At 72.6% G+C, this 40,641-nt stretch carries 33 protein-coding genes; 19 read left to right on the forward strand and 14 right to left on the reverse strand.

What is annotated here, in order from left to right; genetic code table 11:
• A partial coding sequence (locus ACIQVL_RS02155; protein ID WP_403474028.1) for a hypothetical protein occupies nt 1-1,607 on the forward strand: 1,607 nt, incomplete at its 5' end.
• Nucleotides 1,608-1,686: 79 nt separating this feature from the next.
• On the opposite strand, the gene ACIQVL_RS02160 is transcribed toward ACIQVL_RS02155, so the two are convergent.
• Nucleotides 1,687-2,043, reverse strand: coding sequence for an iron-sulfur cluster assembly accessory protein (locus tag ACIQVL_RS02160; RefSeq protein WP_030951236.1), 357 nt, complete (start codon nt 2,041-2,043; stop codon nt 1,687-1,689).
• A gap of 323 nt (nt 2,044-2,366) precedes the next feature.
• On the opposite strand from ACIQVL_RS02160, the gene nadA reads away from it, so the two are divergent.
• On the forward strand, nt 2,367-3,551 hold the full coding sequence (gene nadA / locus ACIQVL_RS02165; protein WP_403431206.1) for a quinolinate synthase NadA: 1,185 nt from the start codon (nt 2,367-2,369) through the stop codon (nt 3,549-3,551).
• Between the two features lie 15 nt (nt 3,552-3,566).
• Here the strand turns inward: nadA and ACIQVL_RS02170 are convergent, their stop codons facing one another.
• From ACIQVL_RS02170 to ACIQVL_RS02195, 6 genes are all read right to left on the reverse strand, one after another.
• Nucleotides 3,567-5,813: a PQQ-binding-like beta-propeller repeat protein gene (locus tag ACIQVL_RS02170; protein ID WP_403474029.1), complete on the reverse strand. Its 2,247-nt coding sequence runs from the start codon at nt 5,811-5,813 to the stop codon at nt 3,567-3,569.
• A 114-nt stretch (nt 5,814-5,927) separates the two neighbouring features.
• Nucleotides 5,928-9,056 carry an efflux RND transporter permease subunit gene (locus ACIQVL_RS02175; protein WP_403474030.1) on the reverse strand — a complete coding sequence of 1,043 codons (3,129 nt, stop codon included), beginning with the start codon at nt 9,054-9,056 and terminating at the stop codon, nt 5,928-5,930.
• A gap of 164 nt (nt 9,057-9,220) precedes the next feature.
• Entirely contained in the window at nt 9,221-9,904 is a 684-nt protein-coding gene (locus tag ACIQVL_RS02180) for a response regulator (RefSeq protein WP_403431197.1), read from the reverse strand.
• Nucleotides 9,901-11,169: a sensor histidine kinase gene (locus tag ACIQVL_RS02185; RefSeq protein ID WP_403431194.1), complete on the reverse strand. Its 1,269-nt coding sequence runs from the start codon at nt 11,167-11,169 to the stop codon at nt 9,901-9,903. Before ACIQVL_RS02185 ends, ACIQVL_RS02180 begins: the two co-directional genes overlap by 4 nt.
• 147 nt (nt 11,170-11,316) lie before the next feature.
• Nucleotides 11,317-11,595, reverse strand: a complete 279-nt coding sequence (locus tag ACIQVL_RS02190; RefSeq protein ID WP_294008958.1) for a hypothetical protein — start codon at nt 11,593-11,595, stop codon at nt 11,317-11,319.
• Nucleotides 11,596-11,623: 28 nt separating this feature from the next.
• Nucleotides 11,624-12,415 (reverse strand): PspA/IM30 family protein, encoded by a 792-nt coding sequence (locus ACIQVL_RS02195; protein ID WP_362581794.1) that lies wholly within the window; start codon nt 12,413-12,415, stop codon nt 11,624-11,626.
• Nucleotides 12,416-12,616: 201 nt separating this feature from the next.
• Here ACIQVL_RS02195 and ACIQVL_RS02200 point away from each other — a divergent pair, with 201 nt between their 5' ends.
• From ACIQVL_RS02200 to ACIQVL_RS02210, 3 genes are all read left to right on the forward strand, one after another.
• Nucleotides 12,617-13,291, forward strand: a complete 675-nt coding sequence (locus ACIQVL_RS02200; RefSeq protein WP_403474031.1) for a DUF3043 domain-containing protein — start codon at nt 12,617-12,619, stop codon at nt 13,289-13,291.
• Nucleotides 13,292-13,374: 83 nt separating this feature from the next.
• The gene (locus ACIQVL_RS02205) at nt 13,375-14,076 is read left to right on the forward strand and encodes a class I SAM-dependent methyltransferase (protein ID WP_403474780.1); all 702 of its coding nucleotides are present in this window, start codon (nt 13,375-13,377) and stop codon (nt 14,074-14,076) included.
• Nucleotides 14,077-14,152: 76 nt separating this feature from the next.
• On the forward strand, nt 14,153-15,232 hold the full coding sequence (locus ACIQVL_RS02210) for a S1C family serine protease (RefSeq protein ID WP_403474032.1): 1,080 nt from the start codon (nt 14,153-14,155) through the stop codon (nt 15,230-15,232).
• 50 nt (nt 15,233-15,282) lie between these two features.
• Here the strand turns inward: ACIQVL_RS02210 and ACIQVL_RS02215 are convergent, their stop codons facing one another.
• Entirely contained in the window at nt 15,283-15,495 is a 213-nt protein-coding gene (locus ACIQVL_RS02215) for a hypothetical protein (protein WP_234542644.1), read from the reverse strand.
• A 178-nt stretch (nt 15,496-15,673) separates the two neighbouring features.
• Between ACIQVL_RS02215 and ACIQVL_RS02220 the strand changes: the two genes are divergently transcribed.
• A complete protein-coding gene (locus tag ACIQVL_RS02220) occupies nt 15,674-16,873 on the forward strand; it encodes a bifunctional adenosylcobinamide kinase/adenosylcobinamide-phosphate guanylyltransferase (RefSeq protein ID WP_403474034.1) in 1,200 nt (399 codons plus the stop codon).
• A gap of 242 nt (nt 16,874-17,115) precedes the next feature.
• On the opposite strand, the gene ACIQVL_RS02225 is transcribed toward ACIQVL_RS02220, so the two are convergent.
• Nucleotides 17,116-18,093 carry a class I SAM-dependent methyltransferase gene (locus ACIQVL_RS02225; RefSeq protein WP_403474035.1) on the reverse strand — a complete coding sequence of 326 codons (978 nt, stop codon included), beginning with the start codon at nt 18,091-18,093 and terminating at the stop codon, nt 17,116-17,118.
• Between the two features lie 150 nt (nt 18,094-18,243).
• On the opposite strand from ACIQVL_RS02225, the gene cobT reads away from it, so the two are divergent.
• The 3 genes from cobT to ACIQVL_RS02240 all read left to right on the forward strand — a co-directional run bounded on the left by cobT (nt 18,244) and on the right by ACIQVL_RS02240 (nt 22,095).
• Nucleotides 18,244-19,332, forward strand: a complete 1,089-nt coding sequence (gene cobT, locus ACIQVL_RS02230; RefSeq protein WP_403431179.1) for a nicotinate-nucleotide--dimethylbenzimidazole phosphoribosyltransferase — start codon at nt 18,244-18,246, stop codon at nt 19,330-19,332.
• A gap of 188 nt (nt 19,333-19,520) precedes the next feature.
• Entirely contained in the window at nt 19,521-21,317 is a 1,797-nt protein-coding gene (locus ACIQVL_RS02235) for a phosphatidylglycerol lysyltransferase domain-containing protein (protein WP_403431176.1), read from the forward strand.
• Nucleotides 21,318-21,327: 10 nt separating this feature from the next.
• Complete coding sequence (locus ACIQVL_RS02240; RefSeq protein WP_403474036.1) at nt 21,328-22,095, forward strand: hypothetical protein; 768 nt, start codon at nt 21,328-21,330, stop codon at nt 22,093-22,095.
• Here ACIQVL_RS02240 and ACIQVL_RS02245 read toward each other — a convergent pair.
• Complete coding sequence (locus ACIQVL_RS02245; protein ID WP_403474038.1) at nt 21,990-22,799, reverse strand: hypothetical protein; 810 nt, start codon at nt 22,797-22,799, stop codon at nt 21,990-21,992. The genes ACIQVL_RS02240 and ACIQVL_RS02245 overlap by 106 nt on opposite strands.
• A gap of 82 nt (nt 22,800-22,881) precedes the next feature.
• Between ACIQVL_RS02245 and ACIQVL_RS02250 the strand changes: the two genes are divergently transcribed.
• Nucleotides 22,882-23,676, forward strand: coding sequence for an adenosylcobinamide-GDP ribazoletransferase (locus tag ACIQVL_RS02250; protein ID WP_403431168.1), 795 nt, complete (start codon nt 22,882-22,884; stop codon nt 23,674-23,676).
• A 6-nt stretch (nt 23,677-23,682) separates the two neighbouring features.
• Here ACIQVL_RS02250 and ACIQVL_RS02255 read toward each other — a convergent pair whose 3' ends face one another.
• Nucleotides 23,683-24,462: an endo alpha-1,4 polygalactosaminidase gene (locus ACIQVL_RS02255; RefSeq protein ID WP_403474039.1), complete on the reverse strand. Its 780-nt coding sequence runs from the start codon at nt 24,460-24,462 to the stop codon at nt 23,683-23,685.
• Nucleotides 24,463-24,760: 298 nt separating this feature from the next.
• Between ACIQVL_RS02255 and ACIQVL_RS02260 the strand changes: the two genes are divergently transcribed.
• The 6 genes from ACIQVL_RS02260 to ACIQVL_RS02285 all read left to right on the forward strand — a co-directional run bounded on the left by ACIQVL_RS02260 (nt 24,761) and on the right by ACIQVL_RS02285 (nt 34,645).
• Nucleotides 24,761-26,299 (forward strand): leucyl aminopeptidase, encoded by a 1,539-nt coding sequence (locus ACIQVL_RS02260; protein WP_403431162.1) that lies wholly within the window; start codon nt 24,761-24,763, stop codon nt 26,297-26,299.
• A 310-nt stretch (nt 26,300-26,609) separates the two neighbouring features.
• On the forward strand, nt 26,610-27,998 hold the full coding sequence (gene lpdA, locus ACIQVL_RS02265; protein WP_355726858.1) for a dihydrolipoyl dehydrogenase: 1,389 nt from the start codon (nt 26,610-26,612) through the stop codon (nt 27,996-27,998).
• A gap of 60 nt (nt 27,999-28,058) precedes the next feature.
• The gene (gene sucB, locus ACIQVL_RS02270; RefSeq protein WP_403474040.1) at nt 28,059-29,840 is read left to right on the forward strand and encodes a 2-oxoglutarate dehydrogenase, E2 component, dihydrolipoamide succinyltransferase; all 1,782 of its coding nucleotides are present in this window, start codon (nt 28,059-28,061) and stop codon (nt 29,838-29,840) included.
• A 172-nt stretch (nt 29,841-30,012) separates the two neighbouring features.
• A complete protein-coding gene (locus ACIQVL_RS02275) occupies nt 30,013-30,636 on the forward strand; it encodes a GntR family transcriptional regulator (RefSeq protein ID WP_403431156.1) in 624 nt (207 codons plus the stop codon).
• A 690-nt stretch (nt 30,637-31,326) separates the two neighbouring features.
• Nucleotides 31,327-34,029, forward strand: coding sequence for a pyruvate dehydrogenase (acetyl-transferring), homodimeric type (aceE, locus tag ACIQVL_RS02280; protein WP_403431153.1), 2,703 nt, complete (start codon nt 31,327-31,329; stop codon nt 34,027-34,029).
• 97 nt (nt 34,030-34,126) lie between these two features.
• A complete protein-coding gene (locus tag ACIQVL_RS02285) occupies nt 34,127-34,645 on the forward strand; it encodes a DUF4240 domain-containing protein (RefSeq protein ID WP_403431438.1) in 519 nt (172 codons plus the stop codon).
• Between the two features lie 3 nt (nt 34,646-34,648).
• On the opposite strand, the gene ACIQVL_RS02290 is transcribed toward ACIQVL_RS02285, so the two are convergent.
• On the reverse strand, nt 34,649-34,912 hold the full coding sequence (locus tag ACIQVL_RS02290) for a hypothetical protein (RefSeq protein ID WP_403431150.1): 264 nt from the start codon (nt 34,910-34,912) through the stop codon (nt 34,649-34,651).
• Between the two features lie 72 nt (nt 34,913-34,984).
• The gene (locus ACIQVL_RS02295; RefSeq protein ID WP_403431147.1) at nt 34,985-35,863 is read right to left on the reverse strand and encodes a peptidoglycan recognition protein; all 879 of its coding nucleotides are present in this window, start codon (nt 35,861-35,863) and stop codon (nt 34,985-34,987) included.
• A 189-nt stretch (nt 35,864-36,052) separates the two neighbouring features.
• Here ACIQVL_RS02295 and ACIQVL_RS02300 point away from each other — a divergent pair, with 189 nt between their 5' ends.
• Entirely contained in the window at nt 36,053-37,237 is a 1,185-nt protein-coding gene (locus ACIQVL_RS02300; protein ID WP_403431144.1) for a MarP family serine protease, read from the forward strand.
• Nucleotides 37,238-37,276: 39 nt separating this feature from the next.
• Here the strand turns inward: ACIQVL_RS02300 and ACIQVL_RS02305 are convergent, their stop codons facing one another.
• Nucleotides 37,277-37,765 carry a GNAT family N-acetyltransferase gene (locus ACIQVL_RS02305; RefSeq protein ID WP_403431142.1) on the reverse strand — a complete coding sequence of 163 codons (489 nt, stop codon included), beginning with the start codon at nt 37,763-37,765 and terminating at the stop codon, nt 37,277-37,279.
• A gap of 72 nt (nt 37,766-37,837) precedes the next feature.
• Between ACIQVL_RS02305 and ACIQVL_RS02310 the strand changes: the two genes are divergently transcribed.
• Together ACIQVL_RS02310 and ACIQVL_RS02315 are read left to right on the forward strand one after the other, a co-directional pair.
• Nucleotides 37,838-38,731: a TIGR01777 family oxidoreductase gene (locus tag ACIQVL_RS02310; protein ID WP_403474042.1), complete on the forward strand. Its 894-nt coding sequence runs from the start codon at nt 37,838-37,840 to the stop codon at nt 38,729-38,731.
• A gap of 160 nt (nt 38,732-38,891) precedes the next feature.
• Entirely contained in the window at nt 38,892-40,250 is a 1,359-nt protein-coding gene (locus ACIQVL_RS02315; RefSeq protein WP_403474043.1) for an FAD-dependent oxidoreductase, read from the forward strand.
• Nucleotides 40,251-40,641 lie beyond the last annotated feature (391 nt).

Genomic DNA, 40,641 nt, shown 5'->3' on the forward strand with positions numbered 1-40,641 from the left:
CGGCCCCCGAGGCGGACGTGGTTCCGGCCGCCGAGGCCGCCGCCGAGCCCGTCGAGCCCGCGGAGCCCCCCGCCGAGCCGGAAGCAGCCGTGTCTTCCGATGCCTCCGACGCTCCTGAGTCTCCCGGAACACCCGAGGCCGAATCCGGCGCCGGGGCCGGGGCCGAGGAGGCCGGCGATCTCGCTCCCGGCCGCCGCTCCCCCGCCCTCGTCATCGCCTCCGTGGCCGCCGCCGTCCTGCTGGTCGGCGGAGGTGGCGCCTACCTCGCCGCGAACACGGGCTCCGACTCCGGCGGCGGTACGACCACGGGCGCGTCCGGCGGTTCCACTCCCCCGCCCCTCGCCCTGGACGGCTACTCCTCCGGCGGCAACGGCATAGCCCCGGGCGAGCCCAATCCCTACGGCGTGACGTACCGGGCGAGCGGCACGCTCCCCGCGGGCCCCGGCTCGGCCGCCGTGTACCAGCCCTCCGGCGAGGTCTCCAAGGACCGGGTCGCCGCACTGGCGAAGGCGCTCGGCATCGAGGGCGCCCCGGTGGCCGAGGACGGCGTCTGGAAGGTGGGGACCGACAACGACGGCTCGGGCGGGAGCCTCCAGGTGAACCGGGCGGCCCCCGGCATCTGGACGTACAGCCGCTACGCCCCGGGCACCGACAACTGCAAGCGCGGCCTGCTGTGCACCCAGGACCCGGCGGCCCCGGCCGGTGACCCGGTGAGCGTCGGCGACGCCGAGCAGGCGGCGGCCCCGGTGCTGAAGGCGCTCGGGCAGGACGACGCGAAGCTCGACGCGAGCCAGGTGATGGGCGCCCAGCGGGTGGTGAACGCCGATCCGGTGGTCGGCGGGCTGCCGACGTACGGCTGGACGACCGGGCTGACCGTGAGCAGGCAGGGCGAGGTGGTCGGCGGCAACGGGATGCTCGCGACGCCCGCCAAGGGCGACACGTATCCGGTGCTGGGCGCCGCGAAGACGCTGGCGCTGATGAACGCGGCGCCGCGCTCGGACCACCGGATGGGCATCGGCGGCTGCGCCAGTTCCGTACCGCTGAAGGACCGGCTGGAGCAGCCGTGCGGCGCGTCGTCGCCGTCCACCGTCTCGTCCACCGCGTCGTCGACGTCCTCGGCCGTGATCGAGGAGGCGGTGTTCGGGCTGGCCGCGCAGTCCGTCGCCGGGCGGCAGGCCCTGGTGCCGTCCTGGCTGTTCCGGGTGAGCGGGGCGGCGGACTCGTACACGGTGACGTATCCGGCGGTGGACCCGAAGTACCTGGCCTCCTCGTCGACGCCGGCGCCCTCGGCGAGTGCGAGCGCCTCGGCGGGGACCACGAAGAACGTGAAGGTGGACGGCTACACGGCCGACGGCCGCGAGCTGACCGTCGCCTTCACCGGCGGGGTGTGCGCCGACTACAAGGCGACGGCCGACGAGGGTACGGAGCAGGTGGTGGTGAAGGTGACCGCGACGCCCTGGCCGGACAAGATCTGCGTCATGATCGCCAAGCAGTACCACCAGACGATCCGCCTCGACGCGCCGCTGGATGGCCGGAAGGTGGTCGGCACGGACGGCAGCGCCGTTCCGAAGGAGCAGGCGACCACGCTGAACCCGCAGGTGGGATAGGCACGCACGGCACGGAACGACGAAGGCGGCGGCCCCTCACCACGAGGGCCCGCCGCCTTCCTGCTGTGTGCCCTTCGGCTCAGCTGAAGGAGTCGCCGCAGGCGCAGGAGCCGGTCGCGTTCGGATTGTCGATCGTGAAGCCCTGCTTCTCGATGGTGTCGACGAAGTCGATCGACGCGCCGCCCAGGTACGGGGCGCTCATGCGGTCGGTGACGACCTTGACGCCGCCGAAGTCCTTCACGACGTCGCCGTCGAGGGAACGCTCGTCGAAGAAGAGCTGGTAGCGCAGGCCGGAGCAGCCACCGGGCTGGACGGCGACGCGCAGGGCGAGGTCGTCACGGCCTTCCTGGTCGAGCAGGGCCTTGACCTTGGCCGCGGCGGCGTCGCTCAGGATGATGCCGTCGGTGGCGGTGCTGGTCTCGTCCGATACGGACATCTACATCTCTCCCGGGTTGTACGGAGACTGCTTGCCGACGAGTGCAACCGGCGGGTCCGCTGATTCATTCCGGGCCGGCATGCGCGTTCTCGCGTTTTTCCTACCTCTTCATGCTCGCACATGCCCGAAGTGACGCACAGCAGTCGCCGCGGCCACCCACGGCGACCTGCACACAAGGCGACCACCCTGCGTCCACCCGGCGGCCACCCGCCCGTTCGGCGCCGGGATTGATGTCACATCGACGCAATGGCCATCGTCAAAGTGACGTGAAGCGGTTATGATAGATAACGTCAGAACGACGAAAAGTAGAAAGGGTGCGTGTCGTGACCACCGCCCAGACCACGGAACTCGACGTACAGCCGACTCCGCTCGCCCTGCTGCTGCTCGGCCGTGAGGCCGACCCGAAGAGTGAGCGGGGCGTCGAGTGTCCCGGCGACCTGCCCTCGCCGTCCGACCCGGACCTGGTCGCGCGCGCCCGCGCGGCCAAGGAGAAGCTCGGCGACAAGGTCTTCGTGCTCGGCCACCACTACCAGCGCGACGAGGTCATCCAGTTCGCCGATGTCACGGGCGACTCCTTCAAGCTGGCCCGCGACGCGGCCGCCCGCCCGGAGGCCGAGTACATCGTGTTCTGCGGTGTGCACTTCATGGCCGAGTCCGCCGACATCCTGACCTCGGACGACCAGAAGGTGGTCCTGCCCGACCTCGCGGCCGGCTGCTCCATGGCCGACATGGCCACGGCCGAACAGGTCGCCGAGTGCTGGGACGTGCTGACCGAGGCCGGGATAGCCGAGCAGGTCGTGCCCGTCTCGTACATGAACTCGTCCGCGGACATCAAGGCGTTCACCGGCAAGCACGGTGGCACCATCTGCACCTCGTCCAATGCCCAGCGGGCCCTGGAGTGGGCGTTCGAGCAGGGCGACAAGGTGCTGTTCCTGCCCGACCAGCACCTCGGCCGCAACACCGCCGTCCGGGACATGGGCATGTCCCTGGACGACTGCGTGCTCTACAACCCGCACAAGCCGAACGGCGGCCTCACGGCCGACCAGTTGCGCGCCGCGAAGATGATCCTGTGGCGCGGCCACTGCTCGGTGCACGGCCGCTTCTCGCTGGACTCGGTCAACGACGTGCGCGAGCGCATCCCGGGCGTGAACGTACTGGTCCACCCGGAGTGCCGGCACGAGGTCGTGGCCGCCGCCGACTACGTCGGCTCCACGGAGTACATCATCAAGGCCCTGGAGGCCGCCCCCGCCGGCTCCAAGTGGGCCATCGGGACCGAGCTGAACCTGGTCCGCCGGCTGGCGAACCGTTTCGCTCCCGAGGGCAAGGAGATCGTCTTCCTCGACAAGACGGTCTGCTTCTGCTCCACCATGAACCGCATCGACCTCCCCCACCTGGTCTGGACCCTGGAGTCGCTGGCCGAGGGCAACCTGGTCAACCGGATCGAGGTCGACAAGGAGACCGAGGCGTTCGCCAAGCTGGCCCTGGAGCGGATGCTGGCGCTGCCGTAGCCGTACACCCCGGTGTCACCCCGAGACGGGCTTCCGCTCGGGGTGTGCCGGGTCGAGGGTGAAGACGGTGCCGTCGGAGGTGGAGAGGACCAGGGCGCCGCGGTTGAACCAGACCGTGGGCAGCAGGCCGCTGTTTCCGAGGACCTCGGCGCGGGCCGCGGACTCCCACAGGACGGTGCCCTCGGCCGCGTCGAGGGCGACCACCCGGCCGCTCATGCCTGCCATGTAGACCGTGCGCCCGGCGGCGTCCACCGAGGCCTGGCCCGGCGACTCCAGGGTCGTGTGGCTCTCCCACAGCCGGGCCCCGGTGGTGGGAGAGAACGCGGTGACCAGGCCGCTGGAGGTGGCGAGGTAGAGCGTGCCGTGGGCCAGGGTGGGCAGCCCGCCCCGGTACTTCTCGGGCAGCGGGGTCAGGGTGCGCTTCCCGGTGCCGGGGTCGACGCGCACGATGCGGTTGTAGATCAGGTCGGGGCCGTTCTCGACGTCCTGGTCGTCCGACTCCAGGAAGAGCAGCCGTCCGGAGAGGGTGCCGACGAAACTGGCCGTCTGGGCGGGCGAGTCCAGGGTGCGCACCGAGCCGTCGGCGGGGTGGACGACGTAGAACTTCGTGGCGTGCGAACCGTCCGTCTGGTCGCCGCAGTCGACATAGGGGAAGTCGCCCGCGGAGAGCATCGAGCAGAGCCAGCCGCGGGGCACGGGGACGGTGCTGCGCACGCTGCCGTCCCGCGCCGAGCGGACGGTGAACGTGCTGCCGTCGCCCTCCTGGGTCAGGGTCACCCCGTCGCCGTAGGCCGCCCCCAGGCTGTCCGTGCGGACCGCTTGGGACCAGAGCCTGCTGCCGTCCTTGCCGTCGAGTGCCATGACGGACTGGGCCTTGCCCGCGCCGTTGTCGTCGGTGATCTGGAGTTCGACGAGGACCCGGCCGTCGTCCACGCCGAGGACGGTGGTGATGTAGCGGTCGGCCGGTACGCCCGCGGGGGCGATGCCGGCCCGCCAGAGGGTGCGGCCGGTGGTGGCGTCGACCCGGGTGGGCAGCAGGGCGGTGCCGCCGCAGTACACGGAGGAGCCGTCCGAGACGCAGGAGGGTGAGGTGTCGCCCTCGTAGCCCGGCGCCTTCTTCACCCCCTGCTCGGCGGTCGCGGACACCGTTGTCTGCCAGGGCTTCCAGCCGGTGGGGAGGGTGCCCCAGCGGGATCCGGAGGAGGCCGAGGACGCCGAGGGGGCCGAGGAGCCGGTGCGGGCCTCGCCGTCGCCGTTCCAGGCGCCCAGCAGGAAGTAGCCGGTCAGGGCGACGGCGGTCACCGCGGCGGCGGCGAGCAGCACGCGGGGGGTGCGGCGGCGGGGTCGGCGGCCGGTGACCGGCGGGGTGGCGGCGTCGGGCGCCGGGGCGTGGCGGCCGGGGTGCGTGGCGGGCAGCCGCAGGGTCATCGTCTGCGGTTCGGCGGACGACGGCTCCGGCAGGGCCGCCGCGAACTGGCGGGCCAGGTCGTCGAGTCCGGGCCGGGCGTCGGGGTCCTTGGCCAGGCAGCGCTCCAGGACCGCGCGCAGCGGGCCGGTGACGCCGTCCAGGACGGGCTCGTTGTGGACCACCCGGTAGCCGGTGAGGTAGGGGCTGTCGGCGTCGAAGGGGCCGCGTCCGGTGACGCAGTACACCAGCAGCGCGCCGAGCGAGAAGACGTCGGAGGCGGGGCCGACGGTACGGGCGTCGGTGAACTGCTCCGGGGACATGAACGGCGGGGTGCCGACCATCTGCCCGGTCTCGGTGAGGGTGTTGTGGTTCTCGGCGGCCCGGGAGATGCCGAAGTCGATGACGCGGGGCCCGTCCTCGGCCATCAGGACGTTGGCCGGTTTCAGGTCGCGGTGCACCACCCCGGCCCGGTGGATCTCCCGGAGCGCCTCCACCAGGCCGAGGGCCAGCGGCCGCAACTCGGTGACGCGGAGCGCGCCGTGGGCCCGGATGCGGGCGGCGAGGGAGGGGCCGGGCACGTACTGGGTGGCCATCCAGGGCGCCGGCGCGTCCGGGTCGGCGTCCAGGACGGGGGCGGTGAAGGCGCCGCTGACCCGGCGGGCGGCCTCGATCTCCTGCCGGAACCTGGCCCGGAAGACGGGGTCCTCGGCGTACTGGGCGTGCACCACCTTGACGGCGACCTCGCGCCCGGAGCGCGACCGACCCCGGTAGACGATGCCCATTCCGCCGGCCCCGAGCCGGTCGGCCAGCTTGTACCCGCCGAGGGACCTCGGGTCGTCCTTGTACAGCGGCACGCCGAAACTCCCCTTCCCCGCCGTGCAGTTCGCGGCGCCAGCATACGGAACCGGCACGCGCGGGCGGCCGGTTCCCGGTGGTGTTCCGGAAACCGGCCGCCGTTCGCGGGGCCGTCACATGGCCGCGTGCTGCCGCCTCTCGGACACAGGGGCGGACTCCGGGGCCCCCGGGCCCGTCCTCGGCGCCCGCTTCCTGTCCTTGCGCTCCTTGCGGAGTTCGAACATCGCGTAGAGCGTCGGGACCAGCAGCAGCGTCAGCAGGGTCGACGTGATCAGACCACCGATCACCACGACCGCGAGCGGCTGGGCGATGAAGCCGCCCTCGCCCGTGATGCCGAGGGCCATCGGCAGCAGGGCGCAGATGGTGGCCAGGGCCGTCATCAGGATCGGGCGGAGCCGGTGCCGGCCGCCCTCCACCACGGCCTCCACGATGCCGTACCCCTCACGCCGGTAGTGGTTGATCAGGTCGATCAGCACGATCGCGTTCGTCACCACGATGCCGATCAGCATCAGCATGCCGATCATCGCGGGAACGCCCATCGGTGTACCGGTGATCACGAGGAGGCCGATCGCGCCGGTCGCCGCGAACGGGACGGACACCAGCAGGATGAGCGGCTGGACCAGTGACCGGAACGTCCCGACCAGCAGCATGAAGACGATCGCGACCGCCGCCAGCATCGCCAGGCCCAGGTTCTTGAACGCGCTGTTCTGGTCCGAGGTGACGCCGCCGATCTGCGCCGTGGCCCCCGCGGGGAGCTTCAGCTTGTCGAGGTCGGACTGGAGCCTGCCGCTGACCGCACCGGTGTTGTCGCCCGTCGGGCGCCCGGTGATGGTCGCCGCGCGCCGGCCGTCGATCCGGGTCAGCGAGACCGGTCCGTTTACCACCTTCACCTCGGCGATGTCGGACAGCTTCACCTGGCCCAGGTCGAGCGCGCGCAGCTGTGCCAGCGTCTGGGCCGGCTTCGCCGCCCTGACCACGATGTCGTGCTCGGTGTCGTCCAGGGTCACCTGCGCGGCGGTGGTGCCGCCGACCGCCTCCGCCACCGCGGCGCCCAGCGTCTGGTCGTTGTATCCCGCCGCGGCGGCGGCCGGCTTCGCGGTGACCGAGATCCGCGGCACGCTCTGCGCCATGTCGCTGGTCACGTCCGTGACGCCGTCGAGCCCGGCCATGGTCTTCCGCACCTGATCGGCGGCGGTGCGCAGCACGCCGGCGTCGGCCGCCTTCACGACCACGCTGAGGTCCTGGCTGCCGAAGCCTCCGCCGGAGGCGGACACGGTGGTGGTGCCGATGCCCTTCAGCTCGGCCAGGCCGTCCTCGAGGTGCTTCTGCACGGTGTCGGAGGACGCCGAGTCGTCCAGCATCACCTGGTACGAGGCCTGGTTGGAGCTCGCGGTGCCGCCGAAGGCAGCCGCCAGGCCGCCGGGCGAGCCGATCGAGACCTGGTAGTCCTTGACGCCCTTGGTCTTCTCGATCAGCTTCTCCACCCGCTTGGCCTGCTCGTCGGTGGACGCCAGGCTGGCGCCCGCCTTCAGCTCCTGGGAGATGCCGAGGACCTGCTGGCTGCCCGAGTCGATGAAGTTGGTCTTCAGCCCGGGGATCATGGCGAAGGTGATCAGCAGGACGCCGGCGGCGATGGCGAGGCTCCTGCCGCGGCGCCGCGTGGCGAACCGGAGCACCGGGACGTAACGGCGGTGGAGGCGGCTGTTCGCCTCCTTCTCCTCCGCCTCGCGGCGGGCCTGCTCCGCGTCCTGCGAGGTGCCCTTCGGGGCCTTCAGGAACCAGTACGCGAGGACCGGGACGACGGTCAGCGACACCAGCAGGGACGCGAGCAGCGCGGCCGTCACCGTGATGCTGAACGAGCTGAACAGCGCGCCCACGATGCCGCCGACCAGGCCGATCGGCAGGAACACGGCGACCGTGGTGAGGGTCGAGGCGGTGACCGCGCCGGCCACCTCGCGGACGGCGCCCAGGATCGCCTCCCGGCGCTCCTCGCCGTAGCCGAGGTGCCGCTTGATGTTCTCCAGGACGACGATCGAGTCGTCGACGACCCGGCCGACGGCGATGGTCAGCGCGCCGAGGGTGAGCACGTTCAGGGACAGACCGCGCGTCCACACGACGATCAGGGCGAGGATGATCGAGAGCGGGATGCTGACGGCGGTCACCAGCGTCGAGCGCAGCGACTTCAGGAAGACCAGGATGACGAGGACCGCGAAGAGCAGACCCAGGGCGCCCTCGGTGGTCAGGCCGCTGATGGACTTCGACACCTCGGGACCCTGGTCGCTGACGACCGTGATCCGGGTGCCCGAGCCGAGCTGCTTGCGCAGGCCGGGCAGCTTGTCCTTGACCGCGTTCGAGATGGAGACCGCGCTGCCGTCGTGGTCCATGCTGATGTTGACGGCGAGGCTCGGCCGGCCGTCGGTACGGGTGATGGAGTCGGCAGGGGCCGACTGCTCCCGGACGGTGGCCACGTCGCCGAGCCGTACCGGCTTGCCGCCGGGCTGCTGACCCGTGACCATCAGGTTCCGGATCTGGGTGAGCGAGGTGTAGCCGCTGCCGACCTGGACGGTGCGGCTGGAGCCGTCCTCGTCGAAGGAGCCGGCCGGGACGGTGACGCCGCCGGCCTGGAGTGCCTGGCCGAGCGCGGATGCGCCGAGGCCTGCCGCGGCCAGCTCGGCGTCGTCGGGGGTGACGGTGACCTGCTGGTCCCGCTCACCCGAGACCTGGACCTGGCTGACACCCCCGATGTTCTTCAGGTCCGGCACGACCGTCCGGTCGAGCTGGTCGGCCAGGGCCTGCTGGTCCCGGTCCGAGGTGATGGCGAGGACCACGGCCGGGATGTCGTCCGTGGACCCGGAGACGACCTGCGGGTCGACGCCGCTCGGGAGCGTGGACTGGGCGCGGTTGACGGCCTGCTGGACATCGGTGACCAGCTGCTTGGTGTTGTTGCCGTAGTCGAAGGACGCGGTGATCAGCGCGCTGCCCTCGCTGGCGGTGGAGGTGACGCTCCTGATGCCGCTGACGCCCTGGATGTTGTTCTCGAGAGGTTCGACGACCTGCTTCTCGACGACGTCGGGGGACGCACCCTGGTAGGGCACGACGACCGACACCATCGGCAGGTCCAGGTTGGGCATCAGCTGTTGCTTGATCTGGGGGATCGCGATGGCCCCGAAGACGATCACGATGATGGACATCAGCCCGATCAGGGCCCGCTGGGCAAGGCTGAATCTCGAGAGCCAGGACATGGACGGGATCTCTCTCTGGGAGCGGCAGAAGGGCGGCGTGCCGCCCACGCCAACCCTGGCCCGTCCGCGGGATTCTCTCTGTCGTCCCCCGGCCATTCGCGGTCGGCCCCAGGTAGCCGTTCCGCACGTCGGCCGTCGTCCTGAAGTAGGACGCCGGGTCGGGGTCAGTCCGTCCTCGGGCGGACCAGCCCCGACTCGTACGCGATCACCACGAGCTGTGCCCGGTCCCGCGCGCCCAGCTTGGCCATGGCCCGGTTGACGTGCGTCTTCACAGTCAGCGGGCTGACCTCCAGGCGCTCGGCGATCTCGTCGTTGGAGTGCCCGCCGGCGACCTGGACGAGGACCTCGCGCTCCCGTGAGGTGAGCGCGTCGAGCCGCTCGCCGCGGGCCGGGGTACGGCCGTCGTCACCGAGGTCGCCCTGGGCGAGGAAGCGGGCGATCAGGCCCTTGGTGGCCGTCGGGGAGAGCAGCGCCTCACCGCCCGCGGCGAGGCGGATGGCGCTCAGCAGCTCCTCGGGTTCGCTGCCCTTGCCGAGGAAGCCGGAGGCGCCCGCACGCAGTGCCTGGACCACGTAGTCGTCCACCTCGAAGGTCGTGAGGATCACCACGCGCACGTGGGCGAGGGCGGGGTCGGCGCAGATCAGCCGGGTGGCGGCCAGTCCGTCCGTGCCCGGCATCCGGATGTCCATCAGGACGACGTCGGCCTCCTGCTCCCTGGTCAGCCGCACCGCCTCGGCGCCGTCGGAGGCCTCGCCGACCACCTCCATGTCGGACTCGGAGTCGACGAGCACCCGGAACGCGCTGCGCAGCAGTGCCTGGTCGTCGGCGAGCAGGACACGGATCGTCATACGGAATCCCCCAGGGCGGCCGCACGGCCCTTGGCACGGCCGGTCGTACGGTCGCTCGTACGGTCGTCGGTGTCGGTCTTGACCGGCAGGATCGCATGGACGCGGAAGCCGCCGCCGTAGCGGGGGCCCGTGGTGAGGGTGCCGCGCAGGGCGGTGACGCGCTCGCGCATGCCGAGCAGGCCGTGGCCGCCGCCCTCCTCGGGGGCGGTCTCCTCGCCGGAGCCGTTGTCGAGGACGGTGACCTCGATGTGCGGTCCGACGCGTACGACGCTCACCTCGGCCTTGGCGTCGGGTCCCGCGTGTTTCTGCACGTTGGTCAGGGCCTCCTGGATGATCCGGTAGGCGGCCAGGTCGACGGCGGCGGGCAGGGTGGTGCCCTGGTCGGCGCGGGCGACCTCGACCTGGAGGCCGGCGTTGCGGAACGTGTCGGCGAGTTCGTCCAGGACGTGCAGGCCGGGGGCGGGCTCGGTCGGCGCCTCGGGGTCGCCGGACTGGCGGAGCAGGCCGACGGTGGCCCGCAGTTCGTTCAGCGCGGAGCGGCTGGCCTCGCGGACGTGGCCGAGGGCCTCCTTGGCCTGGTCGGGCCGCTTGTCCATGACGTGCGCGGCGACCCCGGCCTGCACGTTGACCAGGGCGATGTGGTGGGCGACGACGTCGTGCAGGTCCCGGGCGATGCGCAGCCGCTCCTCGGCGACCCGGCGGCGGGCCTCCTCCTCACGGGTCCGCTCGGCGCGCTCGGCCCGCTCGCGGATGGCCTGGAAGACCGCGCGCCGACTGCGGACGGCGTCCCCGGCGGTGGCGCCGATGCCGGTCCAGGCGAAGATCGCGAGGTTCTCCTGGGCGTACCACGGCAGGGGTCCGGCGGCCATCGCGGCGGCGGTGAGCACGGTCATGGTGAGCAGGCCGGCCCGCAGGGTGGTGCGGCGGTCGGTGGTGGCGGCGACGGTGAACAGGGCGACCACGGCCGCCATCGCGACGGGGGCGCGGGGGTCGCCGGTGACGCACTCGACGACGGAGGCGGCGCCGGTGACGGCGAGGACCGTCTTCGGGGCGTGCCGGCGGAAGACCAGGGCCGCGGCGGCGAGCGTCATGAGCAGCAGGCTGAGGGGGTCCGGGGTGCGGATGCCCCAGGCGACGCCGTGCCCGCCGTGCGGCACGGCGAAAGAGCTCACGACCATGCAGACGAGGGCGCCCGCGGCGATGACCGCGTCCACGGCGAGTGGATGGGCGCCTGCTCTGCAGCGGGCTCTTTCGAGAGTGCTCACGTACTGAACAGTACGGCGGGTTGGTGCGGGCCGGAACTGTCGGTTCGGGTCGCTGCGGGCACCGTCCCCGGGGGCTGCCGCCCCCGGACCCCCGCTGTCGGCCTTCGGCCTCGTCCTCAAAGGCCGGACGGGCTGTTTTCCAACCCGTCAGCCCGGAATCAGGCCGTCGTCCCGGAGCAGGGCCCTGACCTCTTCCAGGGTCGCGTCCGGGGACGGGAGGATGAGGTCCGAGGGTTCCAGGGCGTCGTCCGGGAGCGGCGTGCCCAGCTCCCGGACCTTGTCCAGGAGGGCGGTCAGGGTGCGACGGAAGGCTGCCTCGTCGCCGGACTCGGTCTCCGCGAGGAGCTCGTCGTCCAGCTTGTTCAGTTCGGTGAGGTGGCTGTCCGCCAGCCTCACCTGGCCCTCCCCCATGATCCTCACGACCATGTCGGCCATGTCGCCCTCCAGGCGTCGGCTACTGCTTGTCGAAGCGCGGGGTGTCCTGCGGCTGCTGCGACTGCTGGCCCTGGCCGGTGCCGCCCTCGATCGCCTGCTGGGGCGATCCTCCGGCGAGCTCGGCCTTCATGCGCTGCAGTTCCAGCTCCACATCCGTACCACCGGAGAGCCGGTCCAGCTCGGCGGCGATGTCGTCCTTGGCCGTGCCGGTCGGGTCGTCGAGGGCGCCGGAGGCGAGGAGTTCGTCGATGGCGCCGGCGCGGGCCTGGAGCTGCTGCGTCTTGTCCTCGGCGCGCTGGATGGCGAGGCCGACGTCGCCCATCTCCTCGGAGATGCCGGTGAAGGCCTCGCCGATCCGGGTCTGGGCCTGGGCGGCGGTGTAGGTGGCCTTGATGGTCTCCTTCTTGGTGCGGAAGGCGTCCACCTTGGCCTGCAGGCGCTGGGCCGCGAGGGTGAGCTTCTCCTCCTCGCCCTGGAGGGTGGCGTGCTGCGTCTCCAGGTCGGTCACCTGCTGCTGGAGGGCGGCGCGGCGGGACAGCGCCTCGCGGGCGAGGTCCTCGCGGCCGAGGGCGAGCGCCTTGCGGCCCTGGTCCTCCAGCTTGGAGGACTGCTGCTGGAGCTGGTTCAGCTGGAGTTCGAGCCGCTTGCGGCTGGTCGCCACGTCGGCGACGCCCCGGCGGACCTTCTGCAGCAGCTCCAGCTGCTTCTGGTACGAGTAGTCCAGGGTCTCGCGCGGGTCCTCGGCCCTGTCCAGGGCCTTGTTCGCCTTCGCGCGGAAGATCATCCCCATACGCTTCATGACACCGCTCATGGGCTTCGCGCGCCCCCTTCTGACGGACTCCAGCTCACAGATCCTGCGACAGAACCCACAGTACGGGCCCTGACTCCATTACCGCACTGTTCGGGGACCGATGCGCTCATCCCCAAGGACGACTACCGACAGCTCCGCTCCGGCACAGGTAGTAGGTGTCTCCCTGAGCGAAGCGTCCCCGACGTCCCCTCTGTCCCCCCCATGGAGACGACCGGCGTTGCGGGATCGTTCCCCGCCGGACTAGGGCCCACACCCCGTGACCCCGTACCCTTGGGTTTTGTGTTCCGTAGCCGTGCCAAGGATGAGAAGGCCCCCGCCGACAAGGCGGCGGTGACCGACTCCAAGCAGACCCGTGACCCGCAGGCCCCGAAGGGCAGGCCCACGCCCAAGCGCAGTGAGGCCCAGACCCAGCGGCGCAGCGTGGCCAACACGCCCACGACGCGCAAGGACGCCGCCAAGCGCCAGCGCGACGACCGGCGCGCCGCCATGGAGCGGCAGCGCCAGGCGCTGGCCACCGGAGACGAGCGGTACCTGCCCGCCCGTGACAAGGGCCCGGTCCGCAGGTTCGCCCGCGACTGGGTCGACTCGCGTTTCAACGTGGCGGAGTTCTTCCTGCCGCTGGCCGTGGTCATCCTGGTCATGAGCGTGGTCAACAACGCGGCGATCAAGAACATCGCGCTGCTGCTGTGGCTGGTCGTGATCGTGCTGATCGTGCTCGACGCGGTGATCAGCGGGCTGCGGCTGCGGGGGCGCCTCGCCGAGCGCTTCCCCGACCAGAACAAGAAGGGCGCCGTCGCCTACGCCCTGATGCGCTCCCTCCAGATGCGCCGGCTCCGGCTGCCCAAGCCGCAGGTCAAGCGCGGAGAGCGGCCCTGAGCACAGAGCCGTTCTCCGGGGGTGCGGCGAAGGCCTGGCTGGACAAGCTGGGCGGGCTGCGTGATGTGGTGCGGCAGCAGTTGGTGGCCCGTCAGCTCGACGAGCAGATAGCCGGGCGTTTCCCGGTCGGGCAGCGGCTGCGGGTGCTCGACGTGGGGATGGGCCAGGGCACGCAGGCGCTGCGGCTGGCCCGCGCCGGGCACCAGGTGACCGGTGTGGAGCGGGAACCGGCGATGGTCGCGGCCGCGCGGGAGGCCCTGGCCGCCGAGCCGGAGGGCGTCCGCGAGCGGGTGCGGGTCGTCCAGGGGGACGGGCGGGACACCGGCGTCCACTTCCTGCCGGGCAGCTTCGACGTGGTGCTCTGCCACGGGGTGCTGATGTACGTCGCGGAGCCGGACGCGCTGCTCGCCGGGCTGGCCCGGATGCTGGCCCCGGGCGGGCTGCTGTCGCTGCTGGTGCGCAACGCGGACGCGCTGGCGATGCGGCCGGGGCTGAGCGGTGACTGGGCGGGCGCCCTGGAGTCCTTCGACACCGTCTCCTACCGGAACAGGCTGGGCCTGGACGTCCGGGCGGACCGGCTGACCACCCTGACCGGCGCCCTCGCCGGCATCGGCGCGCCGCTGCAGTCCTGGTACGGCGTACGGGTGTTCACGGACACCGCCGCGGACGGCGCCGGGGCACCGGCCGACCTGGAGACGCTGCTCGCGGTGGAGGAGCGGGCCGGGCGGACGGATCCGTACCGGACGGTCGCGGCGCTGCTGCACCTGTGCGGGGTCCGCGGCTGATCCCGCCGCGCCCGGTGCCGCTCGTTCGGGCCAGCAGCGCGAGCCGGGGCGTCACCGCTGCGACGAGACTCGGGGCATGGACGCTTCCCCCGCCCGCCGGACCCTGCGTTCGGCCGCCGTGCTCGGTTCCTGCTGCCTCGCCCTGGCCTCCGGATGTTCCGCTTTCGACGGCGGCGCGGCCGAGGACGCCTCGGCCGCCCGGGCCGCGCAGGCGGCGGCCGTCCCGCTGGCGGCGACGGAGCTGCAGGACCGGTACCAGAAGGTGATCAAGGACGTCCTGCCGTCGGTCGTGCAGATCCAGGCCAGCAGCGACCTGGGGTCGGGCGTGGTCTACGACGGCAACGGACACATCGTCACCAACGCGCACGTCGTGGGGAACGAGAAGAAGTTCAAGGTGACGACGGCCAGCACCGAGGAACCGCTGACCGCGACGCTGGTGTACTCCTACCCCGAGCAGGACCTGGCGGTGATCCGGCTCGACAAGATCCCGGAGGGTCTGAAGGCGGCCGTCTTCGGGGACACCGAGAAGGTCACGGTCGGGCAGATCACACTGGCCATGGGATCGCCGCTCGGGCTGTCGTCCAGCGTGACCGAGGGCATCGTGTCGGCGACCGGACGGACCGTCAGCGAGAACACGGCGGGCGATGGTACGGGCGCCACCATCCCCAACATGGTGCAGACCTCGGCTGCCATCAACCCCGGCAACAGCGGCGGTGCCCTGGTCGACCTGAGCAGCCAGGTCATCGGCATCCCGACGCTCGCCGCGAGCGACCCCGACCTCGGCGGCAGTGCGGCGCCCGGGATCGGGTTCGCCATCCCGGGGTCGATGGTGAAGACGGTCGCCGACCAGATCATCAAGCAGGGCAAGGTCACCGACTCGGGGCGGGCCGCGCTGGGCATCAGCGGGCGCACGGTGGTCGACGTGAACTACCGGCCGGCCGGGGTGGCCGTGGTGACCGTGAAGCACGGCGACGCGGCCGACAAGGCGGGCATCCGGCCCGGGGACATCATCACCGGACTGGGTGGCGACGACATCACCACCATCACCTCACTGGCCGAGTCGCTCGCCGCGGACCGGCCGGGGCAGAAGACGACGGTGACCTACAGCCGGGACGGCATCCGCAGGACGGTGGACGTGACGCTGGGCGCCCAGTGAACCGGTGACCGGCGGGGCGGCCGGTGCGGGCCGCCCCGGACCGGCACGTCTCAGGACTCGTCCGCGTGCAGACTCATCGGCCCGTAGATCTCGGTGGCGTCCTCGTAGAGCCGCACCTGGTCGGCGCCGCCGGCCAGCAGGGCCTTCCACTGTTCGCCGATCCACGACTCGGCGTCGCCCTGGGTGGTGAACTCCTCGGGCTCCACCGCGGGCTGGACCTCCGTCCCGTCGGCCTTCTCGAACCGCCATGTCCATGCCGCCATGTAGGCCTCCTTTGATCCAACTGGTGCATCGTATAAGGGCGCCGACGAAAACTCCGCTGGTTGTGGGGCAGGTACCGGGCCGGTGGGGGCTGCTCGCGCGGTTCCCCGCGCCCCTTCGGGGCACGCCCCGCTGGACGCCGCTCAAGCAGGAACCGTTGGGACGGGTGAAAATCAGTGCGTGGAAGTGACTTTGCTCGGTACCGGTGCCCCCGCGGGGCTGCCTCAGTCCGGTTGTCCCTGTGCGGCCTGTGCGGGTGCCGTCGGGGAGGATGCGCGGGCCGCGACCGCGGTGCTCGTCGACGGGACGCTGCTGCTCGATCTGACGCCGGGGGCGGCGTTCGCGGCGGCCCGTGCCGGGCTGTCCCTCGGCGGGGTACGGCAGGTGCTGCTGTCGCATCCGCACGACGGGCCCGCCGTCGAGGTGCCGGCCGGGCTGCCGCAGCCGGGGCGGGTGCCGGACGGGCGGGAGCTCGCGCTGCTGACGGGGCATCGGGTGCGGGCGGTGGCGATGGACGCGGGCGGCACCGGGTACGCGGTGACCGGCCCCGACGGACAGCGGCTGCTGTACCTGCCGCCGGGCGGGGCGCAGGCCGGGCTGGAGAACGGGAGTGCGGAGGCGTACGACCTGGTGCTCCTCGACGTCGTGGGGCGCCCGGACGCGCTGGCGCGCCTCCGGGCGGTCGGCGCGGCCGGGCCCGCCACGGACGTCGTCGCCGTCCATCTCGGCCACGACGTGCCGCCAGGACCGGAGTTGCGCCGCCGCCTGGCCGCGGCCGGGGCGCGCGCGGTGCCGGACGGGACGACGCTGACGGTGGGGGTGTACGAGGACGTGCCCGACGTACCGCGCCGCACGCTGGTGCTGGGCGGCGCCCGGTCGGGGAAGTCCGTGGAGGCCGAGCGGCGGCTGGAGTCCTTCCCCGACGTGCTGTACGTCGCCACCGGCGGTACGCGCGGCGGGGACACCGAGTGGGCGGCGCGGGTGGCCACGCACCAGGAGCGGCGGCCGGGGTCCTGGCGTACGACGGAGACGTGCGACCTCGTGCCGTTGCTGGCGCAGGACGGGCCGGCGCTGCTGATCGACTGCCTGTCGCTGTGGCTGACGGACGCGATGGACGCCGCCGGGGCGTGGGACGACACGGAGTGGGCGTCGGGCGGGGAGAAGGTCCTGCGGGAGCGGGTGCGGGAGCTGACGGAGGCGGTGCGGGGGACGCGGCGGACGGTGGTGGCCGTGTCGAACGAGGTGGGGTCGGGGATCGTGCCGGCCACGGCGTCCGGGCGCCGCTACCGGGATGAACTGGGGCGCCTGAACGCGGCGTTCGCGGGCGAGTGCGAGCAGGTGGTGCTGGTGGTGGCGGGGCAGGCGGTGGTGCTGAGGTGAGTGGGGGCGGGGGGTGGGGTCGCTTACCGGCGCTTGCCGGGTGCCGCTGCGCCCACCCGTGCCGCCCTGCGGCACGCCTGCCCGCAGCTGAGTCTTTGTTCTTTCAGGGGCGCGGGGAACTGCGCGAGCACCCCCCCAGCGGCCCGCGGCGGTGCGACTGCCCGTAACCGGGGCGTGCCCCGTAAGGGGCGCGGGGAACTGCGCGACAAGCCCCCACCGGCCCGCAGTTGCACGACCGGCCGTCACCGCCCCTTTCTCGCGACGATCCGGTACGCGTTGGAGAACGGCGTCCGGCGGAGCAGCGGGGCCAGGGCGTGGTCGGCGATGCTCGCGGCGGCGACCAGCGGTGCCGCCGCCCGCAGCCACCGCTTCGGCAGCAGCCGGCCGAGCACCAGGCCGAGCGCCGCCGAGATGTCGCACGGCAGATGGGGCGACCTCCGGTCGGTTCCGAGGATCTCGCAGCCCTGCGACTCCAGCTCCGCCCGCAGGTTGGCCGGCGGCATCAGGTGCAGGTGGCGGGGCTGGCCGTAGGGGATCCACCACTTGCCGAGGAGGCGGGCGAACGCGCTGCGCGGGTTCGGGACGTCGATGAGGACGTGGCCGCCGGGACGCAGCGCGGTGAGGGCGGCGCGGAGTTCGGCTCGCGGGTCGGGGGTGTGCTGGAGGTGGTGGAACATGCTGACGACGTCGTAGCGGCCGCGCAGCCGGGCCAGCACCTCCGGCGTGGCCAGGTAGCCGCAGTGGGCCTCCTCGATGTGGCCCTCGACCTGGGCGCGCCCCACGCGCAGGGTCGGGTCGAGGCCGTCGAACGACGTGTACGCGAAGAGTTCCTGCGCCGCGCGCGGGAAGTGGGCGTGGCCCGTGCCGACGTCCAGCCAGCTCTCCGGCTCCGAAAGCGCCAGCAGCACGCGGGCGGCGGCGCGGTGCCGACGGCGGCCGGCGCGGGTGGCGTGGAGGCGGTCGGTGTAGTCCTCCAGGCGGCCGTCGTAGAAGTCCCGGTGGTAGAGGGCGAGGCCGGCCGGGGACAGCCGGGGGTTCTGGAAGGTGTGGGCGCAGTCCCGGCACTCGTCGACGGTGAAGGTGCCGGGCCGGTGGTGCAGCAGGTCGGGCGCGCGCAGGCGGGTGCGCAGGCGCCTGGAGCCGCACCAGGGGCAGTCCTCGCGGCGCGGCTCGTGGAACCGGTCGGGGCCCGCGGCGAGTTCGGGCGTGCGCGGCGGCATGGGCGGCTCCCTGTGCTCCCAGTACTCCCTGAACGCAATCCACTGCAAACCGGAACGTATGGGATACCGATCTTGCCTGCCAAGGCGCCGTGCGGGTGGGCCGGCGATCTGGCACCTAACCGTTCGTCGGGTGCCGGTACTGTTCGGCGAATGAGCTCGCTTAATCTCGACGACTTCACCGATCTGATCGAGCGCCCCGACGGCGGTGTGCGCCGTGACGCCGAGGCGCGCCGGGAGCGGCTGACCGTGCCGCCCGGGTCGCTGGGCCGCCTCGACGACCTGGGCGAGTGGCTGGCCGCCGCGCAGGGTTCGGTACCGGTACGGCCGGTGGAACGGCCGCGGGTGCTGCTCTTCGCCGGTGACCACGGTGTCGCCGAACTCGGCGTCTCCGCCCGGCCGGCGGGCACCGCGGAGCTGCTGGTGCGGGCGGTCCTGGAGGGGGCAAGTCCGGTGGCGGTACTGGCCCGGCGGCTCGGGGTGCCGGTCCGGATCGTGGACATGGCGCTGGACTGCGACCCGGACGCGCTGCCCGAGGAGGTCGTACGGCACCGGGTGCGGCGGGGCAGCGGCCGTATCGACATCGAGGACGCGCTGACCCTGGAGGAGGCCGAGGCGGCCTTCCGGGCGGGGGTCGCGCTGGCCGACGAGGAGGCCGACTCGGGGACCGATCTGGTGGTTCTCGGCGACGTCAGCGTCGGCGGCACCACGGCGGCCTCCACCCTGGTCGCGGCGCTGTGCGGGACGGACGCGTCCGTGGTGACCGGGCGCGGCGGGCTCGCCATCGACGACCTCGCGTGGATGCGGAAGTGCGCGGCGATCCGGGACGCGTTGCGGCGGGCGCGGCCGGTGCTCGGGGACCAGTTGCAGTTGCTGGCGACGGTCGGCGGGGCCGATCTCGCGGCGATGACCGGGTTCCTGTTGCAGTCGGCGGCGCGGAAGCTGCCGGTGGTGCTCGACGGAGTGGTGGCGGCCGCGTGTGCGCTGGTCGCGCAGCGGATCGCGTTCCGGGCGCCGGACTGGTGGCTGGCCGGCCACGACAGCGGGGAGCCCGGACAGGCCAAGGCCCTGGACCGGATGGCTCTGGAGCCCCTCCTGGAACAGGGCGTGAAGGTCGGCGAGGGCGCGGGCGCCCTGCTGGCCCTGCCCCTGGTCCAGGCCGCGGCCGCACTGGCGGCGGAACTCCCGGAGAAGCCGGAGGCCGAGGAGAAGCCGGAAGCCGAGGAGAAGCCGGAGGAGTAGCGGCAGCCACGGGTCACGGCCGGGACGGCACCGCGCGGACGGCACCGCAGGGATGTGCCGTCCCGGCCGATCGCCGTTGCGGGCGGCAGCGGAGACCGGCAGGCGTGCGGCCGGCAGCGGCGGGGGCCCGCGGTCCGTGTGTGCGTGCGGCGGGGTTTGGGGTGGGAGCGCCCATATGATCGCTCTCCATGGGAGATGTCCGAATTGCCGCGGAGCGGTGTGAGGGACGCGGGTCGGGGCGGCGGGGTGCGGGGGTTTCCCGGCGGGCCGCTGCCTTCGCCGTCTGGTACTTGCGGGCCGTCACCTTCGTCAATTTCCTCAGTGCGGTCTGGCTGTCGCTGGGTCAGGACGTGCGGCGGCACAACCAGGAGAACTACTTCACTCCGTACCTGCTGACGGCCGGCTTCGCCTCCGGCGTGTTCACCGCGTTCCTCGCGATCACGATGCGCCGCCGGAAGCGGGCCGCGTGGATTCTCAACCTGGTGCTGAGCGGCCTGTTCCTCGCACTGTTCGCGTTCGCCATGGCGTTCCCGGAGATCCGGCGGTACGCGCAGAACTGGATCTCGATCGTGCTGACCGCCGCCTTCGTCGTGGCGCTGCTGGTCGGGCGGCGGGAGTTCTACGCGAAGGGCGACCGGTCCAACCCGCGCCTCGCCGCCACCGTCGCCGTCGGCGGCGGTCTCGTCGCCTCACTGCTCGCCGCGCTGCTCGTGACCGCCACCGACCAGGCACCGCACGCCGCGCGTTCGACGTTCCTGGAGCGCTGGCACTACGGCACCCTGCGCCTGGTGTCGGTCGCCGCAGACCCCTCCCGGTTCCCGTACATCGCGCCGCCCAACTGGGTGAACGTCGTCATCAACGTGCTCAGCACCCTCCTCGTGCTCGCCGTCCTCTACGCCGCCTTCCGCTCCCGCCGCGCCGTCGACCCGATCACCGAGGACGACGAGAAGCAGCTGCGGGCCCTGCTCGAGCGGCACGGCGAGCGGGACTCGCTCGGGTACTTCGCGCTGCGGCGCGAGAAGAGTGTGGTGTGGTCGCCGACCGGGAAGGCGGCGGTCGCGTACCGGGTGGTGGGCGGGGTGTCGCTCGCCTCGGGGGATCCGATCGGCGATCCGGAGGCGTGGCCGGGGGCCATCGTGCCGTGGCTCGGCGAGGCGCGGGCGCACGGGTGGATCCCGGCGGTGATGGGGGCGGGCGAGGAGGCCGGGACCGTGTACGCACGGCACGGCCTCGACGCGCTGGAGCTCGGTGACGAGGCGATCGTCGAGGTCGCCGAGTTCACGCTGGAGGGGCGGGCGATGCGGACCGTCCGGCAGGCGTACAACCGGGTCGGCCGGGCCGGGTACCAGGTGCGGATCCGCCGCCACGAGGACATCCCGGCGGACGAGATGTCGTACCTGGTCAGGCGTGCGGACGACTGGCGGGACGGGGCCACCGAGCGCGGGTTCAGCATGGCGCTGGGGCGGCTCGGGGACGGCCGGGACGGGCGGTGCGTGATGCTGGAGTGCACGGACGGGGCGGGTGAGCTGCGGGCCCTGCTCTCCTTCGTGCCGTGGGGGCCGGGCGGCCTGTCCCTCGATCTCATGCGGCGGGACCGGGACTCCGACAACGGGCTGATGGAGTTCATGGTCATCGAACTGCTCCGGCGGGCCGGCGAGATCGGGATCACGCAGGTCTCGCTCAACTTCGCGATGTTCCGTTCGGTCTTCGAACGTGGTGCGCGGCTCGGCGCCGGGCCGGTGCTGCGGCTGTGGAGGTCCTTGCTGAGCTTCTTCTCCCGGTGGTGGCAGATCGAGTCCCTGTACCGGGCGAACGCCAAGTACCGGCCCATCTGGGAACCGCGGTTCCTGCTCTTCGAGAAGAGCGCGGACCTGCCGCGCATCGGCCTGGCCTCGGCGCGCGCCGAAGGGTTCCTGGAGGCGCCGGGGCTGCCGAAGTGGGTGCATCGCAAGCACCTGGACACGCAGAGGGAAACGCAGGGATGAGGACCACCGGATGACGCCGCTCGCCCGCTGGGCCCGCGCCGAGTGGGGGCTGCTGTACGCCACCGTGCGCGGCCCGCTGGCGAAGCGCCGGCTGCGGGCGGTGCCGATGACGGCGGGGGCGGTGTGCCTGACCGCGCTGCTCCAGTTCACGCAGAACCAGCCGTGGGGCTTCGGCATCGTGCAGGACGTCGGGGCGGTGCGCGCGGCGGACCCGTTCTGGGCCTCCCTGTCGCGTACTCCCCTGTCGCTGTTCGTGCCGGCCCTGGACCTGCCGGTGTGGGGCGCGCTGGCCCAGATCCTGGTGGTCTTCGGCATCGCCGAGGTGTGCCTGGGCTGGTGGCGGACCCTGGCCGTCGCCTACGTGGCGACCCTGGCCGGCACGCTGTACGCGCGGATGGGCATCGCGCTGGGGCCGCACGGGCAACTGGGGCTGCCGGCCTCGGACGCCCGGGTGGTGGACACCGGCCCGTCGGCCGCCGTCGTCGGGCTCGCGGTCTATCTGGGCTGGCGGTACGGCGCCTACGTCACCACCGGCGCGGTGGCGGCCGCGATGGCGGTCGAGGTGGCACTGAAGGACAACCTGGCCGGGAAGGAGCACCTCGCGGCCATCGCGGGCACGGCGGCGCTGTGCGCGGCCGCGCCCGTGGGGCGGCGGCTTCGGCACCGGTGGCGTCACCGGCGGCCGGGGTCAGGGCCGGGTCCGGGACCGGGACCGTGGCCGTGGCCGGGCAGTCGCAGCGGCTCGGGGCGGTCGGGTTTGCCGCCGATCCAGTCCTGAAGGGTCAGGGTGAGCCGGGACCAGCGGCGATCGTGGTGGTAGGTGCGCAGCCGGGCCCTGGCGCGGGCGCGCGGCCGGTTGCCGTAGAAGCGGCGGGCCCAGACCGAGCCGGGGCGGGCGAGCCGGACCGCGCCGACGATCGCGACCAGGGGGACGATCACCCCGAAGATCGCGGTGCGCGTCTTGCCCTTGCTCAGGACGACGAGGGAGAAGGCGAAGTTGGCCACGACGTTCGCGATGAAGGTCCCCCGGCCCTGGAGTTCGTCCGGCGAGAGGTCGTTGACGCCGAACGGCGAGAAGCCGGCGAGCAGCAGCCCCACCAGTGCGGCCGTGATGACGACGGCCTCGACGCTCTTGCGGCCCTCCTCGGTCCAGTAGACGTCGCCGAGGTGCAGGATGAGCGCGAACTCGTCGAGGACGAGCCCCGCGCCGATCCCGAAGACGATCGCGGCGAGGGCCGCGCCGAGGCCGTTGCGGGAGGCGGCGACCGCGCCGAAGCCGCCGATGACGACGAGGACGACGCCGGGGACCACGTGGTGGATGTGCAGCCCGCCCGCCCGAACGTTGCCGAACGGGCCCTTTCCGGCGCGGATCAGCCGGGTGACGACCCGGGTGATCACGAAGGTCAGGACGAAGGCGGTCAGGGCGAGCAGCAGCGGGAGTTTGCCCGGCTCGACGATGTTCCGCTCCAGCCAATGTCCCATGTGCGCACTTTATCCCTGGCGGGGAGCCGAGCCCGGAGTCCGGCCCGGCCGCGGCTCCCTGACCACCGGGTAACCTGCGCCGGTGGCTGTGACCTCTGCGACTCCCTGGCTGGACGGCGTCCGCTTCGCCTTCGGCACGCTCACCGTCTTCCCCGTGAAGGTCACCCGCTGGGACCGCGGGGCGGCCCGCGGCGGCATGCTGTCCGCCCCGCTCGCCGGCCTCGCGGTCGGCGCCTGCGCGGGGGCGGTCGGCGCGCTGCTGCTGGCGGCCGGGGCGAGCGCGCTGGTGGCCGCGGTGGCCGCCGTCGCCGTACCGGCCGTGCTCACCCGGGCGCTGCACCTGGACGGCCTCGCCGACACCGCCGACGGCCTGGGCAGCGGCAAGCCCGCCGAGGACGCCCTGCGGATCATGAAGCAGTCGGACATCGGGCCGTTCGGGGTCGTCACCCTGGTCTTCGTCCTGCTGGGGCAGGTGGCCGCGCTGGCCCAGGCGTACGGCGACGGGTGGCAGCACGGTGTCCTGGCGACGGTCGTCGCGGCGACGGCGGCCCGGCTGGCGCTGACGCTGGCCGCGGTGGAGGGGGTGCCGGCCGCCCGTCCGGAGGGGCTGGGGGCGGCGGTGGCCGGGGTGGTGCCCAAGGCGGGGGCGACCGTGGTGACGTTCGCGGTGATGCTGCTCGCGGCCGGCGCCGGGGCGCTGGTCGGACCGGGCGACAGCCTGCGGGCGCTGCTCGCGGTGGTGGTGGCGGAGGCCGCGACGGACGGGCTGCTGCGGCACTGCCGGCGGCGGTTCGGCGGGGTGACCGGCGACGTGTTCGGGGCGCTTGCCGAGACGGCGGCGACCGCGGCGCTGGTGGTGTTCTCGTTCGGGGGCTGAGGCGTCTCAGCAGGTCTTTCGCCACACCCCCAGCTCGTACTTCTTCTCCAGCGAGCTCAGCCTCAGCTTGCGTGACTGTGCGCAGAACCTGTTCGTCGGCAGTTCGTACTCCACGTGGAAGACCGCCTTGTCCGCCTCGACGAACGGCTTCAGGTCGTCGCACTCGCCGTACTGCGCGCACTGCTCGTTCACCGCGAAGTCGAAGTCGCCCACCAGCTGCGGTATCTGGTCCAGGTCGTTCTTGAGGCCCACCGCCATGCCCCGGTCGTGGGCGAGCCCGGCGACGAGCCTGTTGTAGCGGAGCTGGTCGGCCGCCGTGAGGGGGAAGCCGGTGCGGTTCTTGTAGCCGTCCATGTTGTCGGGCTCCACCGCGTCGAAGCCCTTCTCCCTGCACATGTCGAAGCGGGCCGCCATCAACGGCTTCAGCACCTCGGTACGGCGGATGTCCAGCCAGCGCTCGCCCTCCCAGCCGTTACCGCGGCCGAGCACCGACGCGGGGAACTTCTTCGCGTCGGGGCGCCAGTCCTCGTAGGCACCGGTGGAGAGGTAGCAGATGGCCTTGCGGCCCTTGCCGTGCAGCGTGGCGACCGTCGCCGCGGACTGGTCGAAGCCGTCGATGTCGTAGACGGCCGCGTCGACGGTGGTGTCGACCCGGCCGCTCAGCTGCCACTGCCAGCTGATGCCCGGCCTCGGTTGCCAGCGCCCGGCGTCGCCCGCGTCCGGGGCCTGGGTGCAGCCGGCGAGCAGGGCCGGGAGGGCGAGCAGCGGGGCGATGCGGAGTTTCACCGGGCGGGCTCCAGGGTGGGCGGCGGCGTTCCCCCGGATGATCTCCCACCCCGGGGACGGCCCGGACACCGAGGCCCGGTGCGGGGGAAAGTGGCTACGACGCCACCCTCAGGTGAACACCCGCAGGAATGAGCGAACGCATACACACGCGTAGGCTCGTCCCGGGTGTTCGCCGACGCGGGGTGAAGGCCCCGGTCACAACGCGACCCGAGGGCACTCCCCGGGGTCGCTTCCCGGGCCCGGTCGACCCACCCTCTCGGCCACTGCAACTCAACATCGGAAGCGAGATTCCACCACCGTGACTGCTCTCACTCTCAGCACCTCAGCGGCGCCCGGCCTCCGGGCCGACGCGATCGTGATCGGTGTCGCCAAGGGCGCCAAGGGCCCGGTCGTCGCCCCGGGCGCCGAAGCCGTGGACACGGCCTACGACGGCAAGCTGGCAGCCGTCCTGGAGACCCTCGGAGCCTCGGGTGCCGAGGGCGAACTGACGAAGCTGCCCGCCCCGGCCGGCTTCAAGGCCCCGCTGGTCATCGCGGTGGGCCTGGGCACCGAGCCCGGCCCGGACGCGGACTTCGAGGCCGAGGCGCTGCGCCGGGCGGCGGGTGTCGCCGCCCGCGCGCTGGCCGGGGCCAAGAAGGCGGCCTTCGCGCTGCCCGTCGAGGACGCGGCCGCCGTGGGCGCGATCGCCGAGGGCGTGCTGCTCGGCGCTTACTCCTTCGACACGTACAAGGGCAACGGGGCCGGCACCGGCAGGAGCCTGAAGGCGAAGAACGACCGGTCGCCGCTCGCCGACGGCGTGCTGCTCGGCGGCAAGCCGCGGGACGCCGCCCACAAGGCGGCCCTGGCCCGCGCCACGGCCGTCTCCGAGGAGCTCAACCGGGCCCGTGACCTGGTCAACACCCCGCCGAACGACCTCACGCCCGCCGCGTTCGCGGCGATCGCGCAGGGCGCGGCCAAGGAGCACGGCCTCAAGATCCAGGTGCTGGACGACAAGGCGCTCGCCAAGGACGGGTACGGCGGCATCCTCGGCGTCGGCGGCGGCTCGGCGGCCACCCCGCGGCTGGTGAAGCTGTCGTACACGCACGCCGACGCGGACAAGCACCTCGCGTTCGTCGGCAAGGGCATCACCTACGACTCGGGCGGCATCTCGCTCAAGCCGGCCGGCCACAACGAGACGATGAAGTGCGACATGAGCGGCGCGGCGGCGGTGTTCGCGGCCGTCGTGGTGGCGGCGCGGCTCGGCCTGCCGGTCAACGTGACCGGGTGGCTGGCGCTGGCCGAGAACATGCCGTCCGGCACCGCCGTGCGCCCCGGTGACGTGCTGCGCATGTACAGCGGCAAGACCGTCGAGGTGCTCAACACGGACGCCGAGGGCCGGCTGGTGCTCGCCGACGCGCTGTGGGCGGCGTCGGCGGAGCAGCCGGACGCGATCGTGGACGTGGCGACGCTGACCGGCGCGATGATGATGGCGCTGGGCAGCCGGACCTTCGCGGTCATGGGGAACGACGACGCGTTCCGCTCCGCGGTGCACGAGGCCGCGGAGGAGGTGGGCGAGCCGGCGTGGCCGATGCCGCTGCCCGAGCACCTGCGCAAGGGGATGGACTCCCCCACCGCGGACATCGCGAACATGGGCGAGCGGATGGGCGGCGGACTGGTCGCCGGGCTCTTCCTGCGCGAGTTCGTGGGCGAGGGGATCACCTGGGCGCACCTGGACATCGCGGGACCGGCCTTCAACGAGGGCGGCGCCTTCGGCTACACGCCGAAGGGGGGCACGGGGTCCGCGGTGCGGACGCTGGTGCGGCTGGCGGAGCTGACGGCCGAGGGCGACCTGGGCTGACGTCGGGTTTTGTGGACGGGGCCTCGCATGCGGGTAGCGCGAGGCCCCGTCGCCCGTTGACCCGGTCAGGTCCGTCGGCGGGCGACCGCGGGCCGCGGGGGGTTCTCGTGCAGTTCCCCGCACCCCTTTCGGGGCGCTGCGTGTGGTGTCTCACACCCCAGCCCCGCGTCTCGTTCACCTCCGACAAGTGCGAAGATGGGGCTCGGCAGGACAGGGCCCCACCCACAGGGCCGAAGAAGAGCGGCCGGACACCAGCCGCCGCGCGGTCACCGTTGACCGGCGTACGGCGCACATGCATGGAGGACGTGACGTGGCGAACGACGCCAGCACCGTTTTCGACCTAGTGATCCTCGGCGGTGGTAGTGGCGGTTACGCCGCGGCCCTGCGCGGGGCGCAGCTGGGCCTGGACGTCGCCCTGATCGAGAAGGACAAGGTCGGCGGTACCTGCCTGCACCGGGGTTGCATCCCCACCAAGGCCCTGCTGCACGCGGGCGAGATCGCCGACCAGGCCCGCGAGAGCGAGCAGTTCGGCGTCAAGGCCACCTTCGAGGGCATCGACGTCCCCGCCGTCCACAAGTACAAGGACGGTGTCATCTCCGGCCTGTACAAGGGCCTGCAGGGTCTGATCGCCTCGCGCAAGGTGACGTACATCGAGGGCACGGGGCGGCTGTCCTCCCCCACCTCGGTGGACGTGAACGGCCAGCGCATCCAGGGCCGCCACGTGCTCCTCGCGACCGGCTCCGTGCCGAAGTCGCTGCCGGGCCTGGAGATCGACGGCAACCGGATCATCTCCTCCGACCACGCCCTCGTCCTGGACCGCGTGCCGAAGTCCGCGATCATCCTGGGCGGCGGTGTCATCGGCGTCGAGTTCGCCTCCGCGTGGAAGTCCTTCGGTGCCGACGTCACCGTCGTCGAGGGCCTCAAGCACCTCGTCCCGGTCGAGGACGAGAACTCCTCCAAGCTTCTTGAGCGCGCCTTCCGCAAGCGCGGCATCAAGTTCAACCTGGGCACCTTCTTCTCGAAGGCCGAGTACACCGCCGACGGTGTCAAGGTCACCCTCGCCGACGGCAAGGAGTTCGAGGCCGAGGTCCTGCTCGTCGCCGTCGGCCGCGGCCCCGTCTCCGCCGGTCTCGGCTACGAGGAGCAGGGTGTCGCCATGGACCGCGGCTACGTCCTGGTCGACGAGTACATGCGGACGAACGTCCCGACCATCTCCGCCGTCGGCGACCTGGTCCCGACGCTCCAGCTCGCGCACGTCGGCTTCGCCGAGGGCATCCTGGTGGCGGAGCGCCTGGCCGGTCTGAAGGCCGTCCCGATCGACTACGACGGCGTGCCGCGGGTGACGTACTGCCACCCCGAGGTCGCCTCCGTGGGCATCACCGAGGCCAAGGCCAAGGAGATCTACGGTGCGGACAAGGTCGTCGCTCTGAAGTACAACCTGGCGGGCAACGGCAAGAGCAAGATCCTCAACACCTCCGGCGAGATCAAGCTCGTCCAGGTGAAGGACGGTGCCGTGGTCGGCGTCCACATGGTCGGCGACCGCATGGGCGAACAGGTCGGCGAGGCCCAGCTGATCTACAACTGGGAGGCCCTGCCCGCCGAGGTCGCCCAGCTCATCCACGCCCACCCGACGCAGAACGAGGCGCTCGGCGAGGCCCACCTGGCCCTGGCCGGCAAGCCCCTCCACTCGCACGACTGACCCTCGGTCGACGCAAGCGACGACTCAGACTTCCGCAATTCGTAAGGAGCAACCGAAACCATGGCGGTTTCCGTAACCCTTCCGGCGCTCGGCGAGAGCGTCACCGAGGGCACTGTCACCCGCTGGCTGAAGGCCGAGGGCGAGCGCGTCGAGGCCGACGAGCCACTGCTCGAAGTCTCGACCGACAAGGTCGACACCGAGATCCCGGCCCCCGCCTCGGGCATCCTGGCCTCGATCAAGGTCGCCGAGGACGAGACGGTCGAGGTGGGCGCCGAGCTGGCGATCATCGACGACGGCACCGGCGCGCCCGCTGCCGCTCCGGCCCCGGCCGCCGAGCCTGTCGCCGCCCCGGCCCCCGCGCCGGTCGCCGAGGCCCCCGCCGCCCCCGCCCCGGCCCCCGCTGCCGCCGCCCCCGCCGCTCCGGCCGGCGGCGCGTCCGGTACGGACGTGGTCCTGCCCGCGCTCGGTGAGTCCGTCACCGAGGGCACCGTCACCCGCTGGCTGAAGTCGGTCGGCGACTCCGTCGAGGCCGACGAGCCGCTGCTCGAGGTCTCGACCGACAAGGTCGACACCGAGATCCCGGCGCCCGTCTCCGGTGTGCTGCTGGAGATCACGGTCGGCGAGGACGAGACCGCCGAGGTCGGCGCCAAGCTCGCTGTCATCGGCGCCCCGGGTGCCGCTCCGGCGGCCGCCCCCGCCCCGGCCGCCCCGGCTCCGGCGCCCGCCGCCGCTGCCCCGGCGCCCGCGGCCCCGGCTCCGGCCCCCGCGCCCGCCCCGGCCGCTCCGGCACCGGCTCCGGTCGCCGCCGCGCCGGCTCCGACCGCCCCGGCTCCGGCCCCCGCTCCGGTGGCCGCTGCCCCTGCCCCCGTCACCCCGGCGCCGGCCCCGGCCGCTCCGGTCGACGAGGGTGCCTACGTCACCCCGCTGGTCCGCAAGCTCGCCGCCGAGAACGGTGTCGACCTGGGCGCCGTCAAGGGCACCGGCGTCGGCGGCCGGATCCGCAAGCAGGACGTGCTCGCCGCCGCCGAGGCCGCGAAGGCCGCCGCCGCTGCCCCGGCTCCGGCCGCCGCCGCTCCGGCCGCCGCCGCTGCCAAGAAGGCCCCGGCGCTGGAGGTCTCCCCGCTCCGTGGCCAGACCGTCAAGATGCCCCGCATCCGCAAGGTCATCGGCGACAACATGGTCAAGGCGCTGCACGAGCAGGCGCAGCTGTCCTCGGTCGTCGAGGTCGACGTGACCCGCCTGATGCGCCTGCGCGCCCAGGCCAAGGACTCGTTCGCGGCCCGCGAGGGCGTCAAGCTCTCCCCGATGCCGTTCTTCGTGAAGGCGGCGGCCCAGGCGCTGAAGGCCCACCCGGCCGTCAACGCCCGGATCAACGTGGAAGAGGGCACGATCACCTACTTCGACACCGAGAGCGTCGGTATCGCGGTGGACTCGGAGAAGGGCCTGATGACCCCGGTCATCAAGCACGCCGGCGACCTCAACATCGCCGGTATCGCCAAGGCCACGGCCGACCTGGCCGGCAAGGTCCGCGCCAACAAGATCACCCCGGACGAGCTGTCCGGCGCGACCTTCACCATCTCCAACACCGGCTCGCGCGGCGCACTGTTCGACACGATCATCGTGCCGCCGAACCAGGTCGCGATCCTCGGCATCGGTGCCACGGTCAAGCGTCCGGCGGTCATCGAGACGGAGGAGGGCACGGTCATCGGCGTCCGCGACATGACGTACCTGACCCTGTCCTACGACCACCGCCTGGTGGACGGCGCCGACGCGGCCCGTTACCTGACGGCCGTCAAGGCGATCCTGGAGGCGGGCGAGTTCGAGGTCGAGCTCGGTCTCTGATCCCCAGCGGGTTCCACGGTGCCCCGTCCGGATTTCTTCCGGGCGGGGCACCGTCGTCTCACCAGGCAGCGTGTAAGTCTCGTCTCACCTGCGCGAAAGCGCCCCCGTGCGCCTCTCCCGAAAGACGGTCCGGCCTTATTGTCTAAACGTCAAACGCCCTTAAGGAGCTCCCATGACCGCGCCCGTCGTCCACTCGCTGCGCGAACAGATCCGCGAGCACATCGTGGAGGGGATCGTCAGCGGGCGCTGGAAGCCGGGCGAGCGGATCGTGGAGCGGCGGATCGCGACGGAGCTGGAGGTCAGCCAGACGCCGGTCAGGGAGGCGCTGCGCGAGCTGGAGTCGCTCCGGCTCATCGAGTCGGCGCCGAACAAGGGCGTGCGGGTGCGGAACCTGACGGCGGCCGACCTGGAGGAGAGCTACCCGGTGCGGGCCGGCTTGGAGGCGATCGCGGCGGAGCTGGCGGCGGAGAAGCTGGCGGAGGACTGCTCGGCGCTCGAACCGCACGTGGCGGCCCTGTACGAAGCCGACCGGAACGCCGACGGTACGGCCCAGGTGCGGCACACGGTCGGCTTCCACCGCGAGCTGGTCCGGGCGGCCGGCAACTCGGTGCTGCTGCACACCTGGGAGGGCCTGGGCATCGAGGTCTTCACGGCCCTGTCGATCCGCTGGCTGGGCACGGTCCAGCAGTCGTACGCCGAGGAACACGAGGAACTGGTCGCCGCCTTCCAGCGCCGCGACCCCCGCATCGCCGACATCGTGAAGTCCCACGTCCTGGGCTGCGCCCCGAGGCCGTGAACGGACGAGCAGGACAGCGCCCGCCAGGGGCGCGGGGAACTGCGCGACCGAGGCCGCCCGTCCCGGCTGACCGCCGTCGCCTCGGAAAAGGAGCAGCGAGCCGAACAACGCCCCTCCAGGGGCGCGGGGAACTGCGCGACCAGCCACGACGACGCAGCACCGAACCGACGGCGAGCACCCGCGCCGACTCGGCACCGCCGAGAACCGCCGTCCCGGCTGACCGCCGCCGCGGCGGAAAAGGAGGAGCGAGCCGAACAACGCCCCTCCAGGGGCGCGGGGAACTGCGCGACCAGCCACGACGACGCAGCACCGAACCGACGGCGAGCACCCGCAACGCCGACTCGGCACCGCCGAGAACCGCCGTCCCGGCTGATCGCCGCCGCGGCGGAAAAGGCAGGGTGGCAAGCCCCTCCCACACAAGAGCACTCCCCCGCTCAAACACCGCCCCACCTGCGTAAACGCCGGCCTGATCACGTCACCCGGTGCCATCGCCGAAGGCACCCCGTGCCGACTTTCTCGGAATCGAGAGGTTTTGCCCTTGAACCCTTTGATCGATCATCGATCAGGGAGTTAGAGTCACCGACGGGCTCGCACCCGGGCCCTTCGCCCTGTCCTGCCAAAGACCAAGGGCACCCCCCGAAGAACCCCTTACCGACGAGGGAACCCCCTTCGACCAAGGAAGGCGGCGACATGACCGACCCCCAGGCCATCCAGCCGAGCGCGCTCGACCAGCTCCATGACCGGGACCCGGAGGAGACTGCCGAGTGGCAGGCCTCCGTGGACGCCGTGGCCAGGGAGGCCGGGCCGCACCGCGCCGCATACCTGATGCGCCGCACGCTGGAGCGTGCCGAGGCGGACGGCGTCGCGCTGCCGAAGCTGCTGGAGACCGACTACCTCAACACCATCCCCACCGCCGCCGAGGCGCCCGTCCCCGGCGACGAGGAGATGGAGCGGAGGATCACCGCGTGGAACCGCTGGAACGCGGCCGCGATGGTCACCCGGGGCAGCAAGCACGGCGTCGGCGGCCACATCGCCACCTTCGCCTCCGCCGCCTGGCTCTACGAGACCGGCTTCAACCACTTCTTCAAGGGCAAGGAGGGCGACGGGAGCGGTGACCAGCTCTACATCCAGGGCCACGCCTCCCCCGGCATCTACGCCCGCGCCTTCCTCGACGGCCGCCTGACCGAGGCGCACCTCGACAACTTCCGCCAGGAGGCCGGCGGCAACGGCCTCCCGTCGTACCCGCACCCCCGCCGCCTGCCCTGGCTGTGGGAGTTCCCGACGGTGAGCATGGGCCTCGGCCCGCTCTCGGCCATCTACCAGGCCCGCTTCAACCGCTACCTGACCGCCCGCGGCATCAAGGACGTCTCGTCCTCGCACGTCTGGGCCTTCCTCGGTGACGGCGAGATGGACGAGCCGGAGTCGACGGCCGCCCTCGCACTCGCCTCCCGTGAGGGTCTCGACAACCTCACCTTCGTCATCAACTGCAACCTGCAGCGCCTCGACGGCCCGGTGCGCGCCAACTTCAAGATCGTGCAGGAGCTGGAGGCCCAGTTCCGCGGCGCGGGCTGGAACGTCGTCAAGACCCTCTGGGGCACGGCCTGGGACGAGCTGTTCCGGCTGGACACCACCGGGGCCCTGGTCCGCCGCCTCCGCGAGGTACCGGACGCGCAGGTGCAGACGTACCAGACCCGCGACGCCGCCTACATCCGCGCCGACTTCTTCGGCAAGGACCCCGCGCTCGCCGAGATGGCGAAGCTGCTGAGCGACGACAAGATCCTGGAGTGCTTCCACCTCTCCCGCGGTGGTCACGAGGCGCGCAAGGTGTACGCCGCGTACAGGGCCGCCGTCGAGTTCAAGGGCGCGCCGACCGTGATCCTGGCCCAGACGGTCAAGGGCCACACCCTCGGCGAGGGCTTCGCGTCGAAGAACGCCAACCACCAGATGAAGAAGCTGACGGTGGACGAGTTCAAGACGATGCGGGAGCTGCTGGAGCTGCCGATCCCGGACAGCGCCTTCGCGGACGGGGTCGTGCCCTACGGCCACCCGGGCGCCGACTCCCCCGAGGTGCGTTACCTCCAGGAGCGCCGCGCGGCCCTCGGCGGTCCCGCTCCGGCCCGTCGCACCCACGCCCTGGCGCCCCTGCCGGCCCCCGCCGACAAGGCGTTCGCCTCCTTCGACAAGGGCTCCGGCTCGCAGAACGTGGCCACCACCATGGCCTTCGTCCGGCTCGTCAAGGACCTGGTCCGCGACAAGGAGACCGGGAAGCGCTGGGTGCCGATCGTCCCCGACGAGGCGCGCACCTTCGGCATGGAGAGCCTGTTCCCGTCGCTCGGCATCTACTCGCCCAAGGGGCAGACGTACGAGCCGGTCGACCGTGACCAGCTGATGTACTACAAGGAGGCCAAGAACGGCCAGATCCTCAACGAGGGGATCACCGAGGCCGGTTCGATGGCCGACTTCATCGCCGCGTCCACCGCGTACGCGACGCACGGCGAGGCGATGATCCCCTTCTACATCTTCTACTCGATGTTCGGCTGGCAGCGCACCGCCGACCAGATGTGGCAGCTCGGCGACCAGCTCGGCCGCGGCTTCCTCGTCGGCGCGACCGCCGGCCGTACCACCCTGACCGGCGAGGGCCTCCAGCACGCCGACGGCCACTCCCCGGTGATCGCCGCGACCAACCCGGCCGCGCTGTCGTACGACCCGGCCTTCGCCTACGAGATCGCGACGATCGTCAAGGACGGCCTGCGCCGCATGTACGGCGAGCCGGCTCCGGGCGAGGACCCGAACGTCTTCTACTACCTGACGGTCTACAACGAGCCGCTCCCGCAGCCCGCCAAGCCGGCCGGGCTCGGCATCGACGAGGGCATCGTCAAGGGCCTGTACCGCTTCAACACGGCGGAGTCCGCCGGGCTGTCCGCGCCGGCGAACGCCCCGCGCATCCAGCTGCTCGGCTCCGGTACGGCGATCCACTGGGCGCTCAAGGCGCAGCGGCTGCTCGCCGAGGAGTGGGGCGTGGCCGCCGACGTCTGGTCCGCCACCTCCTGGACGGAGCTCCGCCGGGACGCCATGGAGGCGGACGCGGCCCTGCTGCGCGGCGAGGAGCGGGTGCCGTACGTCCGCCAGGTGCTGCACGGCGCGGAGGGTCCGGTGCTGGCCGTCTCCGACTACATGCGCCAGGTCCCGGACCAGATCGCGCAGTGGGTCGAGCAGGACTGGTCCTCCCTCGGTGCCGACGGCTTCGGGCTCTCCGACACCCGGGACGCGGCCCGCCGCCACTTCGGTGTCGACGCCGAGTCGGTCGTCGTGGCGGCCCTGGCCCAGCTGGCCAGGCGCGGCGAGGTCAAGGCGACCGCGGTGAAGGAAGCACGGGAGCGGTACGCGCTCTGAGCGGTTGACGGGGTGACGCACGCCGGAGTGACGGTGGATAACAATCCGCACCACTCCGCGTGCGCCCCCGGCGCCCAGGCACGATGCTGGACCCGTGATGGACGAGACGGAGTTCTGGGAGCTGGTCGACACCACCCGCGAGGCCGCCGAGGGCGACCCCGAGGAGCAGGCGGACCTGCTGGTGGAGCGGCTGCTCCAGCTGGAGCCCGACCTGGTCCTGGACTTCGCCCGGCACTTCGAGGCCCGCTACAACCGGGCCTACCGCTGGGACCTGTGGGGCGCCGCCTGGGTGCTCCTCGACGGGGCCAGCGACGACGCGTTCGACTTCTTCCGGTGCTGGCTCATCGCCCAGGGCCGGGAGGTCTTCGAGGGCGCCCTGCACGACCCGGACGCGCTGGCGGAGTTGCTGGCCGACTTCGACGAGGAGATCGACGGCGACGGCGAGGAGCTGGGATACGCGGCCGACGAGGCGTACGAGCAGCTCACCGGGACGGTGGCACCGGACCTCGGTATCGCCCCCGCGCCCTCCGAACCCGAGGGCTCGCCGGTCGACTTCGAGAACGGCCGGGTGCTCGCCGAGCGGTTCCCCAGGCTGTGGGACCGCTTCAAGGGATAGGGCTCAGGCCGCGGTACGGCGGCGGGTCGCGTCGGACGGGATGTAGGCCTGGGTCTGCTCGGCCTTGACCGCGTGGTGCATCGGCGCCGCGTTGGCCTGGTCGAGGGCGGACGCGGTGACCGCGGCCGGGCCGAGGACGACCGTCGCGACCGCGCACACCACGGCCCAGGGTCCCCTGGACGACCGGGTCCGCCCGGCCCTCTCCGCGGTCTTCTCCCCGGCCTGCGTACGGTCTTCGGCACGGGCTTCGGTACGACTGCTGTTCATGATCCCCGCCTCCAGTCGGCTTCTGATGTCCCTGACGGTAGGACGCGGGGATCTGAACGGCCTGCGTGCCGCCTATGGCGTTCCTGTGGGCGCTTTCGCGGGTGGTCCGAGGGCGGTCGGCGGAGGCGTTTCCATGAGGGTGTGCAGCGGAGTCCCCGCTCGCGCCCCCCTGCCCTGCAGCCGGGCCGCCGCCTCCCTGATCTCCGGCAGGCGGGCGGTGAGGGCGGCGCCGGGGCAGTTGGTCCGGTAACCGTCCTGGTGGCCGGCGACGGCGGGCAGGGCGACGGTGGTGCCCTCCCGGTACCGGCTGAGGCCGTTGCTGGAGACCAGCCGGGCGGTGCCGCGCGGGTCGACGTCGGCGAGCCCGAGTTTCCAGGCGGCGACGGCGGCGATCGCGTCGGTCATGGCGCGTGGCACGGGTACCCCGGCGGTGAAGGTGCCGAGGGCGGCGATGCCGGCGGTGCGGTGGTTGAAGCCCTGGGTGTGCGCGCCGGTGACGGCCCGGTCCGCGCCGCCCGCGCGGCCCTCGTAGATGGTGCCGCACCGGTCGACGAGGAAGTTGTAGCCGATGTCGTCCCAGGCGCGGTCGCCGGTCTGGCCGGTGTACAGGCGGCGGATGATCTCGGGGGTCTGCGCGCAGGTGTAGTCGTTGGGCGAGTCGGTGTGGTGCACGAAGACGGCGACGACCTGGTCGTCGTAGCGCGGCGGCGGCTGGGTGCGGCGGACGGAGTCGTCCAGCCAGGCCGAGCGCGGCACGATGTACGGCCGGGGCGCCCGGTAGCGGACGGCGGGGCTGGCGGGCGCGGGCGCGGCCAGGTGGATCACGACGGGCCGGTCGGCGCCCTGGGCGCACAGCGCCAGGGCGAGGGCGGCGACGAGGCCGGGCAGGCAGCCGAGCAGCGTCAGGGCGGTGATCCGGGTGCGCCGCCCCGCTCTTGGGAAGACACGCATGGCAATCACTCTCGGGGTGATCGACTGCGCCCGCGATGTGTGCTGTGCCACCTGGTGGAACCATCGTCCCGGTCCGGGGCGTTTCAGGGGGTACACGTCCGCGTGGCCGGTTCCCGGGGCCCCGGGCGCGTGAACTGATCACTGGACCTGTCCCGACCGTATTAAGGGCACCGAGAGAAAGGCGGCTCCGTGGACCTGCTCGACCTGGTGCTCGTACTGGTGGTCCTCGTCTACGCGGCGTCCGGTTACCGGCGCGGGCTGGTGGCCGGCTGTGTGTCCCTGGCCGGGTTCGTGGGCGGCGCGGTGATCGGCGTGTGGGTGCTGCCGTGGGTGATGGAGCTGGTCACGCGCGGGACGGCGACGGCGACGGTGGTCGCGGTGCTGACGGTGCTGGTGCCGGCGGTGGTGGGGCACGAGCTCGCGGGGCGGCTGGCGCTGCGGCTGCGCCGCGAGCTGGACCAGGGGCCGCTCAGGGTGGCCGACGGGATAGGCGGCGCGGTCGCCAACTCGGTGGCGGTGCTGATCGTGGCCTGGGTGGCGGCGAGCGTCCTCGGCGCGTCCTCGTCGCCCGCGGTGACGACGGCGATCCGGGACTCGAAGCTGCTCGGCGCCGTGCAGGACACCATGCCGGACACCACGCCCGCCTGGTTCTCGCGGGCCACCTCGGCGCTGACCGAGGCGGGTTTCCCGCAGGTCTTCAACCCGTTCGAGAACGAGTCGACGGCCCAGGTCGCCAAGCCCTCCGGGGACAACGTCACGGCGGCGGCGACGAACGCGGCCAAGCGCAGCACGGTCAAGATCGAGGGTTCCTCCGGCACCCAGGGCCGCGAGGGCAGCGGGTTCGTGTTCGCGCCGGAGCACGTGATGACCAACGCGCACGTGGTGGCCGGCATCGACAACCCGAGCGTGCGGATCGGCGGGGTCGGTCCGTCGTACGACGCGGAGGTCGTCCTCTTCGACCCGGACCGGGACGTGGCGGTGCTGTACGTGCCGCACCTGCGGGCTCCGGTGGTGAAGTTCGACACGAGCGCGGCGCGCGGGAACTCCGCGGTGGTGGCCGGCTATCCGCAGGACGGCAACCTGAACCTGCAGGCGGCCACCGTGGCGAACAAGGTGCAGGCCACCGGCCAGAACATCTACAGCGACGCCACGGTGACCCGGGAGATCTACTCGATCCGTTCCACGGTCCGCCCCGGCAACTCGGGCGGCCCGCTGCTGACCACCGGCGGCAAGGTGTTCGGCGTGGTGTTCGCCCGCTCCACGTCCGACACCGAGACGGGGTACGTGCTGACCGCCGACGAGGTGGCCACGGACGCCGCGCGCGGCGCGCACGCCACCTCGCCGGTGGACACGGGCGAACTGATCACGTCCTGATCACGCCCTGCTCATGTCCCGACCGTCACGTCCTGACCGTCACAGCATCCGGCCCATGATCACGTCGTCGACGTACTCGCCGTCCAGGAAGAACTCCCCGGGCAGGACGCCCTCGACGGCGAAGCCCTCCGACTCGTAGAGCCGGCGGGCCGGGGCGTTGTGCCCGAGGACGCCGAGCCGGATCCGGCGGGCGCCGCGGCGGCGGGCCTCCTCCATCGCCGCCCGCAGCAGCGCCCGCGCCACACCCCGGCCGCGGGCCTCCTCGGCGACCGCGAGGCCCTGGATCTGCCGGACGTGCGCGTTGGAGGCGATGGTGTGGCCGAGGGCGAGCCGGATGTAGCCGACGATGCGCCGGTCGAGCTCGGCCACCAGGGTGTCCTCGGGGGCGTGGCGCTCGCTGAAGAAGGGGCCGTACGGCGGCTGCGGCTCGGGCAGCACGGCGTGCAGGTACGACCAGGTGGCGCGGTCGAGGGCGGAGAGCTCCTCGTCGTCGTCGGGCAGGGCGGTGCGTATGTACGGTTCCGGCATGCGGTCACCCTAAGTCGGCCGGCACCGGGGCCCCACGGGTTTTCCTCCGTCCTTCCCGGCATGCTGGGACCCATGGAACGTTCTCGTATCGCGGTGGCCGGCGCGTCCGGCCTCATCGGCAGCGCCCTGGTGCGGTCCCTCCGGGCGGACGGGCACGAGGTGGTGCGCCTGGTGCGGCGCGCCGCCAAGGGCGCCGGGGAGGTCTGCTGGGACCCCGAGGGGCAGTACGTGGACACCGCCGGGCTGGCCGGCTGCGACGCGGTGGTGAACCTTGCCGGGGCCGGGATCGGCGACCGGCGCTGGACGGCCGCCTACAAACGGGAGATCCGGGACAGCCGGGTGCTCGGCACGGCGGCGCTCGCGGAGGCCGTGGCGGCGATGCCGGACCCGCCGCGGGTGTTCGTGAGCGGCAGCGCGATGGGCTTCTACGGCGACACCGGCGACCGGGTCGTGGACGAGGACGCGCCGCCCGGGGCCGGGTTCCTGCCGTCGCTGTGCGTGGAGTGGGAGGAGGCGGCGGCTCCGGCGCAGGAGGCGGGCGTACGGACGGTGTTCACGCGCACGGGACTGGTGGTGGCCCGCGGCGGCGGGGCCTGGGGCCGGCTGTTCCCGCTCTTCAGGGCGGGGCTCGGCGGCCGGCTGGGCGACGGCCGGCAGTACTGGTCGTTCATCGCGCTGCACGACGAGGTGGCCGCGATCCGGTTCCTGATGGAGACTGAGGGTCTGTCGGGGCCGTTCAACCTCACCGCGCCCCACCCCCTGACGAACGGTGAGATCACGGCGGCGATGGCCCGGGTGCTGCGCCGCCCGGCCCGCTTCCCGGTGCCCTCCCCGGTGCTGCGCGCGGCGCTCGGCGAGATGGCCGGGGACGTGCTCGGCAGCCAACGGGTGGTGCCGAAGCGGCTCCTGGAGTCGGGGTTCACCTTCGCGTTCCCGGGCATCGAGGACGCGATCCGGGCGGCCTGACGACCCCTGTGACCGTATGCGACCGGCGTGCGACCGTGCCCTGTTCATGCGCGACTGCCCTTGACCGATCACGGCCCTAACCTCGACCCGAACTCGGGTATCCCCGGAGCTTGTTGGGGGCATCACGTCTCCACCGGACGCGCAATCGAGGAGGGGCCTCGTGCATGAGCCCGCGTACCAGGCGGACGTCGTCATCGTGGGAGCCGGTATCGCCGGACTCTCCGCGGCTCATCGGCTGAACAGCGCAGGAGTAACGACCGCGGTCCTGGAGGCCGCCCCTTACGTCGGCGGACGCATGTCGACCGAGAAGGTGGACGGCTTCCGGCTCGACCGGATCGGGCAGCTCCTGTCCACGTCCTATCCGGAGCTGCGCCTCGCCCCGGGACTGGACGCCCTGGTGCTGCGCCGGTACGCGCCCGGCGTGCTGCTGCATCGCGACGGGCGCAGGCACCGGGCCGGCGCTCCGGCGGGCGGCGGGAGCGCGAGGGGCGCACTGTATGCGGTGCGCGCCCTGGCAAGCGCCCCCAGGGGCGGCTCGCCGGTGGCGCCGCCGCGCTCGACCGCGCCGATGGGCGGCGCCGTCGACCAGGCCCGTCTGGTCGCGGCGCTCGGCCGCATCGCCACCATGCCCGTCGAGCGCATCCTCGCCCGCCCCGAGCTCCCCGCCGCCCATGCCCTCGCGGAGCGCGGGGTACCCGCCCGCACGATCGACGGCTTCCTGCGGCCGCTGCTCGCGGCCCTCCTCTGCGACCCCGGGCTGACGACGTCCAGCCGGTGCGCGGACCTCGCGCTGCGCTCCTTCGCGAGCGGGCGGCTGTGCCTGCCGGAGGGCGGCGCCGAGGTCCTCCCCGACCTCCTGGCCCGCGCCCTCCCGCCCGGCACGGTCCACACGGGGGTACGAGTGACCTCGGTCTCCACCACCTCGGTGAGGACGGCCGAACACGGCGAGATACGCTGCCGGGCGGTCCTCCTGGCGACCGATGCCCGAGCCGCCGCCGAACTGCTCCCGGGCCTGCGCGTCCCGGACTTCCACCGGGTGACGGTGGTCCACCACACCACGGACGAACCGGCGACGCTCACGACCGGAACGTCCCTCCTGCTGGACGCCGACCGCGGCGGCCCCGTCTCCCACACCTCCGTCGTGAGCAACATCGACCCGAGCCGGGCCCCCCAGGGCCGCGCCCTGATCTCCTCGACCGTCCTCGGCAAGCCCCCCGCGGACATCGACACGGCGGTCCGCATGCACCTCTCCCGTCTCTACGGCACGTCCACGCGCCGCTGGGAGACCCTCGCCGTCCACCACACCCCCGAGGCCATCCCCGCCATGCGCCCCCCGCACGACCTCCGCCGCCCCGTCCGCCTCCTCGCCGGCCTCTACGTCTGCGGCGACCACCGCGACACCAGCACAGTCCAGGGAGCCCTCCATTCGGCCCACCGAGCAACAGCCGCCATCCTGACGGACCTCGGCACCACAGGATCCATCAACCGAGCAGACCCTGACCAACGTCGAGCCGCCTAGCACGGCACCGCCGAACAAGACCGTCGTGGCCGATCACCACCGCGGCGGAAAAGAGAACGCAAGCAGCAACGCGCCCCGCAAGGGGCGCGGGGAACCGCGCGAGCGGCCACGACGGCGCAGCACCCGCAGGACAGCAGATGCCGGCAACAGCCGGCACGGCACCACCGCGGCGCAAAAACAGGGGCACGCACAGCGCGCCCCCTCACTGGCGCGGGGAACCGCGCGAGCGGCCACCACGGCGCAGCACCCGCAGGACAGCAGAAACCGGCGACGACCGGCACGGCACCACCGCGACGCAAAAACAGGGGCACGCACAGCGCGCCCCCTCACTGGCGCGGGGAACCGCGCGAGCGGCCACCACGGCGCAGCACCCGCAGGACAGCAGAAACCC

The organism is Streptomyces sp. NPDC090499 (assembly GCF_044769305.1).
Taxonomy (GTDB): Bacteria; Actinomycetota; Actinomycetes; order Streptomycetales; family Streptomycetaceae; genus Streptomyces.

Excerpts from the sequence above, each read along its gene's own strand:
- ACIQVL_RS02285 (WP_403431438.1), top strand. The coding sequence starts at position 34,127 with ATGGACGAGACGGAGTTCTGGGAGCTGGTCGACACCACCCGCGAGGCC.
- ACIQVL_RS02160 (WP_030951236.1), bottom strand. The coding sequence starts at position 2,043 with ATGTCCGTATCGGACGAGACCAGCACCGCCACCGACGGCATCATCCTG.
- ACIQVL_RS02305 (WP_403431142.1), bottom strand. The coding sequence starts at position 37,765 with ATGCCGGAACCGTACATACGCACCGCCCTGCCCGACGACGACGAGGAG.
- ACIQVL_RS02245 (WP_403474038.1), bottom strand. The coding sequence starts at position 22,799 with ATGGGACATTGGCTGGAGCGGAACATCGTCGAGCCGGGCAAACTCCCG.
- ACIQVL_RS02190 (WP_294008958.1), bottom strand. The coding sequence starts at position 11,595 with ATGGTCGTGAGGATCATGGGGGAGGGCCAGGTGAGGCTGGCGGACAGC.
- ACIQVL_RS02295 (WP_403431147.1), bottom strand. The coding sequence starts at position 35,863 with ATGCGTGTCTTCCCAAGAGCGGGGCGGCGCACCCGGATCACCGCCCTG.
- ACIQVL_RS02275 (WP_403431156.1), top strand. The coding sequence starts at position 30,013 with ATGACCGCGCCCGTCGTCCACTCGCTGCGCGAACAGATCCGCGAGCAC.
- sucB (WP_403474040.1), top strand. The coding sequence starts at position 28,059 with ATGGCGGTTTCCGTAACCCTTCCGGCGCTCGGCGAGAGCGTCACCGAG.
- ACIQVL_RS02240 (WP_403474036.1), top strand. The coding sequence starts at position 21,328 with ATGACGCCGCTCGCCCGCTGGGCCCGCGCCGAGTGGGGGCTGCTGTAC.
- ACIQVL_RS02235 (WP_403431176.1), top strand. The coding sequence starts at position 19,521 with ATGGGAGATGTCCGAATTGCCGCGGAGCGGTGTGAGGGACGCGGGTCG.
- ACIQVL_RS02290 (WP_403431150.1), bottom strand. The coding sequence starts at position 34,912 with ATGAACAGCAGTCGTACCGAAGCCCGTGCCGAAGACCGTACGCAGGCC.
- ACIQVL_RS02180 (WP_403431197.1), bottom strand. The coding sequence starts at position 9,904 with ATGACGATCCGTGTCCTGCTCGCCGACGACCAGGCACTGCTGCGCAGC.
- ACIQVL_RS02210 (WP_403474032.1), top strand. The coding sequence starts at position 14,153 with ATGGACGCTTCCCCCGCCCGCCGGACCCTGCGTTCGGCCGCCGTGCTC.
- ACIQVL_RS02195 (WP_362581794.1), bottom strand. The coding sequence starts at position 12,415 with ATGAGCGGTGTCATGAAGCGTATGGGGATGATCTTCCGCGCGAAGGCG.
- ACIQVL_RS02215 (WP_234542644.1), bottom strand. The coding sequence starts at position 15,495 with ATGGCGGCATGGACATGGCGGTTCGAGAAGGCCGACGGGACGGAGGTC.
- cobT (WP_403431179.1), top strand. The coding sequence starts at position 18,244 with ATGAGCTCGCTTAATCTCGACGACTTCACCGATCTGATCGAGCGCCCC.
- aceE (WP_403431153.1), top strand. The coding sequence starts at position 31,327 with ATGACCGACCCCCAGGCCATCCAGCCGAGCGCGCTCGACCAGCTCCAT.
- ACIQVL_RS02225 (WP_403474035.1), bottom strand. The coding sequence starts at position 18,093 with ATGCCGCCGCGCACGCCCGAACTCGCCGCGGGCCCCGACCGGTTCCAC.
- ACIQVL_RS02310 (WP_403474042.1), top strand. The coding sequence starts at position 37,838 with ATGGAACGTTCTCGTATCGCGGTGGCCGGCGCGTCCGGCCTCATCGGC.
- ACIQVL_RS02175 (WP_403474030.1), bottom strand. The coding sequence starts at position 9,056 with ATGTCCTGGCTCTCGAGATTCAGCCTTGCCCAGCGGGCCCTGATCGGG.
- ACIQVL_RS02200 (WP_403474031.1), top strand. The coding sequence starts at position 12,617 with ATGGAGACGACCGGCGTTGCGGGATCGTTCCCCGCCGGACTAGGGCCC.